This is a genomic window from Actinoplanes hulinensis (assembly GCF_019429605.1).
In the GTDB taxonomy this organism is placed as follows: domain Bacteria; phylum Actinomycetota; class Actinomycetes; order Mycobacteriales; family Micromonosporaceae; genus Actinoplanes; species Actinoplanes campanulatus.
In genome coordinates, this window is record NZ_JAHXZI010000009.1 from 54603 (window position 1) to 110042 (window position 55440).

Here is a 55440-nt window from a genome sequence, read left to right on the forward strand (position 1 = left end):
CGGCGAGCCGGCGCCGTTGGAACCCGACAGCATCGAGGACCTCGTCGAGCGCGCGGTCCGGGCGGGCGCGCCGGTCACCCTGGAGTGGCACGGCAGCCGCGCGTTGCCGCCGATGGCCGGGACGGCCGCGCACCGGATCGTTCAGGAGGCCCTCACCAATGCGGTCAAGCACGCCCCGGGAGCGCCGATCCGGGTGTGTCTGCACACCGCGGACGGGGTCACCACGGTGACCGTCAGCAACCGCAGTGGGGTGCGGGGACGGAAGGCGCCCGGCGCGCGGGCCGGGCTGACCGGGCTGCGGGAGCGGGCCCGGCTGGCCGGCGGCACGCTCCGGGCCGGCCCGAACGGCGACGATTTCGAGGTCGAAGCGCGGCTGCCGCACACGGAGGCGCGGTGATCCGGATCCTGCTGGCCGACGACGAGATGCTCATTCGGGCAGGGGTTCGCGCCATTCTCGACACCGATCCGGAATTGGCCGTGATCGCTGAGGCGGGGGACGGGCGGGAGGCCGTGGATCTGGCGCTGGCGCATCGGCCGGATGTGGCGCTGCTCGACATCCGGATGCCCCGGCTCGACGGATTGTCCGCGGGCGCGGAGATTCTGCGGGCGGTTCCGTCGACCGGGGTGGCCGTGCTGACCACCTTCGGTGAGGACGAATACCTGAGCCGGGCGCTGACCTTCGGGGCGCGGGGCTTCCTGCTCAAATCGGGGAATCCGCGGGAACTGCTCGCCGGGGTGCACGCGATCGCGGCGGGCGGGGCGTTCCTCTCGCCCGCACTGACCGTACGAATGATTGATCGTCTTAATGGTCTGCATCCGGTCTCGGAAGCGCGGGCGCGGGTGGAGGAACTCACCGAACGGGAACGGGAAGTGCTCGCCCTGGTCGGGGCCGGCCTCTCGAACGCGCAGATCGCGCGGCGTCTCCACCTGGTCGAAGGCACCGTGAAAGGGCATGTGAGCGCTATTCTCACCCGGCTCGGCGTCGGCAACCGGGTGCAGGCCGCGATCATCGCCCACGAAGCCGGGATCCTGGATCGACCACTCGATCCGCCGGGCTGAGCTGCCCACTCACCCTCACCCCACCACTCGGCACACCGAGGCACAGCCGCCGGAGAGCGGACGCGTCCCGGCCGCAGCGGGCGCTACGGCCGGGACCGGGCAATCGGTCGCGGAGGTGGCGGGACGGCCGTCGATCATGTCGGGACGGCCCTCCCCGTACGATGAAAGGGTTTACGAAGCTGTCCTCGACCATTGCTGGTTGTTGCCGGAGCCGCAGGTGTACTGCTGGATGTCGGCGCCGTCGGCGGTGTTCGACGAGACGACGTCCAGGCATTTTCCGCTGTGCCGGGCCTTGATCTGGTAATAGCTGCCGGTCGCGGCCCACTGCCACTGCTGGTTGGTGCCGGTTCCGCAGGTGTACTGGATGATGTTGGCGCCGTCGGCGGTGGACGCCGACGCCACGTCGAGGCATTTTCCGCTGTGCTGGGCGACGATCTGGAAATAGCCGTTCCCGGCGTCGCGGAATTCGAATCGCTGGTTTCCGCCGCTGTTCCAGGTGTACTGCTTGATCTCGGCGCTGTTGGCCATCGAGGCGCTCACCACGTCCATCACCTTGCCGCTGTGGCGGTTCGCGATCCGGTAATAGGTGGCCGCGTTCCCGGTGACCGTTCCGGCGGCGGCGTCGACGGTGATCGTCGGATACCAGGAGAGCGACATCGACGTGTTCGACGGGAATCCGATCGGCAGCCAGACGTAACGGGAATCGTTGACCGGGCCGCTCCAGGCGCCCGCCCAGCGGTCGCCGAGATAGAGATAGCTGGTTCCGGAGGTGCCTTGAACAGGGAGAACGTAGGCGGGCTGCGATCCGTAGGTGGTCGAATCGCCGACGTTCGTCCAACCGGACCACGGCCCGCTGATGCTGGTGGCGGTGGCGTATTTCGCCTGGTTCGGATTCCAACCGGACGTGCCCGAGGTGAGCAGGAAATAGACGCCGTTGCGTTTGAACATGGCCGGCGCCTCACGGGTCGCGTTGTCCCAGAAGTTGCCGACCAGCGCGGAGATCTGGAGGTAGTCGGCGGTGAGGCGGTAGATCTGGAGGTCCCGGTTCTCGTCGGCCGCCGAGATCATGTAGGCGGTGCCGCCGTCCTCCCAGATGGTGATGTCCCGGGACATGTACTGGTTCAGCGGCCGGAAGCTGCCGTGATAGGTGTAGGCGCCGTCGACCGTCGCCGAGGACGCCACCGCGGCCCGCGCCTCGCCGTAGTCGGTGCCGTTCTCCTTGTGCATCCACATCACGTACCGTCCGGTGGACGCGTTGTAGATGACCTTCGGCCGCTCGATCTTGGAGCTGCCCAGCTCGGCCGCCGACGACGAGGTGAGCACGTTGTTGCGGAACTCCCAGGTCCGCAGATCCGAGGAGCGGTAGACCGACACGGCCCGGAACGTGTCGTCGGCGTTGCGGTTCTCGCCGAACCAGTACCAGTACGACCCCACCTTGATCATCCCGCCGCCGTGGGCGTGCACCCCGGCGCCGCTGGTGTCGGTGAACTGGACGCCGTTCGTGATGGTGACCGGTGCTGCCTGTGCCGGCGCGGGTGGCATCAACAGCAGCGCCACCAGTGCCGCCATGACCGCGGCGAACAATCTCATCCGACTCTCCGATCGATGCGTAAGAATGTGCGTAACGTCTTCGTAAACGGTCGGAAACGGTGAGGCCATGGTGCGATCCCGCTCGGTCGGAAACGCAACCAATCGAACAACGCTGTTCTCGGTGCAGCGGCACGAGCACCTGCTCACCGAACTGCGGCGCAGCGGCGCCGTACGGGTCAGTGATCTGGCCCGTGACCTGGGCGTCAGCGAGCTGACCATCCGCCGGGACATCGCCGCCCTGGCCGCCCGCAACCTGGTCCACCGGGTGCACGGCGGCGCCACGCTGCCCGCCGCTACCCGCCCGCTGCCGCTGCGGGCCACCCGCCCGGCAACGTTCACGATCGGCATGGTGGTGCCGTCACTCGACTTCTACTGGCCGCCGATCGTCGCCGGCGCCCGCGCGGCCGGCGCGGCGCTCGGCGTCAACGTGCAGCTGCGCGGCTCCAGCTACGACCCGGAGGAGGACCGGCGGCAGATCGCCCGGCTCGTCGACGCCGGGCAGGTGCAGGGCCTGCTGCTCGCGCCCAGCCTGGACGGTGAGGACGCCGACCGGATGATCGGCTGGATCACCCGGCTGCCGGTCCCGACGATCCTCGTCGAACGCCAGCCGAGACGATGGACCGCCGCTCCGCGGCAGGTCGAATGGGTGCGCAGCGATCACTCTCTCGGGTCGGAGATCGCCGTCAATCACCTGTACGACCAGGGCCACCGCCGGATCGGCCTGGTCCTGTCCGGAGGCAGCCCCACGTCGGCCTACCTGCTGCGCGGCTGGCACCGGGCCTGCGCCGACCTGGGCATCCCCGACGACGCGGTGAACCCCCGCTACACCGTCGCCTCGGGCCTGACCGCGCTGATCGTGCACAGCGACCCGCAGGCCATCGCGGTCGCCCAGGCCTGCGCCGAACAGGGCATCCGGGTCCCCGACGACCTGGCCATCGTCTCGTACGACGACGAGGTGGCCCACCTCGCCTCCCCGCCACTGACAGCTATCCGCCCGTCGAAGAACCACGTCGGGCGAACCGCCGTGGAACTGATGGTCTCCCGCCTCATCGACGGCGACCGCCGCCCGGTCCAGGGCGTCCTGGTAGCCCCCGAACTGGTGGTCCGCCAGTCCTCCCTCGCCCGCCGAGTCCGAGCCTGACCCCTCACCGCCGGCGTGAGCTGACCATCATCCGTGCGCTCGGCGTGCGTTACGGCACCTGCCGAGCGCTCAGCGCGGCCTGCGGAGCGCTCAGCGTGGGTTACGGCACCTGCCGAGCGCTCAGCGCGGCCTGCGGAGCGCTCAGCGTGGGTTACGGCACCTGCCGAGCGCTCAGCGCGGCCTGCGGAGCGCTCAGCGTGGGGTGCGGCGCCTGCCGCCGGGCGCTCAGCGCCCGGGTTCCGGCGCCGGCGGCCAGGAAGACGCCGCCGAGCAGCAGCCACCCGGGCAGCCCGAGCCCGATGGCCGTCGACGTGACGATGACCGGGGCCACGGCCCGGCCGATGGCCACACCTGCCTGACTGACGCCCTGGTAGGCGCCGGAGTCGGCCGGGTGGGCCCATTCGAAGGCCAGTTCCCACCCGCCGGTCTCGGAGACGATCTCGCCGAGACTGTGCGCCACGACCGCCGCCACCAGCAGCGCGACGGCGAACCCGGCACCGCTGGGGTATCCGGCGGCCGCGTAGCAGAGACAGGCCGCCAGCAGCAGGACCGTACCGTGGAAGACCGCCCGGCCGGCCGACGGCACGTCGCCGACCAGCCGGGTCGACCAGACCTGGAGGACCGAGACCAGGCCGGTGTTCAGCAACAGCAGCAACGCGACGGTCACCTCCGGTGCGGCGGTGTGGCCGGTCACCCACAGCGGCATCCCGACGGTGAGCAGCAGGAACTGCATACTCACCACGGCGTGCAGCGCGGTCGCGGTCAGATACCGGCGATCGTCCAGCGGTGACCGGCCGCCCCGTGCCGGCCGGTCACCGCCGCTTTCCCTGAGAGCGGGCAGAGCCCGCAGAGGCACCAGAGCGACAAGCGTGAGTACGGCGGCCGCCAGCACCGCCGTCACATAGGCGGACCGGCTGCCCACCGCCAGCGCCACGGCGGCGAACCCGGATCCGGCCGCGATGGACACGTTGTCCACGACCCGTAGCCGGGCCCGCACCCCGACCCGGTCCGGTCCGGTGAACGCCCGGGCCAGCAGCGCGACGCGCGAGGTCCGCTGCATGCTCTCGGCGCCGACCGCGACGCAGGCGACCAGCACGAACATGCCGGCGCCGCGGGTCAGGCAGTAGGCCGCGAGCGCCCCGCCCTGCGCCGTGGCCGCGACGAGCAGCACCCGCCGCGGCCCGAACCGGTCGCAGAGCCGCCCGGCCGCGAACGCCGTCACCACTCCGCAGGTCCCGGCGAGGGTGAGGCCCGTCCCGACGGTCGCCGGGCTGATCCCGACCGCCGTCGTGAAGAACAGCGCGCTGACGCTGAACATCACCCCTTTGGCCGTCGAGGTGGCCACGGTGGCCCAGATGAGGACTTGTTTCACAGACACGGCAAGAGTTCACCCGCTCCGGCCGGAGGAAACGATTGATGTAGCGTTCTGCTTCATGCCGGTGCGATACCAGCTGGTCGGTCCCGACCTGGCGAGCGTCCGGTTCGCCGTCTCACCCCTCAACGAGCTGGTCCTGTCGCTGCGCGGCTGGCGCGATCCGGGCCGTTACCCGATCCACCTGCCGTGGATCCGCCGCATGCGGCAGGCCCGCGACGCTCTCGACACCGAGATGCTGCTGGCCCTCATCGACGAACGGCGGTGGACCCCGGACTTCCTGACCCCACGGCCACGCTCACCGCTGACCCGTATCGAGGACGAACTCGCCACCGTCGCGGCCACCCCACCCGACGTCGTCGACCGGGACCTGCGCGTGCTCTACCGTGCCGGCGAACGTCTCCCGCCACCGTTACGAGACCCGGGTGCGCTCACCCGGATCGTCGCCGCACTGGCCGGTTACTGGGATCTGTGCTTCGCCGCCGACTGGCCCCGGATGCGGGCCCTGCTGGAAGGCGACGTCACCTACCGCGGCCGGGAGATGGCCCAGCACGGCCTGGCCACGATGTTCGCGGGCCTGTCCGACCGGGTCGCCATGACCGGCGACACCGTGGAGGTGCGGCTGCACTCCAACGTCCACTACACCCGCCCGACCCAGGGTGGCCTCACTCTGGTCCCGACGATGTGGACCCCCGCGGTGGCGGCCCCGATCTCCCCCGACGAGCCGCCGACGATCATCTACCTGGCCCGGGGCAGCGGCACCCTGTGGCAACCCGAACCCCTGCCCGCCCCCGGAGCCCTGGCCGCCCTGCTCGGCGTCCACCGGGCGGGGCTGCTCGCCCGCCTCGGCACACCCGCGTCCTCCACCGAACTCGCGACCCGCCTGGGCGTCACCACCACCGCGGTGAACCAGCACCTACGCGCTCTCCGCGCCGGCGGGCTCCTGGTCAGTGCCCGTCACGGCCGCTCGGTCCTGTACCGCCGCTCCGACCTGGGCGACCGCCTCCTGGAGGGATCCGTGCATCCGGATCGCTGATCCGGCCACCGACCGGGTGTGACGCCGGCGGCCGGGTGCCGTCGGCGCGGGTCGCGGCGGCAGGCCGGCCGCGGTCACTTGGCCGGTGGCCGGCGTAGGGCGGCGACCGAATCGCGCACCTGGAGCGATGGGCTGATCATGACTCGGTGAACCGGGCGGCGCGGGTCGGCGAGCCGATCGGCGGCCAGCCGGACGGCGGCCACACCGATCGACCCCCTGGGTGGTCGCACGGCGGTCAGGGCTGGGCTGAACAGCCCGGCCACCTCGTCGTCGTAGGCGATCACCGACAGGTCACCGGGCACCGAGAGGTGCCGCTCCTCGCACCGCTCGACCAGGGCGATCGCCTCGGCGTCGGCGTGCACCAGCAGGGCGGTCGTGCCGGTCTCCAGGCAGCGGTCGATCACCCGGTCGAGGGCGGCCCGGCAGTCGGGGGACTGGGCGTCCGGGACCAGCATGTCGACCGTGCCGGTCACGTCGAGGCCGCAGTCGTCGGCCGCCTCCAGCCAGCCGCGGCGCACGTGCGGGCGGGTGGGGCTCGGCTGGGCCAGGACCACGCCCACCTTCTCGTGGCCGAGGCCGGTCAGGTGCCGGACCGCCATGCCGGCGCCCTGCGCGTGATCGGTGACGACCGACTCGAGGAAGGCGTGGTGCGGCCCGGCGTGGGCGGTGCGCTCCAGCAGGACGACCGGAAGGCCGGTGCCGGCCAGCCACTCGATGGTGGTCCGGGCGGTCGGCACGTCCATCCGCGGGGCCACGATCAGCGCGTCGACACCCTGGTCGACCAGCCGGTTGAGCTGGGGGCGGTCGTCCTCCGTCTGGTACGACGAACCGCGTAGCACGATCTTCAGGTCCAGCTCGCGGGCCGCGCCCTCGGCGCCGCGGGCCACGTGCGGCCAGTAGTAGTCGAGCGACGGCACCAGCATGCCGACGCTGCCGCCGGACGGCCCGTCCAGCTCCGGGTCGCGCAGGTCGTCGGCGCTGGGCAGGGCGACACCACCGTGCACCCGCCGGACCAGGCCCTCCGAGGCGAGCTGGGCGATGTCGCGGCGGATCGTCACGGTGGAGGCGCCGAGCGCGTCGGTGAGGTCGGAGACGCGCAGCACGCCGTCGCGCTGCAACCGCTCCAGCAGCCGCGCCCGCCGGGCCACCTGCAACGGCCCGCGTTTGTCAGAAGTGCTCAACGCGTCTCCTTGACGGTCAGTTCGAGGGTACCGACGGGGCCGAGCGCGGTGACGTCGATGTCCAGGCGTGTCAGCCGGTCGCCCCACACGTCGGACAGCATCGGGTCGTCCAGCTCCCGCACGACGATGGTGCACGGTAGACCGTGCGGTGATCCGCCGCGACGCACATCCGGATCAACCGGCCGCGTGTCCGCCTCGGCGGCCGCCCAGGTGATTGTCACGCCGCCGGCCTCGGCACGGTCCTCCGACACGGTCACGTCTCCGGCCACCACCAGGTGGATCACGGTGGGACCGGCGGGGCCGGGTGTCAGCTCCCAGGAGTCCCGGATGGTGACCGTGCCGGTCGCGCGGTCCAGCCGGGCGACCCGGACCCAGGAGCGGATGTCGTCGCGGGGGTAGGCGGCCGCGAGGTCCATGGTCAGCGACGCGTCGCCGGCGACCACGGCCCGCGCCGCGAACGCACGGCCCGCCGCCTGCTCCGCACCCCGGATGGTGGGTGTGTTGTGCCAGGTGGATCGCATGGTCCAGATCTCGTAGCGGTGCGGCCCGAACGTCTGGGCCGTGTAGGTGGGCCGCCCCGGGTCGACCAGCACCGGCGCCCCGTCCCGGGCCACGATGAAGCTGCCGACGTCGTTGTGGTTGTGGTTCTCGTCGTTGTGGCCGCCCTTGACGGCGAGGGTGAGCCCGGCCGAGCTGCCCGCTTCGGACCGGGCGACCAGCACCTGCGTGGACGGGAACCAGACGTCGCGGGGCAGCGGCGACCCGCCGGGCCGGACCGCCGCCCAGTCGCGGTCGGTGAGCGCCAGCAGCAGATAGCCGAGGCCCGGGCTCTCGTGGGCGACCGGCTCGCCGGGGCGGCGATGCGCGACGGCGTGCGCCTCGGCCTCCTTGTCGCCATAGATCCGGGCCAGCCGGTGCAGGACGTGCCACGGTTGCTCGTACGACGGGCGGGCCGGACCGTCGGCATGGTTGACATGCCACGGCCCGCCCAGGTGGACCCGGTGCGGGAAGGCGACGACGCCGGGTTTCGCCGTGGTGGCGCCGAGCATCTCGAGGGCCTCCAGGTAGCGGCAGGCGCCTTTCCACCAGTACTGGATGCCCTCGTCGATGGCGCCGTCGGTGGGCAGCGCCGCGCCGAACCGGTCGAGGCCCTCGGTGATCAGTCCGATCAGCCGCTGCCGCCGGGCCGGGTCGTCGACCAGGGCGAGCGTGGCGATCAGGACGTTGCTGTGGATCCACGGGTTCCAGTTGTGCACGCGGCCGTCGAGCCCCAGCCAGTGCCAGTCGCGCCGCTCGGTGAACGGGGTCAGGACGCGACGGTCCACCTCGTGCCGGATCCGGGCGCGCAGGCCCGGCACGTGCCCGTCGAGGCGCCCGCCCAGCACGTGGTCGATCCACGCCAGGTCGGCGGCCACCTCACCGGCGCCGAGATCGACGCACGGATCGGTCACCACCGGGAGGACCGAGCCGTGCTGTGCGTGCATGTCGTCGTGGCCCGGCCAGCACCAGGTGCTCTGCTCGCAGAACAGGACGACGCCGTCGGTGACCTCGTCCAGCCACACCGGATCGAGCGTGACGGCGGCCAGGGCGGTGGCGCGGGCCAGCCGCTCGTGCCGCGCCCAGACGGCCTGCTCGTAGGTGTCGCGGTCGCCGTCGCGATAGAACCGGGCGAAGTCGTGGGCCAGGGGAGTGGGCCATGGCGTGCCGAGAGTGGCCCGGGCGCGCTCGGTGAGCGCCTGGAGGGTGGCCGCGTCCACCGCCGTCCAGGCGCCGCGATCGTCGGCTGACGGAACGCGCATCTGACCTCCCCTGTGATCGAAAGCGATCGTATCAGATCACTTCGGAGGTCCCGCCGCGACCGTTCTCGCGGTCCCGGTGGACGACGAGCGCCGCCAGCTCGCGGATAAGAGCAGGTCAGGGTCGTGTGCGATCACTTTTGCCGATCGGTGAGCGAAGAACTCATTGACATGCTCGTTTGTGAGCGTTTTACTTCCCGGAAACCGATCACAGGTTCCGTCCGACCGACTCCGGAGCGTGACGTGCCACCCTCGACCGCTGCCCTCGTCACCCGTTCCGACTGGACCGGGTTCGCCGACCGCCTCCTCGCCGCCGCCTCCCGGCACTCCTCGCCGCGGAACGCGCTGATCACCCTGCCCGGAGCCGAGGGCGGATACTCATCAGCGATCGACGGCCTGGAGGGTTTCGCCCGCACCTTCCTGCTGGCCGGGTTCCGCCTGGCCGGGGAGAACGGCCGCGGGCTCGGCGACCTGGCCGAGCGCTACGCCGAGGGCCTGGCCGCCGGGACCGATCCGGCGTCACCGGCCACCGAGCGATGGGTCCGCCTGGACGAACACGGGCAGGCCAAGGTGGAGGCCGCCTCGATCGCCCTGATCCTGGACATGACCCGCCCCTGGATCTGGGACCGGCTCGACAGCGCCGTCCAGGAGCGGATCGTCGACTACCTGTCACCCGCGGTCGGCGACGACACCTATCCGCGCATCAACTGGGTCTGGTTCCGCCTGGTCGTCCAGACGTTCCTGCGGTCGGTCGGCGGGCCGCACTCGACGGCCGAGATGGAGGAGGACCTCGCCACCCACGACACGTTCCGGCGCGCCGACGGCTGGCTGTCCGACGGCTCCTCGCGGGCGTTCGACCACTACACCGGCTGGGCGCTGCACCTCTACCCGGTGCTGTGGTCGCGGATGGCCGGCGCCGACGGACCCCGCCCGCAGGACGTGGCCCGTCTCGACCGGTTCCTCACCGACGCGCTGGCCCTGACCGGCGGCGACGGCTCCCCGCTGCTCCAGGGTCGCAGCCTGATCTACCGGTTCGCGGCCGCCGCCCCGTTCTGGGCCGGTGTCCTGGCCGGGGTGCCGTCCCACGCACCGGGGCGGCTGCGGCACGCCGCCGGCCGCGTCGTCGGGCACTTCACCGGCGACGGCGACCTGCTCACCCTCGGCTGGCACCGGCCGTGGCCCCGGCTGGCGCAGTCCTACTCCGGCCCCGGTTCGCCGTACTGGGCGAGCAAAGGCCTGCTCGGCATCGCCCTCCCGGCCGACCATCCGGTGTGGGCCGCGCCCGCGGAGCCGCTGCCGATCGACACCGGCGACGTCCTGCACGCCGTCCGCGCCCCGGGCTGGCTGATCGCCGGCACCCGCGCCGACGGCATCGTCCGCGTCGTCAACCACGGCACCGACCACGGTGAGCCGGGCGTGCCCGGCGGCGACTCACCGCTGTACGCCCGGCTCGGCTACTCGACGGCGACCGCCCCGATCCTCGACGAGAGCGGCTGGACCGATCCGGAGGACCAGTCGGTCGTCCTGGCCGACCCGGCCGGCCGCCGGTCGCACCGCACCGGGATGCGCACGCTCGGCGTACGGATCGAAGAGGGTCTGGGGGTTGCCGGGTCGGTGGCCGAGGCGCACTGGCTGGATCCGGATCCGCCCGGCCGTGACCACGGTGCCGGCCGCCCCGGCAAGCTGCGCCGGGCCGGCCGGATCACGACGTTCTCCCTGGTCCGTGGGCCGTGGGAGATCCGGCTCGTCCGCGTGGACGACGCCGAGCCGGAGGCCGCGCGGCTGCGGATCGGCGGCTGGCCGGTCACCGGCGGCACCCTGATCTCCCGGCTCACCCCACTGACCGGCGACGACGCGATCGCCGGCATCAGCGAGCACCACGACGCCGGGCCGCTCGGTGACCCGGTCCGGGTGCCGTGGCTCGACCTCCCGGTCCCCGGACCGGGCACCTGGATCGCCGTCCTGGTCGAGCTCAGCGGCGAGCGGCACGAGACCACCTGCCGCGTCGAGATCCACGGAAAACAGGTGCGGGCCGTCTGGCCCGACGCCGTCCTCACACACACCCGTATCGACATAACGGAGTAGGAATGAAGCGCTCCCTCGCCGCCCTCTCAGCACTCCTGCTGGCCCTCTCCGCCTCCGCGTGCGGCGGAGACGACGCCGAGGAGTCCGGCCCGGTCACCCTCACCCTGGCCGGGTGGAGCCTGGCCACGACCCCGGAGTTCAAGACACTCGCCGACGGCTTCCGCGCCGCCCACCCGGACATCGCGGTCGAGCTCAAGGAGTACGACGCCGCCAACTACGACACCCAGATGATCGCGGACCTGGCCGCAGGCAAGGCGCCCGACATCTACGTGCAGAAGAACCTGAAGAACTTCTACACCTACCAGAACGGCAAGCAGCTGCTGGACGTGTCCGACGTGGCCGGCAAGCTCGGCTCCGGCGTCGGCGGGCTCAGCTCCTACCAGGTCGACGGCAAGACGTGGGCCATCCCGTACCGGCAGGACTCGTGGGTGCTGTTCTACAACAAGGCGCTGTTCGACAAGGCCGGCGTCAAGCACCCGGACGGCACCTGGACGTGGGACGACTACGGGACCGTGGCCAAGGAGCTCACCACCAAGCTGAAGGCGGCCGGCGACAAGGCGCTCGGCACCTACCAGCACACCTGGCAGTCCACCTCGCAGGGCTTCGCGCTGGGCCAGACCGCCGGCGCCGACCTGCAGAGCGGCGACTTCGGGTTCCTCAAGCCCTACTACGAGAAGGCCCTCGCCCTCCAGGCCGCCGGAGCGCAGGTCAGTTTCGGCGACGCCACCACCAACAGCCTCACCTACCAGGCCCAGTTCGGTAAGCAGTCGGCCGCCATGATGCCGATGGGCACCTGGTACATCGCCACCCTGCTCAGTCAGCAGGCCAAGGGCGACGCCGACACCTTCGAGTGGGGCATCGCCCCGGCCCCGCAGGCCACGAAGTCGACCACCGGCACGTCGGCCACCCCGGTCACCTTCGCCGACCCGACCGGCCTCGGCGTCAACCCGAAGATCAGCGAAAGCAAGATCGAGGCGGCCAAGAGCTTCCTGGCCTACGCCGCGTCGGCCGACGCGGCCAAGGCGCTCGCCGGCATCGGCGTCACCCCCGCCGACACCGCCACCGCCGTGGACACCATCTTCACGCTCAAGGGCGCGCCCACCGACGACCTGTCGAAGTTCACCTTCACCACCCACGACACCAAGCCGGAGAACCCGGTCTCCAAGTACACCGCGCCGCTGCAGAACGTCCTCAAGGACCTGCACACCGCCGTGCTGTCCGGCAGCAAGCCGATCGACGCGGCCATCACCGAGGCACAGGACCGGGCCAAGAACGAGGTTCTGAGCAAGTGATCCTCCCGTGGGCCCGGCACCAGCGCCGGGCCCACGGTCCGACAACGGGAGCCGACACATATGACGACGATCGCCGATACCCGCCGCCGGCGCGGCCGGGTCGTCGCGCGCAACACCGCGGTGGGCTGGTCCTTCCTGCTGCCGAACTTCGCCGGCTTCGTGATCCTCACGATGGTGCCGGTGGCGCTGCTGTTCTATTACGCGTTCACCGAGTGGGACGTGTTCGGCGGCGCCACCTGGACCGGGCTGGAGAACTTCCGGCAGCTGGCCCGGGACGCCAGCTTCTGGACGGCGCTGCGCAACACCCTCTACTACGCGGCCTTCCACATCCCGCTCACCCTCGGCGTCTCCCTCGGGCTGGCGCTGCTGCTCAACCGCAGGCTGCGCGGGGTGGCCTTCTTCCGGACGGTCGCCTTCTTCCCCTACATCACCTCGATCGTGGCCATCGCCCAGATCTGGAACATGCTGTTCAGCCCCGGGTTCGGGCCGGTCAACGAGGTGCTGCGGTGGATCGGCGTGGACAATCCGCCCGGCTGGACCACCTCGGCGGACTGGTCGATGCCGGCCGTCATCGTGGTCGGCACGTGGCGGTACATGGGCTACTACATGCTGCTCTTCCTCGCCGGGTTGCAGACCATCCCGGCCCAGCTGTACGAGGCGGCGCTCGTCGACGGCGCCGGCGCCTGGCAGCGGTTCCGGGCGGTCACCCTGCCCGGGCTGCGGCACACCACCTTCTTCATCACCGTGCTGCTCACCATCGAGAGCTTCAAGGTCCTCGACCTGATCCTGGTGATGACCGACGGCGGCCCCGGCCAGTCCACCCTGGTGCTGTCGCAGTACATCTTCCAGAAGGGCTTCGAGGAGAACCAGTTCGGCTACGCGTCCGCGGTCTCGGTCGTGCTGTTCGCCATCTGCTTCGTGGTGACGGTCGTCCAGTTCGTCGTCAACAAACGCCGGAGCGCCTGATGACCACGCTGCTGCAAACCCCGCCGTCCCGGGTCGCCGACGACGAGCTCCAGCCCGTCCGGCGGCTGTCCGGAGGCCGGCGGGTCCTCGGCTACCTCACCCTCGGCGTGGCCGCCGTCCTGGTGCTGCTGCCGTTCTACTGGATGGTCATGTCGTCGTTGAAGAGCAACAACGACGTCTTCACCGTCCCGGTCCAGTGGATCGCCACCGACCCGGTGTGGAGCAACTACCTCGACATCTGGTCCAAGTCCGACATGACGACCTGGCTGGGCAACACCGTCCTGCTGTCCGCGGTGGTCACCCTGCTGCAGGTGTTCACCGGCAGCTTCGCGGCGTACGGCTTCGCCAAGATCCGCTTCCCCGGCCGGGACGTGCTCTTCCTGGCCTACATCGGCACCCTCGCCGTGCCCTGGCAGTCGTACATGGTTCCGCAGTTCGTGATGATGTCGAAACTCCAGCTCACCGACACCCTGTGGGCGATCGTGGCGCTCCAGGCGTTCGGCGCGCTCGGTGTGTTCCTGATGAAACAGTTCTACGAGACCGTCCCGGACGAGCTGATCGACGCGGCCCGCATCGACGGCATGAGCGAGTACGGCATCTACCGCCGGATCATGCTGCCGCTGTCGGTTCCGGCGCTGGCCAGCCTCACCCTCATCACTCTGGTCACCACCTGGAACGACTACCTCGGTCCGCTGCTCTACCTGCGCAGCCCCGACCTGTGGACGATCCAGCTCGGCCTCAAGTCGTTCATCAGCCAGTACAACGCCGAGTACGCGCTGATCATGACGGGCTCGGTGCTGTCCGTCCTGCCGATCCTGGTGATCTTCCTGGCCGGTCAGCGCTACTTCGTCGAGGGCATCGCGACAACGGGGCTGAAAGGATGACCGCCGCCCGGATCCTGCGGGGCGTCCACCTCGCCCTGACGACGAACCTGCTGCTCGCCGTGGCCTGCTCGCCACTGCTCGCGGTGCTGCTGGCCAGCGACCCCGGGCGTACGTGGCCGCTGCTGGTGCTGTTCGCGCCACTCGGAGCTCCCGCCCTGGTAGCCACGTTCACCGTGCTCAGGGCGTACCCCGATGGTGTGATCCTGGGGTTCTGGTGGGCCTGGCGCGGCTCGGCGCGGCGCGCGCTGACCGCCGGAGGTGTCGCCACGGCCGCGCTGCTGGTCCTCGGCGTGGACGCCCGCTGGGCCTGGGGGAGGCCGATCGGCGCGGTCGTGCTGCCGCTGATCGTCGTCGCCATGACGCTGATCGCCGTCACCACCCTGCTCGTGCTGGTCGTCCTCGCCGAACGACCAGCCGTCCGGCTCCGCGACGCCGCCCGCGCCGGCGTCTACCTCGCGGTGCGCCGCTGGTATCTGAGCCTGTTCTCCCTCGCCGTGCTGGCGGTGTTCGAGGCGCTGCTGGCCGCCCGCCCGGCGCTCGCCATCGGCATCGCCGCCAGCCCGCTGCTGTACGTGGTCTGGGCCAACAGCCGATACACGCTGGCCCCGGCCCTGACCACCGCAGCCCCGACCGCATGAACCACCGACCGGAAGGAAGTCATGACGGCGATCGCCGACCAGACCGGAACTGCCGTGACCGCCGCCCTGCGCACCATCGACGCCAACCTCGCCGCATTCGGCGACCGCTACCCCGGTGACACCACCGAGAACGGCAGGTACCGTCCACGGCCGGCGAACACCGGGTGGACCACCAGCTTCTGGCCCGGCATGTTGTGGCTCGCCCACGACCTGACCGGCGACGACACCTACCGGAAGGCGGCGGCCGCCCACGTGCGCGGCTTCACCGACCGGATCGACCGTGGCGTCGACCTCGACACCCACGACCTCGGCTTCCTCTACACGCTGTCGTGCGTCACCGCCTGGCGGCGCGGCCGTGACCCGGAGGCCAAGCGGGCCGCGCTGGCCGCCGCCGACCACCTGCTCAGCCGGGTGCTGCCGTCCGCCGGCATCATCCAGGCGTGGGGCGACCTCGCCGACCCACGACAGCAGGGCCGCACCATCGTCGACAGCCTGATGAACACCCCCCTGCTGTTCTGGGCCAGCCGCACCACCGGCGACCCGCGCTACGCGGCCGCCGCCCGCCGGCACACCGCCCAACTGCGGGATCACATCCTGCGGCCGGACGACACCACCTACCACACCTTCTACTGGGATCCGGCCACCGGCGAACCCCTGCGCGGCGAGACCGAACAGGGCAGCGCCCACGAGTCCTGCTGGGCGCGCGGGCAGGCGTGGGGCATCTACGGGTTCACCCTCAACCACCATTACACCGGCGACCCCACCCTGCTGGGGGCGGCGGTCCGCTGCGCCGACTACTTCCTCGCCCACCTGCCCGCCGACGGCGTCGCCCACTGGGACCTGATCTTCTCGAAGGACCCGGCCACCGGCGAGGAACGCGACAGCTCCGCGGCCGCGATCGCGGTCAACGGGCTCCTCGAACTCGCCGCCGCCGTACCGAACCGGGCCGACCGCTACCGCGCCGAGGCCGGGCGCATCCTGCGGTCGCTGGTCGACGGCTACTCGACCCTGACCCGGCCCGACTCCAACGCGCTGCTGCTGCACGGCGTCTACGACAAGCCCAAGGACGTCGGCGTCGACGAGGGCAACCTGTGGGGCGACTACTTCTACCTGGAAGCCCTCACCCGCGCCACCCGTCCCGGCTGGACCCACCCCTGGTAAGGAGCACCTCTCTCATGGACTACCGCTACCACTGCTACGTCCCGGCCGAGAACGGGGCGAACTCGCTGCCGTTCAACCCGTGCTCGCTGCTCGACTTCCAGCTGCTCGAACTGGGCGCCGGCGAGACCTGGTCGGGACACTCGGGCAACCGGGAGATCCTCGCCGTCATCCTCGGCGGCACCGCACACTTCACCGTCGGCGGGGAGAAGTTCGCCGCCGTCGGGGGCCGGGCCAACGTGTTCTCCGGAAAACCCCATTCGGTCTACATCCCGTACGGCACCGACTTCACCATCGAAGCGGTTGCGCCGGTCGAAATCGCCCTGCCCAGCGCGCCCAGCGACCTGGCCACCGCGCCGTACGTCATCGAACCCGGACAGGTCGCCTCCGGACGGTGGGGAGCGGCCAACTTCGGGCGCGGTTACCACCAGATCCTCACCGAGATCGCCCAGCCCACCCTGCCGGCGCGGCGGCTCATCGTGGGGGAGACCTTCACCCCGTCCGGGAACTGGAGCACGTACCCGCCGCACCGGCACAAGAACGACAACCTGCCCGCGGAGGCCGCGCACGAGGAGATGTACTACTTCCGGGTCGCTCCGGCGGGCGGTTTCGGGATCTGCCGCATGTACACCGACGAGGGGTACGAGGAGAACTTCACCGTCCGCGACCACGGCGTCCACATGATGCCCGAGGGATACCACACCGTGGTCAGCGCGCCCGGTTACACCACCTACTACCTGTGGTTCCTCGCCGGGGCACAGCGCACCCAGGGCGCCCACGAGGACACCGACCTGTCCTGGGTGACAAAGACCGTGCCGTTGCTGCGCGACCTGGGGCATTGATGGTCCTGGACAGCTTCCGGCTGGACGGGCGGGTCGCCCTCGTCACCGGCGGCAACCGCGGTCTCGGCCGGGCGTGCGCGGAGGCCCTCACCTCCGCGGGCGCCTCGGTCGTCGCCGTCGACAGCAAAACCCTTGATCTTCGTACGGCGGACCTGCACTCCTACGTATCGGAGCTGGGGCGGCTGGACATCCTGGTGAACAACGCCGGGATCATCCGGCGGGCGCCGGCCGCCGAGGTGACCGGCGCCGACTGGGACGAGGTGCTCAGCGTCAACCTGGACGCGGCGTTCCACCTCAGCCAGGCGGCCGGGCGGGTGATGCTCGCCCAGGGACACGGGAAGATCATCAACATCGCGTCGATGCTGTCCTTCCAGGGTGGCATCCGGGTAGCGGCCTACACCGCGTCGAAACACGCCATCCTCGGGCTGACCAGGGCGCTCGCCAACGAGTGGGCCGGGCGGGGAGTCAACGTCAACGCGATCGCGCCCGGCTACATGGCCACCGACAACACCGCCGCACTCCGGGTCGACCCGGAGCGTGCGCCCGGCATCCTGGACCGCATCCCGGCCGGGCGCTGGGGCACCCCGGACGACCTCAAAGGGGCGGTTGTCTTCCTCGCCTCGGACGCCGCCCGCTACGTCCACGGAGCGGTCCTCCCGGTGGACGGGGGATGGCTGGCCCGCTGATCCGCTCACGGGGAGCAGATCAGCGGGCCCACCACCGGCTGAAAACGAGACGCGCCGGCCCGCTGAATCAGTCGGGCCGGTGCGTCTGTAGAACGGGGATCAGAGCGGGCGGATGTTCTCCGCCTGCGGGCCCTTCTGACCCTGGGTGATGTCGAACTCCACCCGCTGGTTCTCGTCGAGGCTGCGGAAGCCGCTCGACGCGATCGCGGAGAAGTGGGCGAAGACGTCGGGGCCGCCGCCGTCCTGGGCGATGAAGCCGAAGCCCTTGTCACTGTTGAACCACTTCACGATACCGGTAGCCACATCTGCTCCTTCGAAGGCTGTTGGAGACCGCGGTGTGCGGACTCTCACGCCGCCGCGTTGATCACCCGCGCCGGAACCGACACGACAAACGAAAAAGCGCCTGGGCGGGTTCAGATAACCCCATCAGGCGCCGGCAACGTCTTTGGAAATCAAAACTGCAACGAGAAGACCCTAGCACAGTATGGGTGGCGGCCCCGGGCTTTCGGGTGTGACAGACGGTCCTTCTCATGGGAGAGAAGGACCGTGCGGCGTGGGTCAGGCGGTGCCGGCCTGCTGGCGGCACTGGTGGTCGCGGTTGTACTGGAGGGCTTCTTCGAGCTGGTCTTCGAGGATGATGATCCGGCAGGCGGCCTCGAGTGCGGTGCCCTGATCGACCATCTCCCGGGCACGTGCGGCCAGGCGCAGCTGGTAGCGGGAGTAGCGGCGGTGTCCGCCGGCAGAGCGGAACGGGATGATCAGTTTTTCCTCGTCGAGGCGGCGGAGGAAGTCCTGCGAGGCGCCCACGATCTCGGCGGCGCGGCCCATGGTGTAGGCGGGGTAGTCGTCGTCGTTGAGCATGTCGTCGGATTGGGCCATATATACCTCTTCATGATCGAGGGCCCCGGCGCAAGTTGCGCCGGGGCCCAGGGTTACGGGTTGAACACACCATCTACCGACAGGTTCGTCGGGTTCTCGTTTCCACGCCGTGCCGCTGTCGGCGACGTCGGGCGCGAGGACCGCATAAGCGTGACCGGAGACCACCTCACATTCGATGTGACCACGGTGTCCGCCTCAGAACTGGAACTACGTCCTGACGGCGGGCGATCCAACGGCGTCCAGCCCTCCCTTTCCTCTTCTTTCACTACCAACGGTGAGATCCGCCGATGCCGGAACCACACGCGACTTCACGGCCCGCACATGTGCGGCGGATTTTTGCTGCATCAGGCGGAGCCCCGAACCTGCATCGGCCCTGCCTGGTTGCCCTGACCTGGAATTACGTCAAGGTCTTGTCGTGCACTTGCTGTCTTGCGTGCGGTGACGTGGGTCCACCGCGGTCACCGAGCGAGCCGCGAGAAGTTCCGGGCCCGTCTTTGACGCTCGGTGTGTTACGTCAGCGTCTTCAACCGATTCCTGTCGTCAACGGAGGCAACATTACCCAGGCCCACCGAGAATGTCTAGTCTCGGGAGACCAGATTTTCTCGGCGCCTGATCGCGGCTTTTCCGGCCGCGCCGCCGGCCTTGATCTCGGCGAGCACGGCCCGGCCGTCCGGAACGGGCATGGTGAGGGCCAGCGGGATCAGGCCCGGCGAGGCGCCTGGTCGTACGGCGGCCGCCGGTGCGGGAAGCGCAGGCGTCAGGGGAACCGAGAATGTCAGAGGGGGGTGCCATCATCCTCGGCATGGAGATTCTGCCGGGTGAGGGCGTGGCGTCGGCCAAGGTGGGCGAGACCCGTGACGTGGTGGAGAGCCGGGTCGGCCCACCGGTGCATCCGGGCCGGGGCGTGCGGGCCGTTTACGACACCGACCCGATGCTGGTGATCAGCTACCACGCCGACGACACCGTCGAGCTGGTGGAGATCGCCGCCGGCGGCGAGGAGGTGTTCTTCGAGGGCGTCCAGTTGACCGGCCGGTTCATGGGCGATGTGGTCGCTGAGCTGGCCGAGCGGGGGCTGCGCGCCGAGCCGTTCGACATCGGGTTCAGCTTCGTGCCCGGGTTCGCGATCTTCTCGATGGGTTCCCGGACCGCCCGGGACATCGACCCGACCGCGTCCGATGACGATGAGCGCAGCGTGGTCGAGGGCGTGTCGGTGGCGCCGTTCGACTACTTCCGGGAGCCGACCGAGGCCCTCGTCCCTGAGCACCAGGCGAAGCGGTCGACCGACGGCGCGGGCCGCTAGATCATGCGGTCGGGTCCCAGCGATGCCGTGCTGCTGTTCGACGGGGAGATCAGCGTCCACTACCGGTTCCTCTGGCTGGTCGGTGGGTCGGACTGGCCGGAGCTGGTCAGCGCGCGGGCCGGGCAGCGCAACGGCATCCTCGGTGCGGCCGCGCCGGGCATCCTGTCGATGATCACCGGGCTGCACACCGGGCGGGTTCCGTTCCGGGTGGAGTGGCACGACAGCGAGCCACCGGTCGACCCATGGTGGGAGGACGTGGTGGAGGTGTCCTACCAGCCGCCGGGCACCGAGGTCGCGCTGTGCGCGTTCGAGCAGTTCGTGCACCTGACGCTGCCCCGGGCGGACAGCCTGCGGGCCCGGTTCTGCGCCGAGGGAATGGACGAGGGCGCCGAACAGGACACTGCGTTCGACGAGGACCCGGGTCCGGACCGCTATCTGCTGGCGCTGTGGCCGGCGCCACCCGCACCCGAGGCGATCGTGCGGGAGACCAGCGACCAGGCGTCCTATTGGCACCAGGTGGCGCGCGGGGCCCGGCGGGCCTAGGCGTGGAAACAGCGGTCCGGCCGGGCGGTAGGTCAGCTGGGCAGGTCGGTGTAGACGGTGCGGAATGCGGACAGGACGCGGCGCCGCGGCGGGCACTCCCGGATGAGCCGTTGCGCGGTGGCGTACCCGGCGAAAGTGCCCCCCGGTCGCCCATACGGCGGCCACCCGGTTGCCGCGCCGCAGCACCGACAGATAGTCGCGGGCGGGCTGCCACGTAGAACGGCGAATGGGCCCGGGCATGAGCGACCAGGGAGGTCAGCCGGGCGCACAGCCGCTCGGCGCGGTGGTCCGGGGGCGCGGCGCAGGTCCCGGATGACGGAGAACAGACGATCCGGCCATGACTGTTCGTCATGGCCGATGATTCAGTCGTCCGAGGGCAGGATCCGGCGGCCGAACTCGATGTCGTCCAGGTCGCCGTGGAACTGGTCGGTGTCCACGTCGGTCTGCGCGGCGTTGATCCGCTTGCCGCCGATCACCACGGCGCCGCTCGGCAGGATGTCCCGGAGCTTGCCGGTCTGCCGGGCGGGCGGCGTCATCTGGCGGCCGGTCACCGGGTCGTCCACCCGGATCTGGAACAGCACCGGCGACAGCCGGTAGCAGGTCACCCGGTACCAGCGCCCGACCGTCAGCGTCAGGTCGGCCGGCAGCAGCACGAACTCGGTGCCGTCCGACCAACGGCAGGACGGGCGGCCGGAGTCGACCTGGAGCTTCCACTGGCTGACCCCGGCGCCCGCCGCGCCGAACTGGAACACGTTCATCCCGGCCGCCGGCGAGGGCGGCTCGGTGAGGCGGATGTTCGCGGCGTACACGAAACGTCCATCACCCGGCGTGAGGGTGACCGCGTTCGCCGGCCGGATGATCGCTTGCGGACACGGCGCGATGGTGCAACTCCCGCCCGGGAAGCGCAGGAAGCCGTCCACCGAGGTGATCGTGCCACCGCCACCGGTCAGGATGTTGCCGTGCAGGCCCTTGCCGCTGCTGTCGGCGACCCGGGCCGCATCCACGAGGTCGCCGCGGTAGAGGAGTTCGAGTTCACCGGGTGGCGGCGCGGCGAGAGCCGGGGTGGCGGCGAGGACGGCGGCACACACCGCGCCGATGGTGGAACGCAGAAACGTCATGCCGCGAGTGCACCGGAAAGGCCCAGCACGCGACAAGATGGATCTGTGCGACCGACCCTAAAGAGTCGCGGGCACCTCCCACGGCGCCTGCGGCAGCACCCGGCCGGTCTCCAGCAGCGATTTCAGGTTCGCCATGACCGCCGGCCAGCCCAGCGACACGGCCGCCAGGTCGTCGTCGGTCGCCAGGTTCACGTGGGTGACGGTCAGCCGGACGATGTCGTGGTACGGCTCCACCAGGAACGTCACCGTCGACGAGTCCGGCTTCGCCGGTGCGCCCGCCTCCCCGAACGTCATCACCAGCCGGCGGGGCGGCTCCACCTCCAGCACCACACCGCCGGCGTCGGCCACCTCCGACCCGTCGACCCGCCGGTGCTCCCACGGCGAGCCGGGCCGCCAGTCGGACACGTTGCTGTGCCCCCAGTAGGCGCCGGTCAGATCAGCATCGGTCAGCGCCTCCCACACCCGTTCCGGGGTGGCGTGGATGTAGGTCACGTACACGAAATCGGGTTTCATCCGGGGCTCCTCCGCCTGTCGCCGGATCGCGTCGAGCACACCCAGCCGGGGCTGCTCGAACGGTGCGATCCATCGCTGCTGCAACTCGTGAATGGGAACCGGGTTCAGGTAGTGCCATCGCTCCCGGCCGCGCCGGACGACACTGATCAGGTTCGCCTCGCGCAGCACCTCGAGATGCTGCGTCACCGACTGCCGGGTCATCTCCAGCCGCGAGCACAGCCGCCCGAGGGTCTGGCCGTCCTCCTCCCGGAGGCTGTCCAGCAGCCGACGGCGGGTCGGATCGGCGAGTGCCTTGAACACCAGGTCCATGACCTGCATTATGCAGGCAACTGACTGCATGTCGTCAAGGATAACGCGACACTCACCGCCCAGCCACCGTCGGCCGGGCCGGCGCTCGCCGTGCCGCCCGGCTCCTCCGCGCGCTCCCGCAGCGACCGGATGCCGACGACGGGCCGCCACGACTCCGGCGGGACGCCGTCGTCGGCGACCGTCGGTTCGAGCCGCCCGTTCGCCACCACGGTGACCGTGCAACCGCCGCCACGGGTGGACGCGGTCATGGTCCGGCACATCGACGACATCCTTTGGCGGTGTATGCGCCAGGACGACGCGCTGGGTCCACAGGCGGCGCCGGCCACCGTCCTGGCACAACGTGACCTGGTGCGAGAGTTGCTCAGCAGTACTGGCGGTCCGGTCCGGGACCAGCTGCTCAGTCTCCTCGCGAATCTGTCACGGTTCGCGGGCTGGCTCTCCTTCGACCTCGCCGACTACGGTGCCGCCGACGGCTACTACGAGGTCGCGCGCACCGCCGCGCACGATGCCCGCAACACCGAACTCGGGATCATGGTGCTTTGCAACATGAGCCACCTGGCGACCTGGCGTGGGCGACCACGCGTGGGCATCGGCCACGCGCTCGCCGCTCAAGGGCGGGCCGCGCAGATCTCGGACCGTCGGCTCAGGGCCTACGCCTTCGACGTCGCGGCCCGCGCCTTCGCCAAGGACCGCCGGGAACGTGACGCGGCGGCGGCGCTGGAACGGGCCGAGATCGAACTCGGCGAGGTCGTGGACGAGTCCGCGTGGGCCTACTTCTCCAATACCGGCTTCGACGTATCTCGGCATCCGATCGTGATTCCGAATGTCTCGTCTTCGAGGAGTCGTACGAGCCGCGTGCGATGGAGGGCGGATTCGTCGTCCCGTCAGTGGAACGGCGGCCGGGAGAAGGCCTCGTCGTATACCTCGCAGATCGCGTCGAGGTGGGCTGCGGCGAGGTCGGAGACGCCCGCCTCGAAGGTGACGCCCATGTCGGCCATGGGGGGAGATGTCACGGCCGGGTGACCACCCGCTCTGAGCCCGGCGGCCGCGGCAAAGGATTGACCCGGCAGGGGCGCGCGGCTCTGTCGTACAAGGAAAGGGCCTGGGACGAAGGACACCCCGCTGCCGTCAGGGGCGGCAGCGGGGCGAGTGGGTCAGCGGAGGGCGGGCTCTGATGAAGGGGCCGTGGGTTCCGCGTGGTGGACGACCGGGTGGGAGCGTTCCAGGGCCGCGCCCTCGACGTCCACGTCGGGCAGGATGCGGTCCAGCCAGCGGGGGATCCACCAGGCGGAGTCGCCCAGCAGGTGCATGATCGCCGGGATCAGGAGCATGCGGACCAGGAAGGCGTCGACCAGCACGCCGAAGGCGAGGCCGAAGCCGAGCGACCGGATGATGGCCGTGTTGGAGAAGATGAAGCCGCCGAAGACGCTGATCATGATGATGGCGGCCGCGGTGACGACCGTGCGGCCGGCGTGGACGCCCTGCCGGACCGCGACCCGGGCCGGAGCGCCGTGGGCGAACGCCTCGCGCATGCCGGAGACCAGGAACAGCTGGTAGTCCATGGCCAGGCCGAACAGGATGCCGATCAGGATGGTCGGCAGGAAGCTCAGCACCGGGCCGGGGTCGTGGACGCCGAAGAGCGCGCCGAGCCAGCCCCACTGGAAGATCGCGGTGACGCCCCCGAACGTGGCGAACAGCGACAGGATGAAGCCGAGCGTCGCGGTGAGCGGGACCAGGATCGACCGGAACACGAAGATCATGATGATCAGCGAGAGGCCGACGACCAGGCCCAGGTAGCCGGGCAGCGCCCTACCGAGCTTCTCCGAGATGTCGATGTTGCCGCTCGCGGTGCCGGCCACGCCGAACGTCACGTCGCCGGAGATCGGGGACAGGCCGCGCAGGTCGCGGACCAGCTGTTCGGTGGACGAGCTGTTCGGGCCGCCGTCCGGGATCACCTGGAAGGCGAGCGTGGTGTCATCGGCGGACGCGCCGATCGGGGCGACCGCGGTGACGTTGTTCTGTGCCAGCAGCAGCGTGCCGATGCGGACCTGCTCGTCCTGCTGGGCGTCGCCGGTCAGCGGGGCCGGAAGGTCGGCGACCACCAGGATCGGGCCGTTCACGCCGGCGCCGAACCGCTCCTCGGTCAGGTGGTAGGCCTGGTACTGGGTGGACTCCCTGGCCTCGGACGAGCCGTCCGGCAGGCCCAGCCGCATGGACAGCGCCGGGATCGCGACCGCCACCAGCGCGGCGGTCAGGCCCACCACGGTCAGGATCGCGCGGCCGGTGCTCATCGGCCTGTTGTCGAACGCGGCCTGCGCGTGGGCCCCGCGGTTGAGGACACGGCGGCCGATCAGCGACAGCAGCGCCGGAGTCAGGGTGACGGCGAGCAGCACGGCGACCGCCACGCAGATCGCGCCGACCGTGCCCATCAGGCCGAGGAACGGGATGCCGGTCACGTTCAGCGCGAGCAGGGCGACCAGCACGGTGGCGCCGGCGAACACGACCGCGTTGCCGGACGTGCCGTTGGCCAGGCCGATCGACTCGTGGAAGTCCACACCGGCGAGAAGCTGGCGGCGGTGCCGGTTCAGGATGAACAGCGAGTAGTCGATGCCGACCGCGAGGCCCAGCATCACGCCGAGCACGGGGGTGATCGACAGCATCTCCACCACACCGGACAGCGACAGCGCGGCGGTCACGCCGATGCCGACGCCGGTCAGTGCGGACAGGATGGGCAGGGCGGCGCCGACCAGCGTCCGCAGCATGACCAGCAGTGTGATCGCGGCGATCACCAGGCCGGCCACCTCGCCGACGCCGAGGATCTGCGGCACCTCCTGGGTGATCTCGTTGGAGAACTCGACCTCGACCCCGGCCGGCACATTGCCGCCGACGTGCTCGATGACGCTCTTCTTGACCTCGGGCGTGACGTCCAGCTGCGGTTTCTCGAACAGCACCTGCGCCACCGCGGTCGAGCCGTCGGCCGTGACCGTCCGGATCGGCGCCGACATGGCCAGCAGCTTGCGGCCGCGGTCCAGTTCGGCGCTCTCCGTCTCCAGTTGGGCGCGTTTCTCGGTGAGCAGGGCCTGTTGCTCGTCGACCTTCGCCCGGGTGGCCGGGTCCAGTTCGATGCCCTTCGCGGCGTTCAGCTGACCCTGGCCGGCGTCGAGCCGCGCCCGGCCGGCGTCGATCTGCCGCACCCCGTCGGCGACCTGTTTCCGCCGGTCGGCGATCTGCTGCGCGATGGCGAACGGGTCGGTCGTGGACCGGACGCCGTCCAGTTCGGCGGTCGAGGTCAGCAGCGCGCTGATCGCGGCCCGCTGCTCCTCGGTGAGTGCCGAGGAGTCCGGGGTGTGGAAGACGAGGCGACCACTGCCGCCGCTGACGGCCGGCAGCCGTTCGGCGAGCCGGTCGCTCACCTTCTGCGTCGGGGTGCCCGGGATGTCGACCATCGGGGACAGGGCGCCGCCGGCCGTGAGGTAGCCGGTCACCGCGATCCCCAGGATCATGAGCCAGGACGCCAGGACGATCCCGGCACGCCGGGCGGAGAACCTGCCCAGCCGGTAGAGGAGCTCGGCCACTGTGTTCTATTCCTTCTGATAGCCGGTGCGGACGGTTGCGATGAGCCGTTCGAGCAGGTCACGCCACAGGTCGCGGGACTCGCCGTCGGTCGCCGCGGAGGTGGTGGCGATCCAGTGGGTGGCGATCACGACGGTGCCGTTCATCAGGGAGCTGACCAGGATGGCCGCGTCGATCGGGTCCACGCCGGGGTAGCGGCGGGCCAGCTCGCGGGCCATCTCCTCGGAGGTCCGTGTGAACGTGGCCTGGAAGATCTGGGTGGCCCGCGGGTCGCCGGGCGCGAACCCGCCGAGGGCCCGCCACAGGTAGGCGATGATGCCGGGCACGTCGGTGTCGCGCAGGGCCGCGGCGACGTCGTCGAACATCGACGCCCGCTCCCCGGACGTGACCGTGCTGCGGAACCGGTCGATCACCACGCCCAGCATCTCGGTGCACACGGTGGTGACCACGTCGTCGATCGACGAGAAGTGGTTGAAGATCGTGCGCCGGGAGACGTCGGCGCGTTCGGCCAGCTGGTCGACGCTGAACCGGACCCCCTCACCGATCAGGGAGTCGGCGGCGTCGAGGATCGCGCGGCGGTGGCGTGCCTTCAGCGCGGCCCGGCGATCGATGGGCACGGTCGTCACGCTGACTACACTAGGTGCATCGTTGCACTAGGTGCAAACGAGGACCGCCCTCCGCGAAAGCTCACGGAGGGCGGTCCTTCCGGGGAGGAGTCAGAGTCTCTGGGTCTCCGTCGTGGAGGCGTGCAGGTCCGCGGTCGTGTCCGTCACGAACTTGCCGGTCCTCGCGCTGCGGTTGACCTCGCGGTCGCCGCGGCCCTCGTCGCCGCCCACGGTCTCGGTGGTGGTGGTCTCCGGTTGCCGCTTCGCGGTGCTCTCCTTGACGAACCGCCCGCTCCTGGCGCTGCGGTTGACCTCGTGCTCGTTGCCTGCCATCGGGGGGTCTCCTCAAACGGTCGTGGATGTCCGCCACCCGTTCTGTGCCCATCGGGACAGAATGGAAACACCCGGATCGATACCGTTGCGGGATGCTCACCATGGTGGACGCCTGCACCCGCGACGGCACGGGTGGCAGCCCGACCGTCGTGGTCGACGATGATCCGTCGATGCGCGACGAGGACCGATGCGCGATCGTCCGGGACAGCGGGGCCTCGCACGGCGCGTTCCTCTCCGTGCCGCACCTGCGTTTCTTCACCGGTACGGGCGAGCTGCGCAACTGCGGCCACGGGATCCTGGCGGCGCACGCCGTGCTGCTGTCCCGCAGCGGCCTGCCGGAGCAGCGGCTGCGGCACCGGACCGGCGACCGGCCGCACGTGGCCGACGCGGCGTGGCGGCCGGACGGCATCGAGGTGTGGTACGACCAGGGCGCCGTGTCGTTGTCCGCCCCGGACGCGGCGGCCGGGGTCCTGGGCGCCCTCGGCGCGCCGGCCGTGATCGGGCTGTCGGTGGCGTCGCCCGGCACCCCGCGCCTGCTCGTCGAGGTGCCGGACGTGGCGGCCGTGATGTCGGTGACCCCGGACTTCACCCGGCTGGCGGCGGCCTGCCGTGAGCGGGACCTGCTCGGCTGCTTCGTCTGGGCGTTCGGGCCGGACCGCTCGGTGACCGCCCGCATGTTCGCCCCGGCGATCGGCGTCGACGAGGACGTCGCCAACGCCAACAGCTCCGGCTGTCTGGCCGCCCACCTGTACGCCACCGGCCGCGGCGACACCGTCCAGGTCCGTCAGGGTGACGTCCTGGGCCGCCCGTCCACCGTGCTGGCGAGCACCGACGGCCGCACCACCCGGATCGGCGGGACGGTCAGGATCCGCTGAGCGCCTGGTCCAGATCGGCGATCAGGTCCTCCGGGTGCTCGATGCCGACCGCGATCCGGATCGTGCCGGGGCTGATCGACGCCTCCCGCAGCTGCTTCTCGTCGAGCTGCCGGTGGGAACTGCTGGCCGGATGCAGGACGAGCGTCTGCGTACCGCCGAGTGAGGGTGCCAGCCGCACCAGCCGTACCCCCTGCTGGAAGCGCAACCCCGCGTCGTAGCCGCCGGCGAGGTCGAAGCAGAAGGGTGCGGCGAAGCCGCGCACGAAGGTCCGGGCGATCGCGTGGCTCGGATGGTCCGCGGCGCCGGTCCACAGCACCCGCTCGACCGCCGGATGCCCGGCGAGGAACCCGGCGATGCGGGTCACGTTCTCCTCGTGCCGGGCCATCCGCAGGGCGAGCGTCTGGAGGCCGCGGATGGTCAGCCAGGCGGCGAACGGGTCGGCGACCGAGCCGAACTCGACACCGTGCCCCCACACCGTCCGGTAGCGCTCGTCGTCGGCGAAGACCGCGATGCCGCCGGTCACGTCACTGTGGCCGCCCAGGAACTTGGTCACCGAGTGGATCACGATGTCGGCGCCGTGCTCGATCGGCCGGCACAGGATCGGGGTGGCGAACGTGCTGTCGACGATCGTGGTGATCCCGGCGGCCCGGGCGACCGGCGCCAGGTTCGGCAGGTCGCTGACGTGGCCGGTCGGGTTGGCGACGGTCTCCAGATACAGGATCCGGGTACGCGGGGTGATCGCCTCCCGAACCTCCTCGGGGTCGTGCCCGGTCACGTAGGTGACGTCGATGCCGAACCGGTCGGACAGGTCACGCAGCGTGGCGAGCGTGCCGCCGTAGAGGGTGTGCTGGGCGATCACGTGGTCGCCGGTGCGCAGCAGCCCGTGCAGCACCGTCGAGATCGCGCCCATCCCCGAGCCGGTGGCGATCGCGGCGACCCCGCCCTCGAGGTCGGCCACGGTCTCCTCGAGGGCCCGTACGGTCGGGTTGGCGAACCGGGAGTAGACGTAGGAGCCGTCCGGCCGGTGGAGGCCGTCGGCGAGCGGGCCGGGATCGTCGAACGCGAACGACGACGTCTGATAGAGCGGCACCGACAGCGGGGTGCTGGCCGGAACCGGTGCGTGGACGTGGACGAGGCGGGTCTCCGGATGCATGCCCCGATCCTGTGCGCCGGGCGGGTGTCCGGGCCAGAGCCAATGCCAGTACATTGGTTTGTCGATGAGTCCAATCCCGGCCACCGAGCTGGCCGCCCGCCTCGGACGCTGGTCCGCCGGCCGCGGCCCGCTCTACCTGCTGCTCGCCGCCCGGCTGCGCGCCCTGATCGACGACGGCGAACTGCCGCCCGGCACCGGCCTGCCCACCGACCGGGCGCTGGCCGCCGCGCTGTCGGCGGGCCGCACCACCGTGGTCGCCGCCTACGACCTGCTGCGTGACGAGGGCCGGCTGGTCCGGCGGCAGGGCAGCGGCACCTGGGTCGCCGGGGCCGCGCCCGCGCCGCCGTCCACGGCCGAGCCCACCACCAGCCCGGTCTTCCTGCACCTGCTCGACCAGCCGGACCATGTCACCCAGTTCGCCTGCGCCGGGCCGCTCACCCCGCCGGCATCGCTCCGGGCCGCCTACCGTCGCGCGCTCGACGAGGTGGGGGACGGGCTGGGCTACCACCCCGCCGGGCACCCGCGGCTGCGCCGGGCGCTCGCCGACCGCTATGGCGCGAGCCCTGGCGAGATCCTGGTGACCACCGGCGGACAGCAGGCGTTGTCGCTGCTCACCCGGGCACTGACGGCGCCCGGCGATGAGGTCGTGGTGCAGGCCCCGACGTACCCCGGAATGTTGGAGGTGCTACGGGAGCACGCCGCCGTGGCCGTCCCGGTCCCGGCCGACGGGTCGGGTTTCGCGGCCGCCCTGGCCCTGCGCCCCGCGTTCGGTTATCTGATCGCCTCATGCCACAACCCGACCGGCCACCACCTCGCTGAGTCCCGACGTCGCGAGATCGTCGCCGCGGCACTGCGCGAGGACGTGCCGCTGGTCGTCGACGACGTCCTCGCCGAGCTGAGTTTCGACGGGCCGCGCCCGTTGTCCACCGACATGATCATGGTGGGTTCGCTGAGCAAGGTGGTCTGGGGTGGGCTGCGGGTCGGCTGGATCCACGCCCCGGCGCCGCTCGTCAACCGGCTGGCGCGGCTCAAAGCGGTCCATGACCTGGGCAGCGGCGTACTGGACCAGCTGGCCGCGTCCTACCTGGTCGGCGACCTGACGGCGCTGGCCGCGGCCCGCGCCCGCGCGCTGCGCCGGCGTCACGACCATCTCTGTGCCGAGCTGCGGGAACGGCTTCCGTCGTGGACGTTCGAGCCCGCCTCCGGCGGTCAGACCCTCTGGGTGCGCCTTCCGTACGGTGACGCCGCCGCCTACGCCCAGGCCGCGCTCCGCCACGGGGTCGCCGTCCTGCCCGGCGGTCAGCTCGATCCCACCGGCGGCAGCCACGACCGGTTGCGACTGCCTTTCGTGGCCTCACCCGCCGACATCACCGCCGCGGTCTCCGCGCTGGCGCAGGCCTGGCAGGGCTACAGCGGTGAGCGTGTCCCGGTGTCCCTTCCGGCCATCGCCGTCTGATTTCGGGTCTCGTCATATGTCGTGTAACTACGTATAGTCTGGTGCATGCGTGAGACCACGTACTTCACCCTCGCCGCCCTGCAACACGGGCCGCTGCACGGGTACGCGATCATCCAGCGGGTGTCCGAACTGTCCGGTGGGCGCATCCGCCTCGCCACCGGCACCCTCTACACCGCCCTCGACCGGCTCACCACCGCCGGCCACATCCGGGTGGCCAGCGAGGAGATCGTCAACGGGCGGGCCCGCCGGTCCTACGAGCTGACCCCGCACGGGCAGACGGCCCTTCAAGAACAAGCCCAGGTGTACGCGGAAGCCGCCCGCGTCGTGACCCCGGCCCGCCCGGTGGTGCGCCCCGCATGAACGACATCGAACGCCGTTACGCCCGCCTGGTCCGCCTCTACCCGGCCCGCTCGCCCCGCGACGAGATCCTCGACACCCTGCTGCAATCCGGCCGGCCGCCCACGATGCGGGAGACGTCAGCCCTGGTCATCGGCGCGCTTCGGGCCCGCACCGGATACGGGCTGGACCGCTCGCCGGTCCGCCTCGCCGCCCTCGCCGTGCTGCTCTACGCCACCGCGGTCGACGTGCTCACCTCCCTGCCGCTGGACGTGCCCGCGATCGTCGGCACCCCGCTCGGCGTCGCCCAGTACGCGGTCGCCGGCCTGGCCGCCCTCGTGCTGCACGTGACGGCGCTGTTCGCCCTGGCCCGGGGCGCGTACCGACTGTCCGCCGTGGCCTCGGTGCTCGCCGTCGGCCCCGCGCTCGTCGCGCTGGAACGCAGCGGCTCCTACCTCAACGACGGGTTCTGGGCGGCGCCGGTCGCCGCGCTGCTGGTGCTGGCCGTCAACCTCAGCCCACGGCGGGAACGCTCCAGCCCGTACCCCTGGCTCGCTCTTGTGCCGTTCGCGATCGTGATCCTGCCGACCGGGGCCGGCACGGTGCTGTGGACCAGCCTCTTCATCCAGCAGCAGGCGATGCTCGTACTCATCGTCGTCGGTCTGGCCTGGTCGCTCGTCGACCCGCGGGTCCCGCTCGCGGTGGCGGCGCTCGCGCTGTGCAACTTCCTCACCAACGTCACCGCGGTCGCGGTCGGTGCGGTCGTCGGCGACGCGACGATCGCGTACGGCCTCGCGATCACCGCCGCACCCTGGCTGCTCCTGCTCGCCGCGGCCGCCGTCGGCCACCGGCGTGCCCTCATATGAGGCGCGCCGACAGACGGATCATGGTAGAAACCTCGCCGTGTCACAGATCCTTGAGTTCCCCGGCCTGATCCGCCTCCTCGACGAGCGCACGGAGGCGTTCCGGGCCGCCATCGCCGCCGCTGCCGACCTCGGCGCCCAGGTGCCGACCTGTCCCGAGTGGACGCTGTTCGACCTGGCCCGGCACGTGGGGGAGGGGCGCCGCCGCTGGGCCGCCACCGTCGCCGCCGGGCCCGCCGACACCCCACCGGACGCTTCGGTCTGGGCGAGCGAAGCGCCCCGCGAACGTGAGGCCCTGCTGTCCTGGCTGACCGACTCGCAGCGCATTCTCGCGGACGCGCTGCGGGAGGCCGGCCCGGACCGCGGCTGCTGGACGTGGTGGGACGTGTCCGCGTCACCGCAGACGGCCGGCGCGGTGGCCCGGCACCAGCTCCAGGAGGTGGCGGTGCACACGTACGACGCGCAGCTCACCGCCGGCGCCCCGGAGCCGCTGCCGGGCGAGGTGGCGCTCGACGGGGTCGACGAGTTCCTGGCCACCTGCTGCGCCGGGCCGTACCGGTGGCCGTACCAGCCGGTCGCCGTCGACTACCAGGCCACCGAGGGCCGCACCTGGCGGCTCACGCTGGCCGCCGACGGCGTCCGGGTCATCGAGCCGGCCGGGGCCCCGGCCGGCGCCTCCCTGCGGGCGACAGCCTCCGAGCTGGTGCTGGCCCTCTACGGCCGGATCCCGCTGGCCGAGCTGAAAATCGACGGCGACGCCGGCGTGTTCGACCTACTCCTCGCCTGGGATCCCGAGGAGTAGCCGTATTCTGGCGGACTTTGCTATCGACGGAGGTTGAGATGGCCGAGTACCCGCGAGAGATCACCGAGCGTTTCCACGGCACCCCCGAACAGACCGCCACCGCCCTGATCGGCGAGCCACCACAGCGGTGGCGGACCATCGTCATCGAGGACTACGACCCGTCCTGGGTGGACCGTTACACGGCCGCCCGGGACGGGATCCGGCAGGCCCTCGGCGACCGGATCCTGAGCATCGACCACGTCGGCTCCACCTCGGTGCCCGGCCTGGCCGCCAAGCCGATCATCGACATCGACCTGCTGCTGGCCGCCACCGATGACGAGAGCGCCTACGTGCCTCGCCTGGAGCGGGCCGGCTACCGCCTGCTGCTACGCGAACCCTGGTGGCACGGCCACCGCATGCTGATCAGCGCGGCCGAGGACGTCCACCTGCACGTGTGGCCACCGGACGCCCCCGAGCCGATCCGCCACCGCCTGCTGCGCGACTGGCTGCGCACCCACCCGTCCGACCGCGACCTCTACGCCACCGCCAAACGCCGCCTGGCCACCGACCCGGACGGTTACACCCTGTCCAAGAACGACGTCATCGACCAGATCCTCGCCCGCGTCTTCGCCACAGGTTAGGAGACGGCGCGGCGGATCAGTTCGGCGACCTGGCGGGGGCGTACCGGTTCGAGGCTGAAGTTCCTCTCGATCAGCTCCGGGTCGCCGGTCAACAGCGGCCCGAAGTTGAGCCACGGGTCGTCGAACCTGATCCGCTCCTCGACGATCGGCTCGCGGCCCCGCCAGGCCCGGACCCGGACCCACGCCGGGTCGATCGGGGTCACCGACCAGCGGTAGGTCACCCCGTCCACCACGATCTCGCGTATCCGGGTCACAGTGCCGCCAGGAATTCCTCGACGGCGGTGCCGACCGTGCCCAGCACATCGGTGTACGCCCGCACCGGGCCCGGGACGCGCAAGCCGTGGTCCCCTTCGGGGATCTCCAGGAACGGCTTGCCGGTGGCGCGGACGGCCTCGGGCAGCCACAACCGGTCGGCGGTGCCGCCGACGATCAGCGCCGGGGCCGGGTTGGCGGCGATCGCGGCGATCAGCTCCGGATCGGTCAGGACGGGGGTGAGCCAGACGGCGGGCAGCTCACGCTCGGCGGCGAGCGCGGCCGCGTACGTCCCCAGGGATTTGGCGATCAGCACCGGCCGGGCGCTCGCGCGATGCACGGCGGCCGCCACGTGGACCCGGACGAACGGCTCCGGGCCGACCTGGAACAGCCCGTCCGGAGGGGTCCACCGTACCGGCACGACCTCGTCGCCGCGGGCGGTCAGGATGGCGTCGGCAAGATCGAACAGCGTTCCCTCGACGGTGTAGCCACGGCCGGGCACCAGGATTCCGGAAATCATCGGGGCCATTCTGCCAAGCGTTCGCGCAGCGCGGTGATGGCGTCACGGTCCAGGCCGTAGAGGGCGAACCGGGCGTCGTCCAGCCGGTCCAGATAGCGCCCGGCGTCGGCGATGTCCTGCGGATCCAGGGCCGGATCGGCGGCGTGCGCCAGCTCCAGGACACGGTCCAGGGGATAGCGTTCCAGCGCGGCCGCCACATCGATGTAGTCACGCACCTCCCGCCGGTTGACCAGGGCGGCGACCTTCGTGGCCACCAGGTCGTCCAGGTGCATGACCGGGCCGACGTCCATCACCACCGGGGCACGGTGCCGGTCCAGCCGGCACAGGGTCAGCCGCAAGGCCCGGTGCTCCCCGGCGACCAGGAACTCCTGGATGTCGGCGTCCATGCCGGCGAACAGCTCGTCGGCCTCCTCCCGGACCACCCGGTAGCCGGCCGCGGTCAGCGCCGACGTCACCTCACCGGCCGCCGCGACCACCCCGCCGGCCGTGTCGGTGAACAGGTCGATGTCCTCCGTCGGCCGCGCGACCAGCCCGTTCACCAGCCACGCCACCCCGCCCCCGAGAACGAAGCCGTGCTTGTCGGCGACGGCCAGCGCGATCCGGGCGACGTCCCGGTAAAAGTCGTCGACGTTCACGCGGCAAGGTTGGCACACTGCGGCGGTGTCTGATGCGAGTGACGCGCTGGTGTGGTTGGCCGCGGAGGGAATCACGCGGGCCGGGCCGGGGACCTGGCGCTGCGACTATGACGGTTCCGAGATACCGGACCCGAACCTTTCTTTCGACGCGGCTGACTGGGCCATGGAGGACGAGGAGCGGTCGCCGGCGGAGCGGGTCCGTCTCACGCTCGGGCTGTTCGACCTGACCGGGGGAATCTGGATTCACGAGGTGCTGTCCCGTCACCTGGTCACCGGTGGGTGGGATCCCGAGCTGGCCGAGGCGATCTGGACCGGCTACCGGGCCCGCCTCGGGATGCCCGAGGTGTCGCGGGACTTGATGATCTCGCTGGTGGTCAACTGGTTCGAGGACGTTCGTACGTCAGAGGCGGCGTTCCGCGCGCTGCTCGGCGACGACGTGCGCAGGCTGCACGGGATCGGGCGGCTGAGGGAATTGCCGCACTGGCGGGCGGTCCACGTGCTGGCGGCGTCCGGGCCGGTGTGCTGGGACCACAAACGGGACGTCTATCAAGCCTGCGCCTCGGTGCCGGAGTTGCACGCGGCGGTGCTCTATGCGCTGGTCCGCTGTTATCACGACGTCTACGGCCATCTCGTTCCGGCGGAGGCGCTGGAACTCCTGGACGGTCTCGACCTTCCGCGCGACGCCAAAGATCGGGGACCGCTGCGCGCCGTCCTGGCCGCCGGCAACGCCCATCACCGTGACGATCCCGGCCTTTGGCGGCCGGAGTCCTGACCGGTCAGGCGGCGGCGCGGACCCGCAGGCGGGGGTGCCGGGCCTCCCAGGCGGCGCGCACGCTCCGGGGCAGGTTCAGCTCGGGCCACAACCGGGCCAGGGTCGGCCCGTCGAGGTAGGCCCGCAGCTCGTCGACCCGGATCGCCTCGCGCAGCACGTTCTCATACATCCACAGCAGCATGGTGTGCACGCCGAGGTCGAAGGCCCGCTGCGGCTGCCACCACAGGCGCAACGGCAGCTCCACCAGGCCGGAGGTGGGGCCGCGCAGCTCACCGAGCGTCCCGGCGACGACGACCGGCCGGTGGGGCCGGGCGAGGTGCGTGACGGGCGCGGTACTCACGGACATGTCATCAGCCTAAACCGACACACCGGTCAGGCAGCAACCACCTAGATTCCTAGGACGATTTAGGCGGGGTGCGGCGGCTCACCTCGGATCCTGTCCGGCTGGCTCGACCAGTGCACCGGCGGTCTCGACAGGAACGCGCCCGGGCTGCGGGGAGGCCCGGGCGCGTTTCGGACGAGGGTCCGCGTCAGCGGACGCGGTCCAGCAGGCGCTGCCAGCGGCTGCGCGGGCGGCGGGCCTGGGCGACCTTGCGGCCGCCGATCACGCCGGTGGCGGTGACGGCGGCGAGTGCGAGCGCGGCGGCCGAGGCGATGCCGGGGCGGTTGCGCACCACCTGTCCGGCCTGCTTGACCCGCGAGCCGGTCGTCCGCTCCGGGGCGGCGATGTCGTCTCGGGTGCCGACAGTGCTGTCGTAGGTGGTCATGACTGCCTTCCCATGCGTTCGGTTCGGGTGGTTCTCCCGTGACATGCCCACTACGGGCCGATGTCAATCCGGCTTGCGCCGCCCGGCGATGCTGGAAACATGATGGGCCGGTCGCATGCGCTGTCCGGGGGAGTGGGCTGGCTGGCCGGGTGCGCGGCCCTGACCGCGGCCGGTGCGGCGCCCGCGCCGGTGGCCGTGGTGTTCGGCGCCGCCGTGGCCACCGGGATGGCGCTGGCCCCGGATGTCGACCATCCGAAGTCCACGATCGCGTATTCGGTGGGGCATCTGACCCGGCTGCTGGCCGCCGGTGTCTCCCGGGCGGCGGCCGCGCTGCGTACGGCGTCGTGTGGGCACTGCTCGACCGGCCGGCCGCGAGGTGGGCACCGCGCGGTGACCCACACGGCGCTCGGCGCGGTTGTCGCCGGGCTGCTGGCGGCCGGGGTGAGTCTGTGGGCGGGCCGGACCGCCGCGCTGTGGATCATCGGGGTGTCGGTGTGGCTGGCCGCGCACTCCGCACTGTCGCCGCGGACCCGGGCCAAGGTGGGGGACATGATTTTGCCGGGCCGGTTCCGGCGGTTCGCACCCCGGTTCACGGCGGCCGTCGGCGCGGTGCTGGTCGGAGGCGTGGGCGCGGCACTGGCGGCGGCGGTGATCCCGGCCGGGGCCGCCGTCTGGTGGGTGGGTCTCGCCGTCGCCTGGGGCTGGCTGGCCCACGCGCTCGGTGACGCGCTGACGTTCTCGGCGGTGCCGCTGTGGTGGCCGCTGCGCATCCGGGGCTGCCGGTGGACCCCGGTCGGCGCGCCGCACTGGGCGCGCTTCCGCACCGGGTCACCCACCGAGACCGGCGTCGTGTGGGCGATGGTGGCGCTCGGCGTCGGCTCGGTGCTGCTCCTGGGAGCCGTCTCCTGATCGTTGCCTGGACGGCACGAAACAGGGATTCGCCAGAAACTTGGGTAGACCAGGATCAAATTCGTCCGATCGACGAAAGGGAACGCCTTGCTCAGCCGGAACATCTCCACGGTCGCCGTCCTCGCCACACTGGCTCTGACCCAGCAGGCCTGTTCCAGCAGCTCGGAGCCGGCCGAGGAGCCCGCCACGCAGGCGGCCACCCCGGCATCGGCCCCGGCGTCGGCGGCCGCCGACACCAAGCCGTCCGCCACCGCGGCGGGTGACAGCAGCGGCGGCGCCGCCGCGAACGGTGACCCGATCCTGGCGGGCAAGCGGCAGGTCGTGATCAAGCCGATCGAGACCACCGAGTCGATTGTCGTGCTCGAGAAGGGCAAGCTCACCACCACCGACGGCGAGGCGGAACACAGCCTGTTCGTGTTCACCCCGCACAACGGGAAGTACCTGATCAAGACGGCGAAGGCGGACGCCGGCGGTGAGCCGTCCTGCCTGGGGATCAAGAGCAACGGCAGCAACCCGCTGACCGTGGTGTCCGCCGCCTGTGACTCGAGCCGGGCCGGTCAGCTGTTCACCGTCGAGCCGGTGGGCAAGAAGGACGGCTCGGGCCGGCCGATCTACTCGATCAGCAACGGTGACGCGTTCCTCCAGCTCTCCGACCGGTACGGGGTGATCGCCGAGGAACTGGGCGACGCGCCACTGGCCACCACCTACGCGCTCGTCGACAACGGACCGTCCATCCTGCCGTCTCTCGACTGACCCGCCGCTACCCTGGACGGTCATGATGGCGGCGAGAGAGGTCTGGCAGGCCGAGTTCGATCGGGCCGGGATACCGCGGCGGGTTCGTGAGCGGGACACCGATGCGGTCCCGCGCCGCCGCGCCACCGTGGCCGACGGCGCCCGGAGCGCGGATCTGGGACTGGAGTTCAGGGATCACCCGTTCTATCTCGCGCTACGGGACGGCCGGATGACTTGTCTGCAGGGCTTGCCCCCGGATGCGGCTGCCGCGGCCGCCGCGGCGGACCGGTGGCTGTCCGGGGAACGGCCGGGCCCGGTCGCCGCGGCCTGGCCGTTCCTCGGTTCGGTGGCGCTCGCCGAGGCCCGCGAGCGCGGCGACCGTGGGGAGTCGCGGTGGCTGTGGCTGTACGAGAACCACTGCGCCGACCCGATCGCGGGTCGCCTGGCGCCGTTCGTCGGCCTGGCCTTCCACGAGCCACAGCTCCGCGCGATGCAACCGTGGACCAGCCATTTCACCCTGCATTTCGGCGGGGACAGCCCTCTGGTGACTCCGGCGGCACCCGGCCGGTTCCTGGTGCGCACCAGCGACGGCCGGGTTCACGACGAGACGGACGCCGCGGGTGCGCTGGAGATCATGCTGGCCGACCTCACCACCTGATCGGCAGGCTCCGCAGGTGGGCGGTGAGCGCGCCGGCCAGCTGGCGGTGGTCGTGGGCGGACGGGTGCCAGTCGCAGCCGAGCAGGTCGAGTCCGAGCGCGTCGTTGTCGTAGTGCAGCGCGCTGATCCGGCGGTCGCCGGCGGCCGTACGCTGGGCGACGATCTTCTCGACCGAGGTGGCCAGGGCGGTGGTGTTCCACATCGACGGGTAGGTCAGCACCAGCCGGGTGTGCGCGCCGTACCGGTCCCGGAGTTTGTCGAGGAAGCCCAGGTAGGCGACCTCGTAGTCAGCGGCAAGGGCGGCCTCGTCGGCCCAGCGCTCGCCCGGGTGCAGGGCGGTGGAGAAGTCGTTGATGCCGAGCCCGATCACCACGACCTGCGGATTCCACGTGCGCGGACGTTGCCATGCGGCGGTGTCGGCGGCCTGGAGGACCCGGTCGTAGTAGGTGCGGTAGTCGACGGCCGGGTTGGAGCCGTCGTAGTTGCGGACCATGCCCATCCCGGACCAGGCGTTGAGCTGGTAATCGGCGCGCAGGGTACGGGCGGTGAGCGCGCCGAAGGCCTGGTCGGCGTTGGAGTTGCGGTCGACGCCGCCGGTGGTGGAGCAGTCGCGCCCGGCCGAGGAGTTGCCGTAGCCGGCGGTCCAGGAGTCGCCGATGAACTCGATCTGGCGGCCGCGGGCGGCCGGTTCGGTGAGCAGTGCGCCGCCGGGGCCGGCCACGAAGCCGCCGAACTGGCCGGGCGTCCACGGGCTCTCGGTACGTTTGGCGATCCGCACGGTGTGTGTGCCGTGCGCGAGTCCGCGTACCCAATGGGTCGTTCTTCCCGGAGTGACCAGGGTGACCGGAGCCTGATCGTCGATTTGCAGCTCGTAGTCGTTGACCGCGTCGTCGAGGACGACGCCGATCGCGTCGCCGCGGAAGCGGCCTTCGAAGTAGACGCCGGGCCAGGTGTAGCGGGTGTCGGTGCCGCGGTCCTCGATCCGGCCGGGGGTGTGCACGTGGGTGAGTGCCCGGGTGCCCGGCGCGACGGCCCGGCCGGTGACCGGGGAGATCTTGCCGGAGCAGAGGCCGCGGGCGCGCAGTGAGGCGGCGATGGCGGGGATGGCGGCGACCGTGTTCGGCGGCCAGTCGTGCATCAGGATGACGTCGCCGTCGGAGAGTTTGTCGACGCCGGCGAGGATCTGCTCGACCGAGGCGTTGTCCCAGTCGCGGGAGTCGACGTCGGTGTTGATCTCGGTGAGGCCGAAGCGGCGCTCGACGGCCCGCAGCGCGTCGTCGGTGTCCAGGTAGGGCGGCCGGAACAGGGTGGGCGTCACGCCGGTGACCTTGCGGATGGTGTCCTGGGTGCGGGAGATCTGGGACGCCTGCTCGGCCTCGGGGAGCTGGGTCATGAACGGGTGGTCCCAGCTGTGGTTGCCGAGCCACATGCCGGCGGCGACCTGGGCGCGGGCCAGTTCGGGGTTGGCCTCGACGTTCTGTCCGGTGTTGAACATGGTGGCCCGTAACCCGGCGCGTTTGAGGGCGTGGAGCAGGGCCGCGGTGTTGCCGGGGGTGGGGCCGTCGTCGAAGGTCAGGCCGACGTAGCCGGGGCAGGCCGGGGTGGCGACGGCCGGGGCGGGTACGGCGACGGTGGCGGTGATCAGCATGGCTGCGGCGAGTAATCTCATTCCGGGAGCGCTCCCAAATTGGGCACAGAGATCGGCGTTGGTCGATTTGGGAGCCTAGCCTATTCGCGGATCCGCAGGCCAAGGCCCATCGCGATGACCACCGCCTGGTCCGCGGTGATCACCGCGTCCCGCAGCTCGAGCACCCGCGGATCGAACGCGTGCAGGTCCGTCCCGCGCAGGTCGCAGCCGGTGAAGTCGCCGCCGGTCAGGGTCGCGGCGGACAGGTCCAGCCCGCGCATCGTCCCGTTGCGGCAGCGGATCCCGGTCAGGTCGGCCTCCCGCATCCGGACGCTGGTGAAGGTGGCGCTGCCCAGGTCGGCCCGGGGCAGCGTGATGAACGACCAGTCACCACCGTCGACCGTGGTCAGGTCGAACGCGCACCCCTCGAAGGAGCTGCCCACCGCCTTGCAGTTGGTGAACGTGGCGTCGAAGAAGTTGCAGTTCACGAACCGGCAGTTCAGGAACGCGACGTCGGTGTGCTGCGAGCAGTTGAACCGGGCGTCGCGGAAGACGCACCCGGAGAACTCGACGCCCTCCACGTCGGTCTCGCACAGGTCCAGCGCGGAGAACTGGACACCCTCGTGCCGTCGCTCCTTGCCGGCGCCGGCGTCCCAGTCCCGGGTGGTGATCACCTTCACGAGCGCCGCCGCGGCGACCCGGCCAGATACCCGTGCGGGTACGGCAGCGGCTGGTCACCAGCGGCGGTCAGGCGCTCCAGCTGCTTGTCGTCCAGCGCCCACCCGGTCGCGCCCAGGTTGTCGCCGAGCTGCTCCGCGGTGCGGGCGCCGACGATCGGGGCGGTCACCCCGGGCCGTTGCAGCAGCCACCGCAGCGCCACCTGAGCGGGCGTGTGCCCGGACTCCTCGGCCACCGCGATCAGGGCGTCGGTGACCCGCCAGGTGCGCTCGTCGACGCTGTCCTGCCAGTTGCCGAGCCAGGGCTGCTTGTCGCCCTCCCACCGGGTGCCGGCCGGCGCCGCCGTCATGCCGCGCCGGTACTTGCCGGTCAGCCAGCCGCCCCGCATCGGCGACCACGGGATGATCCCGACGCCCTCGTTACGGCAGACCGGCGCCAGCTCGGTCTCGATCTCCCGGTCGATGAGGTTGTAGAGCGGCTGCGCGGCCACGAACGGCTCCCACCCGCGGAACCGGGCCACGTCCACCGACTTCTGCAACTGCCAGGCCGCGTAGTTGCTGACGCCGAGATGCCGCACCAGCCCGGAACGCACCAGCTGGTCCAGCGTCGACAGCGTCTCCTCGATCGGGGTCGTCTCGTCGAAGCAGTGCAGCTGGTACAGGTCGATGTAGTCGGTCCGCAGCCTGCGCAGGCTGGCGTGCACCGCCGCGATCAGGTGCTTGCGGCCCGCGCCGTTGTCGTTGGGGCCGTCACCGGTCGACCAGAACGCCTTGGTCGCCACCACCAGGGAATCCCGCCGCCGGGTCGCCAGCCAGCGGCCGATGATCTCCTCGGAGGCGCCGCCCGCGTACACGTCCGCGGTGTCGACGAAGTTGCCGCCCGCCTCCACGTAACGGTCCAGGATGGCGTGCGAGGTCTGCTCGTCGGATTCGTTGCCGAAGGTCATCGTCCCGAGGCACAGCTCGCTCACCCGAAGCCCGCTGCCCCCGACATTCCGGTACTCCATCCGCGAAATCCTTCCAGTACGGCCTGCGCACGGCAACCGTAAAGTGATCATCGTGGTGCGGTTGACCGGCTACCGGGACTACTACGGCGAGGCGGGGGAGCTGCTCACCATCGACGTCGAGGACTGAGCGAGCCGGGTGCGCACCACGAGATCGTGCAGGGCCGCCACGGCGCTCGCTTCCGCGTACCCCGGAAGTTTGCTCTGATCCCGCGCCTCCTCCAGCTCGGCGCGCAGCGCCGGGACGTCGGCGGCCAGATGGGCCGCCGCCCGCGCCGACATGGGTCCGTGCTCGGCCTCGCGTTTCGCGGCGATCAGCTCCGGCACGTAGGCCAACCGTTGACCGAGAATGCCCAGGTCGGTCTCCAGTTCGCCGGTGCGCATCAGATGGATGCCGGTGAGCAGCACCCGCAGCGTGTAGAGCGCCGGCTTGAGATGCCCGGACTTGTGGTAGAGCCGTTTTTGGGTGGCCGCGAACCCCAGGTAGTGGTGCGCGTGATTGCTGGTGATCATGCCCGTGGCCAGGGAGATCAGCTCGGCGTGCACCTCCGAGGTGAGGACCACGAGCGGAGACAGCAGTTGCTCCAGCACGTACCCGTTCCGGCTGTTGAGCAGCCGCGCGAACTTCAGCAGATCGTGGCTGACCACGTCGAGTTCCACGCCGTCGCGGACGCCGCTGTTCTGGAGCGTGTCCGGACCTGTTCGCAGGCCGACCACCTCCTGGGGCGGCAGTACGTGCGCGGCCCGCAGGTCGAGATCCGAGTCGACCGACGCGAAACCGTAGAGGTGCGCCCCGCTCACGGTGGCGAAGAGCAGGGGATAGGGCAGGGAGGCGGCGGCCTCGCCGGCCCACGACGGGACATCGACGGTCACGGTCTACAGATTCCTTTCGCGTACGCCCACGAGCACCCGGTCGATGCGGTCGCGGTCCGGCTTCTCCGGCAGCGCGGTGCCGGCCGCCGCGTCGGTGAGGTCGGCCTGCAAACGCTCGGCCCAGGCGGCCACGTCCGGCCACGGCACGTCGCCGTTACGCACGGCGAGCAGTTCGCCGCGCAGGTGGGTGACGTCGACCAGGACCTCCCCGGTACGCAGCACGTGCGCCCCGGCGAGAAGCAGGCGGATCATATGCATCGCCTGCTTGAAGTTGATCTCCCCCGTTCGGGCGTGCCGGGACGCCACCTTGGCGAGCTGGTCGCGCGCATAGCTGCCGTAGGTGTCGGCCACCCTGGTGGAGAGGAAGGCGGTTCTCACCGCGAGGAGGGCGTCACCGTCGACGGTCTTGTCCGTTACGAGGGGCGACCACAGCACCTCGAGCACCGTCGGGTTGCCCTGCGTCGCGAGCGTGCAGAACCGCTCGATCTCCCACGAGAACTGCTCCTCGGCCGGCCCGTCCAGATGGGTGGGCGGCTTGTCCAGGGACCAGAAGGCGCGGGTCGGCGCCACGAACACACCCCGCCGGTCGTGGTCGGAGTCCGGCCGGTGAAGTCCATAGGCACGGGAGCCGACCACGACCGCGAGGGCCGTGTGCCGTTGCACGAGCTCGATCATGGGCCCGGAGCGTACGTCTACAGGTCGAGCACCGTCGCGTCGATTTCGTCCAGCTCACTCTGGTCGAAGCCGATCCTGCCGAGGGCGGCGACGTTGTTCTCCAGTTGCTCGACGCTCGACGCGCCGATGATCAGGCTGGTCATCCGCTCGTCGCGCAGCGCCCACGCCAGCGCCATCTGGGCCAGCGACTGCCCGCGCCGCTTCGCGATGTCGTCGAGCGTGTGCAGTCGAGCCAGCGTCTGGTTGTCCAGGGCGCTCTCGTTGAGGAACACGCTGGTGCGGATCCGCGAGTCCTCCGGGATGCCGGTCAGGTAACGGTCGGTGAGCAGACCCTGCTGGAGCGGGCTGAACGCGATGCACCCGGCCCCGGCCGCCTCGAGGGTGTCGAGCAGCCGGTCGTGCTCGATCCACCGGTTCAGGATCGAGTAGGACGGCTGGTGGATCAGCAGTGGCGTGCCCAGCTCGCGCAGCAGGTCGGCGGCCTGCGCGGCCTGCTCGGACCGGTAGTTGCTGATGCCGACGTAGAGCGCCTTGCCGGAGCGCACGATGGCGTCCAGGGCGGTCATCGTCTCCTCGAGCGGGGTCTCCGGGTCGGGCCGGTGGTGGTAGAAGACGTCGACGTAGTCCAGGCCCATCCGCTTCAGCGACTGGTCCAGCGACGAGACCAGGTACTTGCGGGAGCCCCAGTCGCCGTACGGGCCGTCCCACATGGTGTAGCCGGCCTTCGACGAGATGACCAGCTCGTCGCGGTGGTGCTTGAGATCCGTGTTCAGGATGGCGCCGAAGTTGGTCTCCGCGCTGCCCGGCGGCGGCCCGTAGTTGTTGGCCAGGTCGAAGTGGGTGACCCCGAGGTCGAAGGCGCGGCGGACGATGGCGCGCTGACGGTCGACGGGGCGGGAGTCACCGAAGTTGTGCCAGAGGCCGAGGCTGATGGCGGGGAGCTTGAGGCCACTGCGACCAGCACGGCGGTAGATCATGTCGCGGTAGCGGTCGGCGGCAGGGAAGTACGTCACATCGAACACCCTAGGGCTCCCGGACCCACCCATGTGCGCTGGTAGGTTGGGGGTGCACGCGGGAGAGACCTTTGGGCGCCGAAGAGGCAACTCCTCCCCGGAAACTTTCAGGCAAAAGGACCGCGTGGGCAGGCGACTCTGAAATGCCGCGGTGTGGGTATGACAGAGGGGGAGGTTGATCCTCGACCTTCTCACGCTCTGGAGTCGCCCATGACGTCCCCGTTCGTTTCCCGGCACATCGGCCCCGGCCCGGACGAGCAGGCCCACATGCTCAAGACGGTGGGGTACGGCTCGGTCGAGGAGCTGATGGACGCCGCGATCCCCTCGTCCATCCGGTTCGACGGATCACTCGACCTGCCGGCCGGGATCTCCGAGGAGCAGGCGATCGCCGAGCTGCGCGGCATCGCGGGACGCAACGTGGTGGCCACCCCGATGATCGGCCTCGGCTACTACGGCACGGTCACCCCGGCGGTGATCAAGCGGAACGTGCTGGAGAACCCGGCGTGGTACACGGCCTACACGCCGTACCAGCCGGAGATCAGCCAGGGCCGCCTGGAGGCGCTGCTCAACTTCCAGACCATGGTCACCGACCTGACCGGGATGACCACGGCCAACGCGTCGATGCTCGACGAGGCCACGGCGGTCGCCGAGGCGATGACCCTCGCGCGCCGCGCCTCCAAGAGCAGGAGCAACGTGTACGCGGTGGACGCCGACACGTTCCCGCAGACGCTGTCGGTGCTGCGGACCCGTGCCGAACCGCTCGGCATCGTCATCCACCTCGTGGACCTCGACGGCGGCGCGGAGCTGCCGGAGGACTACTTCGGGCTGCACCTGCAGTACCCGGGCGCCTCCGGCAAGGTCCGGGACCACGCGGCCCTGGTCGAGGCCGCCCACGCCGAGGGTGCCCTGGTCACGGTCGCCGCCGACCTGCTGGCGCTGACCCTGCTGCGCTCGCCCGGGGACATCGGCGCCGACATCGCGGCCGGCACCACGCAGCGCTTCGGCGTACCGCTGGGGTTCGGTGGCCCGCACGCCGGTTACCTGGCGGTGCGCAACGGCCTGGAGCGGTCCCTGCCCGGGCGCCTGGTCGGCGTCTCGAAGGACGCCGACGGCGATCAGGCCTACCGGCTGGCGCTGCAGACCCGTGAGCAGCACATCCGCCGGGAGAAGGCGACCAGCAACATCTGCACCGCGCAGGTGCTGCTCGCCGTCATGGCCAGCATGTACGCGGTCTACCACGGCCCGGCCGGCCTGCGCGCCATCGCGGCCCGCACCCACCAGCACGCCGCCCGCGTGGCCGCCGGCCTGCGGATGGTCGACGGCGTGACCGTGGTCCACGAGAGCTTCTTCGACACCGTGCTCGCCCGCGTGCCCGGTAAGGCCGAGAAGGTGCTCGCGGCCGCCGCCAAGTACGGCATCGACCTGCACCTGGTTGACGCCGACCACGTCTCGATCTCCTGCGACGAGACCACCACCCAGTCGGAGGTGCAGCGGATCTGGGACGCCTTCGGCGTGACCGTCGGCGGCGCCTACGTGTGCGTGATGAACGTGGAAGCGCTGGAGACCGGCCGCCCGATCCCGGCCGCGCTGGAGCGCACCGGCGACTACCTGGCCCACCCGGTGTTCAACACCCACCACTCCGAGACGAGCATGCTGCGCTACCTGCGCAGGCTGTCGGACCGGGACTACGCGCTGGACCGCGGCATGATCCCGCTGGGCTCGTGCACGATGAAGCTGAACGCCACCACCGAGATGGAGGCGGTCACCTGGCCGGAGTTCGCCGACATCCACCCGTTCGCGCCGAAACTGCAGGTCGCCGGCTACGAGCATCTCGTCGCCCAGCTGGAGAAGTGGCTCGCCGAGATCACCGGCTACGACGCGGTCAGCGTCCAGCCGAACGCCGGCTCCCAGGGTGAGCTGGCCGGCCTGCTCGCCATCCGCGGCTACCACCGCTCCCGCGGCGAGGCCCACCGGGACGTGTGCCTGATCCCGTCGAGCGCGCACGGCACCAACGCGGCCAGCGCCGTGATGGCCGGCATGCGGGTGGTCGTGGTGGCCTGTGACGCGGACGGCAACGTCGACCTGGCCGACCTGGACGCCAAGATCGAGAAGCACCGGGACGCGCTCTCGGCGATCATGGTGACCTACCCGTCCACCCACGGCGTCTACGAGACCTCGATCGCCGGCCTGTGCGCCAAGGTGCACGAGGCGGGCGGGCAGGTGTACGTGGACGGCGCCAACCTGAACGCGCTGGTCGGCTACGCGCGGCCCGGGAAGTTCGGGGCGGACGTGTCGCACCTGAACCTGCACAAGACGTTCTGCATCCCGCACGGCGGCGGCGGTCCCGGCGTGGGCCCGGTCGCGGTCGGCGCGCACCTGGCCGAGTTCCTGCCCGGGGACCCGTTGCGGCAGGGCGACCACCACGCCGTCTCGGCGGCGGCGCACGGTTCGGCGGGGATCCTGCCGATCTCGTGGGCGTACATCCGGATGATGGGCCCGGACGGTCTCGCGGCGGCGACCGCGTCGGCGGTGCTGGCGGCCAACTATGTGGCGGCGCGGCTGCGTGAGCACTACCCGGTGCTGTACGCGGGCGAGCACGGCCTGGTCGCGCACGAGTGCATCCTCGATGTGCGCCCGATCACCAAGGCGACCGGCGTCTCGGTGGACGACGTGGCCAAGCGGTTGATCGACTACGGCTTCCACGCGCCGACCATGTCGTTCCCGGTGGCCGGCACGCTCATGGTCGAGCCGACCGAGAGCGAGGATCTGGCGGAGCTGGATCGCTTCATCGCCGCGATGATCGCCATCAAGGGTGAGATCGACCAGGTCGCGGCCGGGGTGTGGCCGAAGGACGACAATCCGCTGGCCAACGCGCCGCACACGGCGTCGGCGGTGACGGCGGACGAGTGGGCTCACCCGTATTCACGCTCCGTGGCCGGTTTCCCGGCGGGCGTGGACCGGACGGCGAAGTACTGGCCGCCGGTGCGCCGGATCGACGGGGCCTTCGGAGACCGGAATCTGGTCTGCTCGTGCCCGTCGCCCGAGGCGTTCGAGGACTGATCCGGAGTCGCGCAGGTCGCGGTCGTCGCTGATCGCGGCCTGCGCCGCCTTCGTAGTCGTCGATTGATTACGCTGCGTCGCGTGTTCAGTGATGGGTCACGCCGCCAGGGCGTGCACCGCCGGGCCGCGGTGCGGCTCGATCATGGTGCCGTCCGGCAGCAGCTCGCCGGTGTCCTCGAAGATGATGACGCCGTTGCAGAGCAGGCTCCAGCCCTGCTCCCGGAAGGTCGCGATGATGAGTGCGGCCTCACGGTCGGTAGCGTCGGCGGGGGGACATGGGTTCAGGTGCTGGCACATCGGTGGATCTCCGTTGGGGGTTGTGTGAAGGTTCACAAACGCGGTGACGAACGTTACCTCACATCGAACGACAGCGGTTCAACCCGGTGACGGCGTCCGTGTCCGCGTCCTCGGCTCCGATGTTCCACGGCGGCGGCGTTGTTGACCACTCTCCGCTACCTCCGTTCGGGGCGCCACCGGGCGCTCCGGCGGACTGCGGTGCACGTCATGACGTGTTGAGCGCTTTTCGATGGCATCGGGGTGATCCCGGTGACCCTGCCGAGCTTCTTGCCGCGTTCCTCGACGGCAACGGACTACCGGTGCGGAATCTTGGCCGAACGGGTGACAAAAAGAAGACGATCGGCGATGGTGCAGTTTGCGGGGCAGCACTCTACGTGTCGGCGGATGCCGGATGCGTGATGGCTGGGGGAGTGGTCGGCGCCCCCTCGCCAGTGCCCAGCATTCCCGATGTTTACGCCGTTGTATACCGACATTCCGCCTCTCAGACGGATTTTTCCCCTTCTAAGGGATGGTCGCTCGGCCCGTGGCGGGACAGCTGGAGCCGCGCCGACCACGCCCACGCCATCGACCAGGTCCGGGCCGCCATCGCCCGCGGCGACGTCTATCAGGTCAACGTCGTGGGGCACGCGTCGGCGCCGTACACCGGGGACCCCGGGCCCGCCCTGCGCCGCGTCGCGGGACTGCCCGGCGCCCGCTACGGCGGCGTCCTGGCCGGCGACGGCTGGGCCATGGCCACCGCCTCCCCGGAGACCCTCGTCGAGGTCCGCCACGGCCGGGTCATCACCCGCCCGATCAAGGGCACCCGCCCCGCCACCGACGCCGGCCGCTTCGAACTGCTCGCCTCCGCCAAGGAACGCGCCGAGCACGTCATGATCGTCGACCTGGAACGCAACGACCTCGCCCGGCTGCCCGGGACCGGGCCGGTGCGGGTGGACGAGCTGTTCGCCGTACGCCGATGGGTGGGTCTCTGGCAGGCCGAATCCGTCGTCTCCGCCCCGCTCGACGGCGACGTGGACCTGGCCGCCCTGCTGCGGGCCGTCTGCCCCGGCGGCAGCGTCACCGGCGCCCCCAAGCTCGCCGCCCTCGCCCAGATCGCCGCCCTCGAACCGGTCGGCCGCGGCGTCAGCATGGGCGCCCTCGGCTGGCTCGGCCACGACCACCTCGATCTCGGCCTGAGCATCCGCACCGTCACCGTCGACGGCCGCCGCGTCCACGCCTGGGCCGGCGGCGGCATCACCATCGACAGCGATCCGGCCGACGAGGTCGCCGAAGCCGCCGCCAAAGCCGGACCGCTGCGGGCCGCCCTGCGCGGCGCCTGACCCCACAGCCTCCTCCAAGCTCTCTCCGAGCCGCCTCTACCTATTGCGTGCCACTGTCGGCATCCGCCCCCACGGAAGGGGGCTGAGCGCGTAATTTGACGCACGCGCGGCACCGAGGCGGTCCACAATGGCACAAGGAAGTGCCGTGGTGGCTGCAGAGAGGCGACATCGCGGTCATGCTCGACACCCTTGATCCACCGGTCTCCGGCATCCACCTCCGGGTGGACTTCGCGGGATTCGCCCACGCCAGCACGCCCCGGCTGCACAGCAGCGCCTTCCAGCTGTGCCGGGACTGGCACCTGGCCCAGGACCTCACCCAGACCACCCTCACCAAGCTGTTCCTCAGCTGGGACCGGGCCGTCGACAGCGACAACCTCATCGCGTACGCCCAGCGGGTGCTCCTGCGCGTCTACCTCGACCACCGGCGCCGCCGCAGCTCCACCGAGGCCGTCCCCGGCGAACTGCGCGAACCCGCCTACTCGATGAGCCCCGAACTGCGGCTCACCATGCTCGGCGCGCTTGCCCGCCTGCCCGCCCGCGACCGCGCCATCGTCATGTTGCGCTACTTCGCCGACCACAGTGTGGAACAGGTCGCCCAGGAACTCGGAGTGCCCGTCACCGTGGTCAAGAGCCAGACCCGGCGGTCGCTCATCAAACTCCGGCAGATGCTGGTCAACGACCGGCCCGTCCTTTTCACGTAACGACCAGATAGCCTCTGAGGCATGACAGTCAGGCCTATTCGGCTCTTCGGTGACCCGGTTCTGCGCACACCCGCCGACCACGTCACCACCTTCGACGCGGCACTGCGCGAACTCGTCCAGGACCTGGAGGACACCGTCCGCGAACCCGGCCGCGCCGGCGTCGCCGCCCCACAGATCGGCGTCGGCCTGCGGGTGTTCTCGTACAACGTCGGCGGCCGGGTCGGCCACGTGGTCAACCCGGTGCTCAGCGACTTCGCCGGCGAGCAGACCGACGAGGAGGGCTGCCTGTCGCTTCCCGGCATGGGCTTCGACACCCGCCGCTCCGAATCCGTCGTCTGCCACGGCTTCGACCAGCACGGCGAACCACTCGTCATCGAGGGCACCGGCTTCCTGGCCCGGGCACTCCAGCACGAGACCGACCACCTCGACGGCCGCCTCTACATCGACACCCTCACCGGCGACGTGCGCCGCCAGGCCCTGCGCGAGCTGCGCCGCGCCGTTCCCCGATGACGGCCGCCGACGCTTCCGCCGCGGACGGGGATCCCCTGCCCTCGTCATCGCCTTCATCATCGCCTTCGGCGGGAGACGCCCGGCGCCTGGCTGCCGCATCCCTTGCGGTGGGTGATCCCACCGGCTGGTTCGAGCATCTGTACGCCGAAGCGCGCGACGGGCGAGCCGAAGTGCCCTGGGACGTGGCCGCACCCAGCGCCCACCTGCGGGCGCTCGACCTGCCCGCCGGGGACGGGCGGCGTGCCCTGGTAGTCGGCTGCGGACCCGGGCGGGACGCCGAGTACCTGGGCGCCCTGGGATATGCGGTGACCGCTTTCGACATCTCGGCCACCGCCATCGACCTGGCTCGTGCCCGGCATCCGTCGAGCCCCGTCTCCTACGCCGTCGCCGACCTGCTCTCCCCGCCCGCGGCCTGGCGGCACGGGTTCGACCTGGTCCTGGAGAGCAACAACGTGCAGGCCCTGCCAGCCGACATCCGGGCCCGGGCGATCGCCGTGCCGGGCATGTTCGTTGCGCCCGGTGGGTTGCTGGTCGTGCTCGCGGCGGCCACCAGCCGGGTGGACAGCGACGGGTCCGGGCCGCCGTGGCCGCTCACCCGGGCCGAGATCGACGGGTTCGCGGTCGACGGGCTGCGGCCGGTTTCGATCACCCAGGTGGACGCTGCCGGGACCACCCTGCCGACCCGCTGGCAGGCCCTCTTCACCCGCTGACCGGACTGCCCGGCCAACGGTGGCCGGGCCTTCCGCGGCCGCGCCGAACCTCCGGCCCTCAGACTTCCGGATCCCGCGTTCGAGCCGGCCCCCGGCCCCTGTCGCACCGGCCGCCTGATCCTGGAATCAGCGGCGGCCGCTTCCTACCGGACCGTCGCCGGCATCCTGTGCTTCGCGGTCCACCAGCGGAACCGCCGCCATGCGAGAGCCGGGACATCGCGGGCCGACGATTCTTGTCGTACCCCGTCGGTAGGTTGCGCGGCGTGGAGAACACGGGAACAGAGGACAGTCTCATCCTGCCGGAAGCCTGGCTGGAGCACCTGCATCCGCGTCGCGGCGGCGCCCGGGTGCGGCCGTTCGTAGCCGATCCGCAGGCGCGCGCCCGGGTCGACCGGATGCTCGCCGAGCGACAGCACCGGATGAGCCAGGTCCTCGCCGCCCCCTCCACACCGGAGGCGTTCCGGGCGGCGGCAGCGGAGTGGCTGGCCGGGGCCGCCGTCCCGGTCGGGGCCGCCGCCGTCGCGGCGATCGCGGCGCGTGACGCCGCCGACGAGGCCGCGCTGGCCGACGTGTGGATCAGTGAGCACGGGCTGCGGTTCGCGGCGCTCGCGGCGGTCGAGATGGCATCGCTGCTGATCATCGACGACAGGCTGCCACTCGAGTGGCGGCATGCCCCCACGGCCGATCCCGGGATTCGGCGCCGCCCGCAGACCGCCCTTCTCGATGACGCGCCGCCCGGCCCGGCGGTGCTGTTGCGGGTCCGAGCGGCGCTCGCCAGCGCGCCGCAGCCCGAGTTCGACCAGGTCGTCACCGCGCTGGCGACCTTCCGCTCCGGTTGGCTGTTCGCCCGGGCCGCCTGCTCGGTGCTGGTTCAGCGACCGGACTGGGTGGAGGAGGACGTGACCGAAGCGGTGGACGCCGACGACCGCCGCCGCTGCGCGATGCTGCTCTACGCGGCGCGGACACCGAAGCAGGTGACCCGGCTCGCCGACCTGGTCGGTCTCCAGGAGCAGAAATTCGACAGGGAACTGGTGCTCACCCTTGTCGACGGCGTCGGTGTCGCCGTCGCGCCGACCCTGTTCGACTGGGTCGACCCGGGATTCCCGCGCTACGCCGATCGTGGCGCCGAACAGCGCGTTCTCTCCGTGCTGGCGGCGTTGCCGGGCGATGACGTCATGCGCGGCCTGCAGGCCCGTTCCGGTTCACGGCCGGTCCGGGCGGCACTGCTGGAGGCGGCCGAGCGGTTCCCCGCCCGTGCCATGCGGATCTTCGCCGAGGAGGACGACGAGCTGCTGCGCTCGCACGTGGGCCGCCACCCCGGCCTCGTCGATCAGGTCATGCCGCTGCTCAGCCCAGCGGCCGCCGGGCGGGTGCGGGCCATCGTGGAAGCCTGGGGTGAGGTGGTGACCGCTCCACTGTCCGCGGTGCCGCCGGTGCTGGTCGACCCGCCCTGGCGGAACCGTAAGAAGGCCGCCAAGCCGCCGGTGGTCGCCGGGCTGACCTGCGCCGACGCGCCTGCGGTGAGCTGGCTTCCGGGTGAGCGGCAGGAGTGGGCGGAAACTGATCTGTGGTACCGCGACGATCTCGCGACCGACTGGCCCGCCACGGCGGAGCAGGTGATCACGGGCACCGACAGGTGGGACGACGCCCCGGGCCTCCTGTTCACCCGGGCGCCTGAGGAGATCGCCCGCACGACGCTCGCCCGGTGGCAGCCGCGCGTCAACTGGGACTCGGACCGGTGGATCGCGGTCGCCGCGGCCCGCCTCGGGACCGACGTGCTGCCGGCCGTGCTGACGCTGGCCAGGGCGACGCCCGCCGACTACGGTCCCCGGCTGATGCCGTTCACGTCGCCGGAGGTGGCGGTGCTGATGGCCGACTGGTCGGCGCGGCTCAAGTCGATGCGCCGCCTCGCCCAGCGGTGGCTGGTGCGTCATCCCGCAGCGGCCGCCCGTGCGCTGATCCCGGCGGCGCTGGGCCGAGCCGGCACGGCCCGCAGGCAGGCCGAGCGCGCCCTGCTCCTGCTGCACGGTCACGGTCATGCTGAGCAGGTCCGGGCGGCCGCCGCCGGATACGGCTCCGAGGCCGCCGCCGGGGTGGAGGCGCTGTTCCTCGCCGATCCGCTGACGGCACTCCCGAGCCGGATGCCGACCGCGCCGGAGTGGGCGGCGCCCGGCGTGCTGCCGCCGGTCCGGCTGCGTGACGGGTCCGGGGCGCTGCCCGCCGAGGCCGTCGCCAACCTGGTCCTGATGCTGATGATCTCCCGCCCGGACGATCCCTACGCCGGTCTGGAGCTCGTCCGGCAGGCCGTCGAGCCGACCGATCTCGCCGAGTTCGGGTGGGCGCTGTTCGAGTTGTGGCAGGCCGCCGGGGGCGTCGCCAAGGACGGCTGGGTGTACGACGCGGTCGCGCTGACCGGCGACGACGAGACCGCCCGGCGACTCACCCCACTGATCATGGCCTGGCCCACCGAGGGCCGCACCGCGGCCGCGGTCTCCGGGCTGTCCGTGCTGGTCGGCATCGGCACCGACGAGGCGCTCATGCAGGTGCACCGGATCTCGCAGAAGGCGAAGTCCACGCCGCTGCGCAAGGCCGCGACCGCGCGGATCGCCGAGGTCGCCGAGGCGCTCGGGCTCAGCGCCGAGCAGCTGGCCGACCGGTTGGTCCCCGACTTCGGGCTGGACGCCGACGGCAGCCTGCGGCTGGACTACGGGCCGCGGCAGTTCGTGGTCGGGTTCGACGAGCAGTTGCGGCCGTTCGTGGCAGGTGTGGACGGCAAGCGGCTGAAGGCGCTGCCCAAACCCGGGGCACGGGACGACGCGGAGCTCGCCGAGGCGGCCTACCGGCGGTTCTCCGTCCTGAAGCGGGACGTCCGCAAGATCTCCGCCGAGCAGGTCAAGCGGCTGGAACAGGCGATGGTCACCGGCCGGCGCTGGACCGGGGCGGAGTTCCGGCGGCTGTTCGTCCGGCACCCGCTGATGTGGCACATCGGGCGGCGGCTCGTCTGGGCCCGCTTCGGCGACGACGGCGCGATGCTCGGCGCGTTGCGGATCGCCGAGGACCGCAGCCTCGCCGACGTCGACGACGAACCCGTCGACCTGGGCGACGACGACGTGGTCGGCATCGCCCACCCGGTCCGGCTGGGCGCCGACACGTCCCGATGGGCGGAGGTGTTCGCCGACTACGAGATCATGCAGCCGTTCCCCCAGCTCGGGCGGCCGGTGTACACGCTCACCGAGCAGGAGGCGGCCACCGGGCGGCTGGAGCGGTTCGAAGGCGTGACCGTGCCGACCACCAAGGTGATCATGTTGGACCGGCGGGGCTGGAGCCGGCAGGAGGCGGCGAACGCCGGAATCCAGCCGGGCTTCGACCGGATCGCCGGCCCGGGGCAGGTCCTGTCCGTCGACCTCGATCCGGGCATCGTCGGCCAGGTCGGCTACGACGCCGAGCAGAAACTGGTCGCGGTCTACCTGCACGACGGCGGCGCCAGCGGATGGCACCTCACCGAGGAGCAGACCCTGCCACTGGCCGGTTTGGACCCGGTCCTCGCGTCCGAGGTGCTGCGCGACCTGACGGACATCACCACCTGACCGCCGGTGCCCGCGTGGGCCCCGGCTCGTCACCAGCCGTGGCCGCCGGCGCCCGTGACGGCCACGGCTCGTTGCCGATCTTGAACTTCGGTAGCGTGTGCCGCCATGGGACTCCGGGATCGCCTCATCGTCGCTGATGCCGCCGCCGGACGCGCCGGCCGGCGGACCATGGTGGAACGGGCCGTGCTGCTGTCACTCGCGGCCGTTTCGGCCGCGATGTGGGCGGTCGGTGTGACCATCCTCCAGCCGCTGAGCGAGCCGGAAGGCCCGGACGCCTACGGTGAGAACAACACCTATTGGGCCCGCGAGCTTCGCTGGGGTGCGCTGATCGCCCTGATCCTGATGGTGATCGTGTGCGCCCGTGGCGACCGCCGGGCCACCCGCGCCGTGTGGGCCGGAGGGTTGCTGTGGTTTGGCGCCGACCTCGGCCTCGACCGGATCGACCAGGACTCCGGCACGATGCGGCTCGCGATCGGTGCGGCGGTGGTGTCGCTCGCCGGCTGCGCCGCCGTCCGCGCGGTCTCCCGGATGCCCCGCACGGGGACGCTGCTCACCACGGCGACCGTCGCGGCGGTCGCGTCCGGGTTGGTGACGATCACCGAGTCGCCGACCGACATCGAGGTGGCCCTCCACCTGGGCAGCGCGGCGGTCGGTTCCCTGCTCGCATCGGTCGCGGTCGCCGCCGCCGTGCGCGCTGCCGCCGTCGTGAGCCCGACCCGGGTCGCGGTCGGTGTTCTCCTCACGACGGTGCCGTGGTTGCTCCGATACGTCTCCCCGCAGCCCTCGGCGGGCCGTGTGATCGGGGCCTACGCCTTCACGGTGCTGCTCGTGGTGATCGTCGCCGCGATCGCCCTCCGCCGGGACGACCACACGCCGGTGGCGGTGATCGCCGCGCTCGTGCTGCCGGTGTCGTGGCTGCCGCTCACGCTGGCGACCATCGTGCTGCGGATCGGAGCGCCGTTCACCGCGCTCGCCGCCAATCCGCCGGTCAACACCGCCGACGAGGACGTCGTCCTCATCCTGGTGGCGATCCCGATCGGCCTGATCCTCGGCCGCATCCTGTGGGCTTTCGCCTCCAGCCGCCCGGCTACCGCCCCGGGCCGGTGAGCCGGATTCTGCTCGTGCGGCACGCGATGCC

Annotated in this window: 57 protein-coding genes and 1 riboswitch (1 of these 58 cut by a window edge); of the genes, 32 read left to right on the forward strand and 25 right to left on the reverse strand. The window is 71.2% G+C overall.

Features of this window, described 5'->3' with window-relative positions; translation table 11 throughout:
* On the forward strand, positions 1-397 hold the 3' portion of the coding sequence (locus KZ829_RS18015; protein WP_220145076.1) for a sensor histidine kinase. 668 nt of this gene lie to the left of the window's left edge; only the last 397 of its 1065 coding nucleotides appear in the window; its start codon lies off the left edge, out of view; its stop codon occupies positions 395-397.
* Positions 394-1059, forward strand: a complete 666-nt coding sequence (locus KZ829_RS18020; protein WP_220145077.1) for a response regulator — start codon at positions 394-396, stop codon at positions 1057-1059. The genes KZ829_RS18015 and KZ829_RS18020 overlap by 4 nt, the downstream gene beginning before the upstream one ends.
* A gap of 171 nt (positions 1060-1230) precedes the next feature.
* Here the strand turns inward: KZ829_RS18020 and KZ829_RS18025 are convergent, their stop codons facing one another.
* Positions 1231-2649: an RICIN domain-containing protein gene (locus KZ829_RS18025; protein ID WP_220145078.1), complete on the reverse strand. Its 1419-nt coding sequence runs from the start codon at positions 2647-2649 to the stop codon at positions 1231-1233.
* A 121-nt stretch (positions 2650-2770) separates the two neighbouring features.
* Between KZ829_RS18025 and KZ829_RS18030 the strand changes: the two genes are divergently transcribed.
* Positions 2771-3790, forward strand: coding sequence for a substrate-binding domain-containing protein (locus KZ829_RS18030; protein WP_308285547.1), 1020 nt, complete (start codon positions 2771-2773; stop codon positions 3788-3790).
* A gap of 151 nt (positions 3791-3941) precedes the next feature.
* On the opposite strand, the gene KZ829_RS18035 is transcribed toward KZ829_RS18030, so the two are convergent.
* A complete protein-coding gene (locus KZ829_RS18035) occupies positions 3942-5168 on the reverse strand; it encodes an MFS transporter (RefSeq protein WP_308285548.1) in 1227 nt (408 codons plus the stop codon).
* A gap of 55 nt (positions 5169-5223) precedes the next feature.
* Here KZ829_RS18035 and KZ829_RS18040 point away from each other — a divergent pair, with 55 nt between their 5' ends.
* Positions 5224-6198: an ArsR/SmtB family transcription factor gene (locus KZ829_RS18040; protein WP_220145080.1), complete on the forward strand. Its 975-nt coding sequence runs from the start codon at positions 5224-5226 to the stop codon at positions 6196-6198.
* Positions 6199-6272: 74 nt separating this feature from the next.
* Here KZ829_RS18040 and KZ829_RS18045 read toward each other — a convergent pair whose 3' ends face one another.
* On the reverse strand, positions 6273-7379 hold the full coding sequence (locus tag KZ829_RS18045) for a substrate-binding domain-containing protein (RefSeq protein WP_246635833.1): 1107 nt from the start codon (positions 7377-7379) through the stop codon (positions 6273-6275).
* A complete protein-coding gene (locus KZ829_RS18050) occupies positions 7376-9178 on the reverse strand; it encodes a heparinase II/III domain-containing protein (RefSeq protein WP_220145081.1) in 1803 nt (600 codons plus the stop codon). Before KZ829_RS18050 ends, KZ829_RS18045 begins: the two co-directional genes overlap by 4 nt.
* Before the next feature lie 240 nt (positions 9179-9418).
* On the opposite strand from KZ829_RS18050, the gene KZ829_RS18055 reads away from it, so the two are divergent.
* From KZ829_RS18055 to KZ829_RS18090, 8 genes are read left to right on the forward strand one after another with little or no spacing between them, the layout of a single operon-like run.
* Positions 9419-11260 carry a DUF2264 domain-containing protein gene (locus KZ829_RS18055; RefSeq protein ID WP_308285549.1) on the forward strand — a complete coding sequence of 614 codons (1842 nt, stop codon included), beginning with the start codon at positions 9419-9421 and terminating at the stop codon, positions 11258-11260.
* A gap of 2 nt (positions 11261-11262) precedes the next feature.
* Positions 11263-12552 (forward strand): ABC transporter substrate-binding protein, encoded by a 1290-nt coding sequence (locus KZ829_RS18060; RefSeq protein ID WP_220145082.1) that lies wholly within the window; start codon positions 11263-11265, stop codon positions 12550-12552.
* Between the two features lie 60 nt (positions 12553-12612).
* Positions 12613-13518 (forward strand): carbohydrate ABC transporter permease, encoded by a 906-nt coding sequence (locus tag KZ829_RS18065; protein WP_220145083.1) that lies wholly within the window; start codon positions 12613-12615, stop codon positions 13516-13518.
* Positions 13518-14402: a carbohydrate ABC transporter permease gene (locus tag KZ829_RS18070; protein WP_220145084.1), complete on the forward strand. Its 885-nt coding sequence runs from the start codon at positions 13518-13520 to the stop codon at positions 14400-14402. The genes KZ829_RS18065 and KZ829_RS18070 overlap by 1 nt, the downstream gene beginning before the upstream one ends.
* Positions 14399-15040, forward strand: a complete 642-nt coding sequence (locus KZ829_RS18075) for a hypothetical protein (RefSeq protein ID WP_220145085.1) — start codon at positions 14399-14401, stop codon at positions 15038-15040. The genes KZ829_RS18070 and KZ829_RS18075 overlap by 4 nt, the downstream gene beginning before the upstream one ends.
* Before the next feature lie 21 nt (positions 15041-15061).
* On the forward strand, positions 15062-16201 hold the full coding sequence (locus tag KZ829_RS18080; protein ID WP_220145086.1) for a glycoside hydrolase family 88 protein: 1140 nt from the start codon (positions 15062-15064) through the stop codon (positions 16199-16201).
* Positions 16202-16215: 14 nt separating this feature from the next.
* Positions 16216-17040, forward strand: coding sequence for a 5-deoxy-glucuronate isomerase (gene iolB / locus KZ829_RS18085; RefSeq protein WP_220145087.1), 825 nt, complete (start codon positions 16216-16218; stop codon positions 17038-17040).
* Complete coding sequence (locus KZ829_RS18090; protein WP_220145088.1) at positions 17040-17726, forward strand: SDR family oxidoreductase; 687 nt, start codon at positions 17040-17042, stop codon at positions 17724-17726. Before iolB ends, KZ829_RS18090 begins: the two co-directional genes overlap by 1 nt.
* 99 nt (positions 17727-17825) lie before the next feature.
* On the opposite strand, the gene KZ829_RS18095 is transcribed toward KZ829_RS18090, so the two are convergent.
* On the reverse strand, positions 17826-18029 hold the full coding sequence (locus KZ829_RS18095; RefSeq protein WP_183227523.1) for a cold-shock protein: 204 nt from the start codon (positions 18027-18029) through the stop codon (positions 17826-17828).
* 255 nt (positions 18030-18284) lie between these two features.
* Entirely contained in the window at positions 18285-18605 is a 321-nt protein-coding gene (locus KZ829_RS18100) for a MerR family transcriptional regulator (RefSeq protein WP_220145089.1), read from the reverse strand.
* Positions 18606-19407: 802 nt separating this feature from the next.
* On the opposite strand from KZ829_RS18100, the gene KZ829_RS18105 reads away from it, so the two are divergent.
* Both KZ829_RS18105 and KZ829_RS18110 read left to right on the forward strand, forming a co-directional pair.
* Positions 19408-19905 (forward strand): hypothetical protein, encoded by a 498-nt coding sequence (locus KZ829_RS18105; RefSeq protein ID WP_220145090.1) that lies wholly within the window; start codon positions 19408-19410, stop codon positions 19903-19905.
* Positions 19906-19908: 3 nt separating this feature from the next.
* Positions 19909-20448 (forward strand): hypothetical protein, encoded by a 540-nt coding sequence (locus KZ829_RS18110; RefSeq protein ID WP_220145091.1) that lies wholly within the window; start codon positions 19909-19911, stop codon positions 20446-20448.
* A gap of 362 nt (positions 20449-20810) precedes the next feature.
* Here the strand turns inward: KZ829_RS18110 and KZ829_RS18115 are convergent, their stop codons facing one another.
* The 3 genes from KZ829_RS18115 to KZ829_RS18125 are packed head-to-tail and all read right to left on the reverse strand — an operon-like array spanning position 20811 to position 22636.
* Complete coding sequence (locus tag KZ829_RS18115) at positions 20811-21566, reverse strand: hypothetical protein (protein ID WP_220145092.1); 756 nt, start codon at positions 21564-21566, stop codon at positions 20811-20813.
* Between the two features lie 57 nt (positions 21567-21623).
* Complete coding sequence (locus KZ829_RS18120) at positions 21624-22388, reverse strand: ArsR/SmtB family transcription factor (protein WP_220145093.1); 765 nt, start codon at positions 22386-22388, stop codon at positions 21624-21626.
* Positions 22389-22396: 8 nt separating this feature from the next.
* Positions 22397-22636, reverse strand: a complete 240-nt coding sequence (locus tag KZ829_RS18125) for an ATP-binding protein (RefSeq protein ID WP_220145094.1) — start codon at positions 22634-22636, stop codon at positions 22397-22399.
* Between KZ829_RS18125 and KZ829_RS18130 the strand changes: the two genes are divergently transcribed.
* Entirely contained in the window at positions 22518-23411 is an 894-nt protein-coding gene (locus KZ829_RS18130) for an NsdA family TPR-like regulatory protein (protein WP_504739915.1), read from the forward strand. The genes KZ829_RS18125 and KZ829_RS18130 overlap by 119 nt on opposite strands.
* A 131-nt stretch (positions 23412-23542) precedes the next feature.
* On the opposite strand, the gene KZ829_RS18135 is transcribed toward KZ829_RS18130, so the two are convergent.
* The 3 genes from KZ829_RS18135 to KZ829_RS18145 form a co-directional block, all read right to left on the reverse strand.
* Positions 23543-25963: an MMPL family transporter gene (locus KZ829_RS18135; RefSeq protein WP_220145096.1), complete on the reverse strand. Its 2421-nt coding sequence runs from the start codon at positions 25961-25963 to the stop codon at positions 23543-23545.
* Positions 25964-25969: 6 nt separating this feature from the next.
* On the reverse strand, positions 25970-26587 hold the full coding sequence (locus KZ829_RS18140) for a TetR/AcrR family transcriptional regulator (protein WP_220145097.1): 618 nt from the start codon (positions 26585-26587) through the stop codon (positions 25970-25972).
* Positions 26588-26677: 90 nt separating this feature from the next.
* Entirely contained in the window at positions 26678-26899 is a 222-nt protein-coding gene (locus KZ829_RS18145) for a hypothetical protein (protein ID WP_220145098.1), read from the reverse strand.
* Positions 26900-26991: 92 nt separating this feature from the next.
* Between KZ829_RS18145 and KZ829_RS18150 the strand changes: the two genes are divergently transcribed.
* Complete coding sequence (locus KZ829_RS18150; RefSeq protein ID WP_220145099.1) at positions 26992-27774, forward strand: PhzF family phenazine biosynthesis protein; 783 nt, start codon at positions 26992-26994, stop codon at positions 27772-27774.
* Here KZ829_RS18150 and KZ829_RS18155 read toward each other — a convergent pair.
* Positions 27761-28927 (reverse strand): trans-sulfuration enzyme family protein, encoded by a 1167-nt coding sequence (locus tag KZ829_RS18155; RefSeq protein WP_220145100.1) that lies wholly within the window; start codon positions 28925-28927, stop codon positions 27761-27763. The two genes, KZ829_RS18150 and KZ829_RS18155, sit on opposite strands and share 14 nt — an antisense overlap.
* Before the next feature lie 64 nt (positions 28928-28991).
* Here KZ829_RS18155 and KZ829_RS18160 point away from each other — a divergent pair, with 64 nt between their 5' ends.
* The 5 genes from KZ829_RS18160 to KZ829_RS18180 are packed head-to-tail and all read left to right on the forward strand — an operon-like array spanning position 28992 to position 33004.
* Positions 28992-30383 (forward strand): aminotransferase-like domain-containing protein, encoded by a 1392-nt coding sequence (locus KZ829_RS18160; RefSeq protein WP_220145101.1) that lies wholly within the window; start codon positions 28992-28994, stop codon positions 30381-30383.
* 45 nt (positions 30384-30428) lie between these two features.
* Positions 30429-30743: a PadR family transcriptional regulator gene (locus KZ829_RS18165; RefSeq protein WP_220145102.1), complete on the forward strand. Its 315-nt coding sequence runs from the start codon at positions 30429-30431 to the stop codon at positions 30741-30743.
* Positions 30740-31585, forward strand: coding sequence for a hypothetical protein (locus KZ829_RS18170; RefSeq protein ID WP_220145103.1), 846 nt, complete (start codon positions 30740-30742; stop codon positions 31583-31585). Before KZ829_RS18165 ends, KZ829_RS18170 begins: the two co-directional genes overlap by 4 nt.
* Before the next feature lie 37 nt (positions 31586-31622).
* Positions 31623-32384, forward strand: coding sequence for a maleylpyruvate isomerase family mycothiol-dependent enzyme (locus tag KZ829_RS18175; RefSeq protein ID WP_220145104.1), 762 nt, complete (start codon positions 31623-31625; stop codon positions 32382-32384).
* 38 nt (positions 32385-32422) lie between these two features.
* Positions 32423-33004, forward strand: a complete 582-nt coding sequence (locus tag KZ829_RS18180) for a GrpB family protein (RefSeq protein WP_220145105.1) — start codon at positions 32423-32425, stop codon at positions 33002-33004.
* Here the strand turns inward: KZ829_RS18180 and KZ829_RS18185 are convergent.
* From KZ829_RS18185 to KZ829_RS18195, 3 genes are read right to left on the reverse strand one after another with little or no spacing between them, the layout of a single operon-like run.
* Positions 33001-33258, reverse strand: a complete 258-nt coding sequence (locus KZ829_RS18185) for a hypothetical protein (protein WP_220145106.1) — start codon at positions 33256-33258, stop codon at positions 33001-33003. The genes KZ829_RS18180 and KZ829_RS18185 overlap by 4 nt on opposite strands.
* Complete coding sequence (locus KZ829_RS18190; protein ID WP_220145107.1) at positions 33255-33776, reverse strand: alpha/beta hydrolase; 522 nt, start codon at positions 33774-33776, stop codon at positions 33255-33257. The genes KZ829_RS18185 and KZ829_RS18190 overlap by 4 nt, the downstream gene beginning before the upstream one ends.
* The gene (locus KZ829_RS18195) at positions 33773-34411 is read right to left on the reverse strand and encodes a nucleotidyl transferase AbiEii/AbiGii toxin family protein (RefSeq protein ID WP_220145108.1); all 639 of its coding nucleotides are present in this window, start codon (positions 34409-34411) and stop codon (positions 33773-33775) included. Before KZ829_RS18195 ends, KZ829_RS18190 begins: the two co-directional genes overlap by 4 nt.
* A gap of 25 nt (positions 34412-34436) precedes the next feature.
* On the opposite strand from KZ829_RS18195, the gene KZ829_RS18200 reads away from it, so the two are divergent.
* Positions 34437-35183, forward strand: coding sequence for a hypothetical protein (locus KZ829_RS18200; RefSeq protein ID WP_220145109.1), 747 nt, complete (start codon positions 34437-34439; stop codon positions 35181-35183).
* A 4-nt stretch (positions 35184-35187) separates the two neighbouring features.
* On the opposite strand, the gene KZ829_RS18205 is transcribed toward KZ829_RS18200, so the two are convergent.
* Together KZ829_RS18205 and KZ829_RS18210 are read right to left on the reverse strand one after the other, a co-directional pair.
* A complete protein-coding gene (locus KZ829_RS18205) occupies positions 35188-35529 on the reverse strand; it encodes a hypothetical protein (RefSeq protein ID WP_220145110.1) in 342 nt (113 codons plus the stop codon).
* Between the two features lie 184 nt (positions 35530-35713).
* Positions 35714-35950, reverse strand: coding sequence for a hypothetical protein (locus tag KZ829_RS18210; RefSeq protein ID WP_220145111.1), 237 nt, complete (start codon positions 35948-35950; stop codon positions 35714-35716).
* Positions 35951-36049: 99 nt separating this feature from the next.
* Between KZ829_RS18210 and KZ829_RS18215 the strand changes: the two genes are divergently transcribed.
* From KZ829_RS18215 to KZ829_RS18225, 3 genes are all read left to right on the forward strand, one after another.
* Positions 36050-36859, forward strand: a complete 810-nt coding sequence (locus KZ829_RS18215) for a metal-dependent hydrolase (RefSeq protein ID WP_220145112.1) — start codon at positions 36050-36052, stop codon at positions 36857-36859.
* An 87-nt stretch (positions 36860-36946) separates the two neighbouring features.
* Positions 36947-37612: a hypothetical protein gene (locus KZ829_RS18220; RefSeq protein ID WP_220145113.1), complete on the forward strand. Its 666-nt coding sequence runs from the start codon at positions 36947-36949 to the stop codon at positions 37610-37612.
* 22 nt (positions 37613-37634) lie between these two features.
* On the forward strand, positions 37635-38249 hold the full coding sequence (locus KZ829_RS18225) for a DUF6193 family natural product biosynthesis protein (protein WP_220145114.1): 615 nt from the start codon (positions 37635-37637) through the stop codon (positions 38247-38249).
* Here KZ829_RS18225 and KZ829_RS18230 read toward each other — a convergent pair.
* From KZ829_RS18230 to mgrA, 6 genes are all read right to left on the reverse strand, one after another.
* A complete protein-coding gene (locus KZ829_RS18230; protein WP_246635834.1) occupies positions 38239-39918 on the reverse strand; it encodes a polysaccharide deacetylase family protein in 1680 nt (559 codons plus the stop codon). The two genes, KZ829_RS18225 and KZ829_RS18230, sit on opposite strands and share 11 nt — an antisense overlap.
* Before the next feature lie 59 nt (positions 39919-39977).
* Positions 39978-40556, reverse strand: a complete 579-nt coding sequence (locus KZ829_RS44020; protein ID WP_220145115.1) for a pentapeptide repeat-containing protein — start codon at positions 40554-40556, stop codon at positions 39978-39980.
* Entirely contained in the window at positions 40553-41560 is a 1008-nt protein-coding gene (locus KZ829_RS18240; RefSeq protein ID WP_220145116.1) for an aldo/keto reductase, read from the reverse strand. The genes KZ829_RS44020 and KZ829_RS18240 overlap by 4 nt, the downstream gene beginning before the upstream one ends.
* Before the next feature lie 81 nt (positions 41561-41641).
* Positions 41642-42430 (reverse strand): nucleotidyltransferase domain-containing protein, encoded by a 789-nt coding sequence (locus KZ829_RS18245; RefSeq protein ID WP_220145117.1) that lies wholly within the window; start codon positions 42428-42430, stop codon positions 41642-41644.
* Positions 42431-42433: 3 nt separating this feature from the next.
* A complete protein-coding gene (locus KZ829_RS18250; protein ID WP_220145118.1) occupies positions 42434-43105 on the reverse strand; it encodes a nucleotidyltransferase domain-containing protein in 672 nt (223 codons plus the stop codon).
* A 17-nt stretch (positions 43106-43122) separates the two neighbouring features.
* Entirely contained in the window at positions 43123-44118 is a 996-nt protein-coding gene (gene mgrA / locus KZ829_RS18255) for an L-glyceraldehyde 3-phosphate reductase (protein ID WP_308285550.1), read from the reverse strand.
* A gap of 49 nt (positions 44119-44167) precedes the next feature.
* Positions 44168-44251: riboswitch (glycine riboswitch) on the forward strand.
* Positions 44252-44328: 77 nt separating this feature from the next.
* On the opposite strand from mgrA, the gene gcvP reads away from it, so the two are divergent.
* Positions 44329-47178: an aminomethyl-transferring glycine dehydrogenase gene (gene gcvP / locus KZ829_RS18260; protein ID WP_220145120.1), complete on the forward strand. Its 2850-nt coding sequence runs from the start codon at positions 44329-44331 to the stop codon at positions 47176-47178.
* Positions 47179-47274: 96 nt separating this feature from the next.
* Here the strand turns inward: gcvP and KZ829_RS18265 are convergent, their stop codons facing one another.
* A complete protein-coding gene (locus KZ829_RS18265) occupies positions 47275-47475 on the reverse strand; it encodes a DUF5999 family protein (RefSeq protein ID WP_183227848.1) in 201 nt (66 codons plus the stop codon).
* Positions 47476-47594: 119 nt separating this feature from the next.
* On the opposite strand from KZ829_RS18265, the gene KZ829_RS18270 reads away from it, so the two are divergent.
* The 6 genes from KZ829_RS18270 to KZ829_RS18295 all read left to right on the forward strand — a co-directional run bounded on the left by KZ829_RS18270 (position 47595) and on the right by KZ829_RS18295 (position 55409).
* Positions 47595-48794 (forward strand): chorismate-binding protein, encoded by a 1200-nt coding sequence (locus KZ829_RS18270; RefSeq protein ID WP_220145370.1) that lies wholly within the window; start codon positions 47595-47597, stop codon positions 48792-48794.
* A 176-nt stretch (positions 48795-48970) separates the two neighbouring features.
* On the forward strand, positions 48971-49495 hold the full coding sequence (locus KZ829_RS18275) for a SigE family RNA polymerase sigma factor (protein ID WP_220145121.1): 525 nt from the start codon (positions 48971-48973) through the stop codon (positions 49493-49495).
* 21 nt (positions 49496-49516) lie between these two features.
* A complete protein-coding gene (locus tag KZ829_RS18280) occupies positions 49517-50005 on the forward strand; it encodes a peptide deformylase (RefSeq protein ID WP_220145122.1) in 489 nt (162 codons plus the stop codon).
* Positions 50006-50112: 107 nt separating this feature from the next.
* Positions 50113-50715, forward strand: a complete 603-nt coding sequence (locus tag KZ829_RS18285; RefSeq protein ID WP_308285551.1) for a class I SAM-dependent methyltransferase — start codon at positions 50113-50115, stop codon at positions 50713-50715.
* Positions 50716-50978: 263 nt separating this feature from the next.
* Positions 50979-54302 (forward strand): DUF4132 domain-containing protein, encoded by a 3324-nt coding sequence (locus KZ829_RS18290; RefSeq protein WP_308285552.1) that lies wholly within the window; start codon positions 50979-50981, stop codon positions 54300-54302.
* Between the two features lie 105 nt (positions 54303-54407).
* Positions 54408-55409, forward strand: coding sequence for a hypothetical protein (locus KZ829_RS18295; RefSeq protein WP_220145124.1), 1002 nt, complete (start codon positions 54408-54410; stop codon positions 55407-55409).
* Positions 55410-55440 lie beyond the last annotated feature (31 nt).

Excerpts from the sequence above, each read along its gene's own strand:
- KZ829_RS18265 (WP_183227848.1), bottom strand. The coding sequence starts at position 47,475 with ATGTGCCAGCACCTGAACCCATGTCCCCCCGCCGACGCTACCGACCGT.
- KZ829_RS18230 (WP_246635834.1), bottom strand. The coding sequence starts at position 39,918 with ATGAGATTACTCGCCGCAGCCATGCTGATCACCGCCACCGTCGCCGTA.
- KZ829_RS18180 (WP_220145105.1), top strand. The coding sequence starts at position 32,423 with ATGGCCGAGTACCCGCGAGAGATCACCGAGCGTTTCCACGGCACCCCC.
- KZ829_RS18190 (WP_220145107.1), bottom strand. The coding sequence starts at position 33,776 with ATGATTTCCGGAATCCTGGTGCCCGGCCGTGGCTACACCGTCGAGGGA.
- KZ829_RS18295 (WP_220145124.1), top strand. The coding sequence starts at position 54,408 with ATGGGACTCCGGGATCGCCTCATCGTCGCTGATGCCGCCGCCGGACGC.
- gcvP (WP_220145120.1), top strand. The coding sequence starts at position 44,329 with ATGACGTCCCCGTTCGTTTCCCGGCACATCGGCCCCGGCCCGGACGAG.
- KZ829_RS18270 (WP_220145370.1), top strand. The coding sequence starts at position 47,595 with ATGTTCCACGGCGGCGGCGTTGTTGACCACTCTCCGCTACCTCCGTTC.
- KZ829_RS18275 (WP_220145121.1), top strand. The coding sequence starts at position 48,971 with ATGCTCGACACCCTTGATCCACCGGTCTCCGGCATCCACCTCCGGGTG.
- KZ829_RS18120 (WP_220145093.1), bottom strand. The coding sequence starts at position 22,388 with ATGGACCTGGTGTTCAAGGCACTCGCCGATCCGACCCGCCGTCGGCTG.
- KZ829_RS18165 (WP_220145102.1), top strand. The coding sequence starts at position 30,429 with ATGCGTGAGACCACGTACTTCACCCTCGCCGCCCTGCAACACGGGCCG.
- KZ829_RS18105 (WP_220145090.1), top strand. The coding sequence starts at position 19,408 with ATGGAGATTCTGCCGGGTGAGGGCGTGGCGTCGGCCAAGGTGGGCGAG.
- KZ829_RS18250 (WP_220145118.1), bottom strand. The coding sequence starts at position 43,105 with ATGATCGAGCTCGTGCAACGGCACACGGCCCTCGCGGTCGTGGTCGGC.
- KZ829_RS18130 (WP_504739915.1), top strand. The coding sequence starts at position 22,518 with ATGCCGACGACGGGCCGCCACGACTCCGGCGGGACGCCGTCGTCGGCG.
- KZ829_RS18090 (WP_220145088.1), top strand. The coding sequence starts at position 17,040 with ATGGTCCTGGACAGCTTCCGGCTGGACGGGCGGGTCGCCCTCGTCACC.
- KZ829_RS18075 (WP_220145085.1), top strand. The coding sequence starts at position 14,399 with ATGACCGCCGCCCGGATCCTGCGGGGCGTCCACCTCGCCCTGACGACG.
- KZ829_RS18215 (WP_220145112.1), top strand. The coding sequence starts at position 36,050 with ATGATGGGCCGGTCGCATGCGCTGTCCGGGGGAGTGGGCTGGCTGGCC.
- KZ829_RS18225 (WP_220145114.1), top strand. The coding sequence starts at position 37,635 with ATGATGGCGGCGAGAGAGGTCTGGCAGGCCGAGTTCGATCGGGCCGGG.
- KZ829_RS18125 (WP_220145094.1), bottom strand. The coding sequence starts at position 22,636 with ATGACCGCGTCCACCCGTGGCGGCGGTTGCACGGTCACCGTGGTGGCG.
- KZ829_RS18145 (WP_220145098.1), bottom strand. The coding sequence starts at position 26,899 with ATGGCAGGCAACGAGCACGAGGTCAACCGCAGCGCCAGGAGCGGGCGG.
- KZ829_RS18150 (WP_220145099.1), top strand. The coding sequence starts at position 26,992 with ATGCTCACCATGGTGGACGCCTGCACCCGCGACGGCACGGGTGGCAGC.
- KZ829_RS18155 (WP_220145100.1), bottom strand. The coding sequence starts at position 28,927 with ATGCATCCGGAGACCCGCCTCGTCCACGTCCACGCACCGGTTCCGGCC.
- KZ829_RS18110 (WP_220145091.1), top strand. The coding sequence starts at position 19,909 with ATGCGGTCGGGTCCCAGCGATGCCGTGCTGCTGTTCGACGGGGAGATC.
- KZ829_RS18065 (WP_220145083.1), top strand. The coding sequence starts at position 12,613 with ATGACGACGATCGCCGATACCCGCCGCCGGCGCGGCCGGGTCGTCGCG.
- KZ829_RS18205 (WP_220145110.1), bottom strand. The coding sequence starts at position 35,529 with ATGTCCGTGAGTACCGCGCCCGTCACGCACCTCGCCCGGCCCCACCGG.
- KZ829_RS18040 (WP_220145080.1), top strand. The coding sequence starts at position 5,224 with ATGCCGGTGCGATACCAGCTGGTCGGTCCCGACCTGGCGAGCGTCCGG.
- KZ829_RS18050 (WP_220145081.1), bottom strand. The coding sequence starts at position 9,178 with ATGCGCGTTCCGTCAGCCGACGATCGCGGCGCCTGGACGGCGGTGGAC.
- KZ829_RS18060 (WP_220145082.1), top strand. The coding sequence starts at position 11,263 with ATGAAGCGCTCCCTCGCCGCCCTCTCAGCACTCCTGCTGGCCCTCTCC.
- KZ829_RS18100 (WP_220145089.1), bottom strand. The coding sequence starts at position 18,605 with ATGGCCCAATCCGACGACATGCTCAACGACGACGACTACCCCGCCTAC.
- KZ829_RS18210 (WP_220145111.1), bottom strand. The coding sequence starts at position 35,950 with ATGACCACCTACGACAGCACTGTCGGCACCCGAGACGACATCGCCGCC.
- KZ829_RS18240 (WP_220145116.1), bottom strand. The coding sequence starts at position 41,560 with ATGGAGTACCGGAATGTCGGGGGCAGCGGGCTTCGGGTGAGCGAGCTG.
- KZ829_RS18025 (WP_220145078.1), bottom strand. The coding sequence starts at position 2,649 with ATGAGATTGTTCGCCGCGGTCATGGCGGCACTGGTGGCGCTGCTGTTG.
- KZ829_RS18170 (WP_220145103.1), top strand. The coding sequence starts at position 30,740 with ATGAACGACATCGAACGCCGTTACGCCCGCCTGGTCCGCCTCTACCCG.
- KZ829_RS18160 (WP_220145101.1), top strand. The coding sequence starts at position 28,992 with ATGAGTCCAATCCCGGCCACCGAGCTGGCCGCCCGCCTCGGACGCTGG.
- KZ829_RS18070 (WP_220145084.1), top strand. The coding sequence starts at position 13,518 with ATGACCACGCTGCTGCAAACCCCGCCGTCCCGGGTCGCCGACGACGAG.
- KZ829_RS18115 (WP_220145092.1), bottom strand. The coding sequence starts at position 21,566 with ATGACGTTTCTGCGTTCCACCATCGGCGCGGTGTGTGCCGCCGTCCTC.
- KZ829_RS18080 (WP_220145086.1), top strand. The coding sequence starts at position 15,062 with ATGACGGCGATCGCCGACCAGACCGGAACTGCCGTGACCGCCGCCCTG.
- iolB (WP_220145087.1), top strand. The coding sequence starts at position 16,216 with ATGGACTACCGCTACCACTGCTACGTCCCGGCCGAGAACGGGGCGAAC.
- KZ829_RS18280 (WP_220145122.1), top strand. The coding sequence starts at position 49,517 with ATGACAGTCAGGCCTATTCGGCTCTTCGGTGACCCGGTTCTGCGCACA.